56 protein-coding genes (2 of these 56 running past the window's edge) are annotated in these 57,671 nt (G+C 54.1%); 14 read left to right on the forward strand and 42 right to left on the reverse strand.

All coding sequences use genetic code 11. The features are described from left to right. Window positions 1-185 carry the final stretch of an isochorismate synthase MenF gene (locus tag HMPREF1292_RS08875; protein WP_023019599.1) on the forward strand. Its footprint begins 913 nt before the window's first position, so only the last 185 of its 1,098 coding nucleotides appear in the window; its start codon lies beyond the left edge, outside the window; its stop codon occupies window positions 183-185. A gap of 70 nt (window positions 186-255) precedes the next feature. Here HMPREF1292_RS08875 and HMPREF1292_RS08880 read toward each other — a convergent pair whose 3' ends face one another. From HMPREF1292_RS08880 to HMPREF1292_RS08905, 6 genes are all read right to left on the reverse strand, one after another. Continuing rightward, the gene (locus tag HMPREF1292_RS08880) at window positions 256-1,050 is read right to left on the reverse strand and encodes a fumarylacetoacetate hydrolase family protein (protein ID WP_021352342.1); all 795 of its coding nucleotides are present in this window, start codon (window positions 1,048-1,050) and stop codon (window positions 256-258) included. A gap of 33 nt (window positions 1,051-1,083) precedes the next feature. Next, the gene (locus tag HMPREF1292_RS08885) at window positions 1,084-1,734 is read right to left on the reverse strand and encodes an exonuclease domain-containing protein (protein ID WP_023019600.1); all 651 of its coding nucleotides are present in this window, start codon (window positions 1,732-1,734) and stop codon (window positions 1,084-1,086) included. A gap of 16 nt (window positions 1,735-1,750) precedes the next feature. Next, a complete protein-coding gene (locus HMPREF1292_RS08890) occupies window positions 1,751-3,616 on the reverse strand; it encodes a DUF294 nucleotidyltransferase-like domain-containing protein (RefSeq protein ID WP_023019601.1) in 1,866 nt (621 codons plus the stop codon). A 75-nt stretch (window positions 3,617-3,691) separates the two neighbouring features. Continuing rightward, the gene (locus HMPREF1292_RS08895) at window positions 3,692-5,464 is read right to left on the reverse strand and encodes a hypothetical protein (protein WP_023019602.1); all 1,773 of its coding nucleotides are present in this window, start codon (window positions 5,462-5,464) and stop codon (window positions 3,692-3,694) included. Window positions 5,465-5,474: 10 nt separating this feature from the next. Beyond that, on the reverse strand, window positions 5,475-6,494 hold the full coding sequence (locus HMPREF1292_RS08900) for a 3-isopropylmalate dehydrogenase (RefSeq protein WP_023019603.1): 1,020 nt from the start codon (window positions 6,492-6,494) through the stop codon (window positions 5,475-5,477). 94 nt (window positions 6,495-6,588) lie between these two features. Next, window positions 6,589-7,431, reverse strand: a complete 843-nt coding sequence (locus HMPREF1292_RS08905) for a hypothetical protein (RefSeq protein ID WP_023019604.1) — start codon at window positions 7,429-7,431, stop codon at window positions 6,589-6,591. Window positions 7,432-7,563: 132 nt separating this feature from the next. On the opposite strand from HMPREF1292_RS08905, the gene HMPREF1292_RS08910 reads away from it, so the two are divergent. Next, entirely contained in the window at window positions 7,564-8,289 is a 726-nt protein-coding gene (locus HMPREF1292_RS08910; RefSeq protein WP_034645255.1) for a 6-carboxyhexanoate--CoA ligase, read from the forward strand. After that, the gene (locus HMPREF1292_RS08915) at window positions 8,286-9,539 is read left to right on the forward strand and encodes an 8-amino-7-oxononanoate synthase (protein WP_023019606.1); all 1,254 of its coding nucleotides are present in this window, start codon (window positions 8,286-8,288) and stop codon (window positions 9,537-9,539) included. Before HMPREF1292_RS08910 ends, HMPREF1292_RS08915 begins: the two co-directional genes overlap by 4 nt. A gap of 105 nt (window positions 9,540-9,644) precedes the next feature. On the opposite strand, the gene serA is transcribed toward HMPREF1292_RS08915, so the two are convergent. From serA to HMPREF1292_RS08940, 5 genes are all read right to left on the reverse strand, one after another. Further along, a complete protein-coding gene (serA, locus tag HMPREF1292_RS08920; RefSeq protein WP_023019607.1) occupies window positions 9,645-11,225 on the reverse strand; it encodes a phosphoglycerate dehydrogenase in 1,581 nt (526 codons plus the stop codon). A gap of 130 nt (window positions 11,226-11,355) precedes the next feature. After that, window positions 11,356-12,306 carry a hypothetical protein gene (locus HMPREF1292_RS08925; RefSeq protein ID WP_021352353.1) on the reverse strand — a complete coding sequence of 317 codons (951 nt, stop codon included), beginning with the start codon at window positions 12,304-12,306 and terminating at the stop codon, window positions 11,356-11,358. Beyond that, window positions 12,293-13,306: a ketol-acid reductoisomerase gene (gene ilvC / locus HMPREF1292_RS08930; RefSeq protein WP_023019608.1), complete on the reverse strand. Its 1,014-nt coding sequence runs from the start codon at window positions 13,304-13,306 to the stop codon at window positions 12,293-12,295. The genes HMPREF1292_RS08925 and ilvC overlap by 14 nt, the downstream gene beginning before the upstream one ends. 105 nt (window positions 13,307-13,411) lie before the next feature. After that, window positions 13,412-13,927, reverse strand: a complete 516-nt coding sequence (ilvN, locus tag HMPREF1292_RS08935; protein WP_021352355.1) for an acetolactate synthase small subunit — start codon at window positions 13,925-13,927, stop codon at window positions 13,412-13,414. A gap of 2 nt (window positions 13,928-13,929) precedes the next feature. Next, window positions 13,930-15,801 carry an acetolactate synthase large subunit gene (locus HMPREF1292_RS08940; RefSeq protein WP_021352356.1) on the reverse strand — a complete coding sequence of 624 codons (1,872 nt, stop codon included), beginning with the start codon at window positions 15,799-15,801 and terminating at the stop codon, window positions 13,930-13,932. A 315-nt stretch (window positions 15,802-16,116) separates the two neighbouring features. Between HMPREF1292_RS08940 and HMPREF1292_RS08945 the strand changes: the two genes are divergently transcribed. From HMPREF1292_RS08945 to HMPREF1292_RS08960, 4 genes are all read left to right on the forward strand, one after another. Further along, on the forward strand, window positions 16,117-17,349 hold the full coding sequence (locus HMPREF1292_RS08945) for a mechanosensitive ion channel family protein (protein WP_023019609.1): 1,233 nt from the start codon (window positions 16,117-16,119) through the stop codon (window positions 17,347-17,349). A 32-nt stretch (window positions 17,350-17,381) separates the two neighbouring features. Further along, window positions 17,382-18,023 (forward strand): PH domain-containing protein, encoded by a 642-nt coding sequence (locus HMPREF1292_RS08950; RefSeq protein ID WP_232218023.1) that lies wholly within the window; start codon window positions 17,382-17,384, stop codon window positions 18,021-18,023. 66 nt (window positions 18,024-18,089) lie between these two features. Next, complete coding sequence (ilvD, locus tag HMPREF1292_RS08955) at window positions 18,090-19,931, forward strand: dihydroxy-acid dehydratase (RefSeq protein WP_021352359.1); 1,842 nt, start codon at window positions 18,090-18,092, stop codon at window positions 19,929-19,931. A gap of 34 nt (window positions 19,932-19,965) precedes the next feature. Next, window positions 19,966-21,222 carry a glycosyltransferase family 87 protein gene (locus HMPREF1292_RS08960; protein WP_126849642.1) on the forward strand — a complete coding sequence of 419 codons (1,257 nt, stop codon included), beginning with the start codon at window positions 19,966-19,968 and terminating at the stop codon, window positions 21,220-21,222. On the opposite strand, the gene HMPREF1292_RS10530 is transcribed toward HMPREF1292_RS08960, so the two are convergent. Continuing rightward, entirely contained in the window at window positions 21,219-22,427 is a 1,209-nt protein-coding gene (locus HMPREF1292_RS10530) for a DoxX family protein (protein ID WP_023019612.1), read from the reverse strand. The genes HMPREF1292_RS08960 and HMPREF1292_RS10530 overlap by 4 nt on opposite strands. Window positions 22,428-22,493: 66 nt before the next feature. Further along, window positions 22,494-23,261, reverse strand: coding sequence for an HNH endonuclease family protein (locus tag HMPREF1292_RS08970; RefSeq protein ID WP_021352362.1), 768 nt, complete (start codon window positions 23,259-23,261; stop codon window positions 22,494-22,496). Between the two features lie 112 nt (window positions 23,262-23,373). On the opposite strand from HMPREF1292_RS08970, the gene HMPREF1292_RS08975 reads away from it, so the two are divergent. Next, complete coding sequence (locus HMPREF1292_RS08975; RefSeq protein WP_023019613.1) at window positions 23,374-24,468, forward strand: glutathione S-transferase C-terminal domain-containing protein; 1,095 nt, start codon at window positions 23,374-23,376, stop codon at window positions 24,466-24,468. Window positions 24,469-24,497: 29 nt separating this feature from the next. Here HMPREF1292_RS08975 and HMPREF1292_RS08980 read toward each other — a convergent pair whose 3' ends face one another. From HMPREF1292_RS08980 to HMPREF1292_RS08995, 4 genes are all read right to left on the reverse strand, one after another. Next, window positions 24,498-25,910 carry a hypothetical protein gene (locus HMPREF1292_RS08980; RefSeq protein WP_023019614.1) on the reverse strand — a complete coding sequence of 471 codons (1,413 nt, stop codon included), beginning with the start codon at window positions 25,908-25,910 and terminating at the stop codon, window positions 24,498-24,500. A 93-nt stretch (window positions 25,911-26,003) separates the two neighbouring features. After that, window positions 26,004-27,512: an Asp-tRNA(Asn)/Glu-tRNA(Gln) amidotransferase subunit GatB gene (gene gatB / locus HMPREF1292_RS08985; protein WP_024272668.1), complete on the reverse strand. Its 1,509-nt coding sequence runs from the start codon at window positions 27,510-27,512 to the stop codon at window positions 26,004-26,006. A gap of 58 nt (window positions 27,513-27,570) precedes the next feature. Further along, the gene (locus HMPREF1292_RS08990; protein ID WP_023019615.1) at window positions 27,571-28,602 is read right to left on the reverse strand and encodes a 6-phosphofructokinase; all 1,032 of its coding nucleotides are present in this window, start codon (window positions 28,600-28,602) and stop codon (window positions 27,571-27,573) included. A gap of 116 nt (window positions 28,603-28,718) precedes the next feature. After that, a complete protein-coding gene (locus HMPREF1292_RS08995) occupies window positions 28,719-30,149 on the reverse strand; it encodes an MFS transporter (protein ID WP_023019616.1) in 1,431 nt (476 codons plus the stop codon). 48 nt (window positions 30,150-30,197) lie between these two features. On the opposite strand from HMPREF1292_RS08995, the gene HMPREF1292_RS09000 reads away from it, so the two are divergent. Beyond that, window positions 30,198-30,521, forward strand: coding sequence for a hypothetical protein (locus tag HMPREF1292_RS09000; protein ID WP_021353126.1), 324 nt, complete (start codon window positions 30,198-30,200; stop codon window positions 30,519-30,521). 68 nt (window positions 30,522-30,589) lie between these two features. Here HMPREF1292_RS09000 and gatA read toward each other — a convergent pair whose 3' ends face one another. Further along, window positions 30,590-32,077, reverse strand: a complete 1,488-nt coding sequence (gene gatA / locus HMPREF1292_RS09005; RefSeq protein WP_021353125.1) for an Asp-tRNA(Asn)/Glu-tRNA(Gln) amidotransferase subunit GatA — start codon at window positions 32,075-32,077, stop codon at window positions 30,590-30,592. 60 nt (window positions 32,078-32,137) lie between these two features. Next, window positions 32,138-32,428: an Asp-tRNA(Asn)/Glu-tRNA(Gln) amidotransferase subunit GatC gene (gatC, locus tag HMPREF1292_RS09010; RefSeq protein WP_021353124.1), complete on the reverse strand. Its 291-nt coding sequence runs from the start codon at window positions 32,426-32,428 to the stop codon at window positions 32,138-32,140. 196 nt (window positions 32,429-32,624) lie between these two features. On the opposite strand from gatC, the gene HMPREF1292_RS09015 reads away from it, so the two are divergent. After that, window positions 32,625-33,287: a hypothetical protein gene (locus HMPREF1292_RS09015; RefSeq protein WP_023019617.1), complete on the forward strand. Its 663-nt coding sequence runs from the start codon at window positions 32,625-32,627 to the stop codon at window positions 33,285-33,287. Here the strand turns inward: HMPREF1292_RS09015 and ligA are convergent. Further along, entirely contained in the window at window positions 33,284-35,389 is a 2,106-nt protein-coding gene (gene ligA, locus HMPREF1292_RS09020) for an NAD-dependent DNA ligase LigA (RefSeq protein ID WP_034645260.1), read from the reverse strand. The genes HMPREF1292_RS09015 and ligA overlap by 4 nt on opposite strands. Window positions 35,390-35,471: 82 nt before the next feature. On the opposite strand from ligA, the gene HMPREF1292_RS09025 reads away from it, so the two are divergent. Genes HMPREF1292_RS09025 through HMPREF1292_RS09035 form a run of 3 tightly spaced genes read left to right on the forward strand, consistent with a single transcriptional unit; the run spans window position 35,472 to window position 37,448 of the window. Then, window positions 35,472-36,143, forward strand: coding sequence for a 3'-5' exonuclease (locus tag HMPREF1292_RS09025; RefSeq protein WP_021353121.1), 672 nt, complete (start codon window positions 35,472-35,474; stop codon window positions 36,141-36,143). Window positions 36,144-36,159: 16 nt separating this feature from the next. Continuing rightward, on the forward strand, window positions 36,160-37,173 hold the full coding sequence (locus tag HMPREF1292_RS09030; protein ID WP_023019620.1) for a serine hydrolase: 1,014 nt from the start codon (window positions 36,160-36,162) through the stop codon (window positions 37,171-37,173). Then, on the forward strand, window positions 37,173-37,448 hold the full coding sequence (locus HMPREF1292_RS09035) for a hypothetical protein (RefSeq protein WP_023019621.1): 276 nt from the start codon (window positions 37,173-37,175) through the stop codon (window positions 37,446-37,448). The genes HMPREF1292_RS09030 and HMPREF1292_RS09035 overlap by 1 nt, the downstream gene beginning before the upstream one ends. Here HMPREF1292_RS09035 and HMPREF1292_RS09040 read toward each other — a convergent pair. Continuing rightward, window positions 37,445-38,554 carry a hypothetical protein gene (locus HMPREF1292_RS09040; RefSeq protein ID WP_023019622.1) on the reverse strand — a complete coding sequence of 370 codons (1,110 nt, stop codon included), beginning with the start codon at window positions 38,552-38,554 and terminating at the stop codon, window positions 37,445-37,447. The genes HMPREF1292_RS09035 and HMPREF1292_RS09040 overlap by 4 nt on opposite strands. A gap of 20 nt (window positions 38,555-38,574) precedes the next feature. After that, window positions 38,575-39,666: a tRNA 2-thiouridine(34) synthase MnmA gene (mnmA, locus tag HMPREF1292_RS09045; RefSeq protein WP_024272798.1), complete on the reverse strand. Its 1,092-nt coding sequence runs from the start codon at window positions 39,664-39,666 to the stop codon at window positions 38,575-38,577. A gap of 102 nt (window positions 39,667-39,768) precedes the next feature. On the opposite strand from mnmA, the gene HMPREF1292_RS09050 reads away from it, so the two are divergent. Beyond that, on the forward strand, window positions 39,769-40,608 hold the full coding sequence (locus HMPREF1292_RS09050) for a spermidine synthase (RefSeq protein ID WP_023019623.1): 840 nt from the start codon (window positions 39,769-39,771) through the stop codon (window positions 40,606-40,608). 10 nt (window positions 40,609-40,618) lie between these two features. On the opposite strand, the gene HMPREF1292_RS09055 is transcribed toward HMPREF1292_RS09050, so the two are convergent. The 20 genes from HMPREF1292_RS09055 to HMPREF1292_RS09145 all read right to left on the reverse strand — a co-directional run. Then, window positions 40,619-41,740 carry a cysteine desulfurase family protein gene (locus HMPREF1292_RS09055; protein ID WP_021353114.1) on the reverse strand — a complete coding sequence of 374 codons (1,122 nt, stop codon included), beginning with the start codon at window positions 41,738-41,740 and terminating at the stop codon, window positions 40,619-40,621. 73 nt (window positions 41,741-41,813) lie between these two features. Continuing rightward, a complete protein-coding gene (locus HMPREF1292_RS09060; RefSeq protein WP_023019624.1) occupies window positions 41,814-42,779 on the reverse strand; it encodes an electron transfer flavoprotein subunit alpha/FixB family protein in 966 nt (321 codons plus the stop codon). A 27-nt stretch (window positions 42,780-42,806) separates the two neighbouring features. After that, on the reverse strand, window positions 42,807-43,610 hold the full coding sequence (locus HMPREF1292_RS09065) for an electron transfer flavoprotein subunit beta/FixA family protein (RefSeq protein ID WP_023019625.1): 804 nt from the start codon (window positions 43,608-43,610) through the stop codon (window positions 42,807-42,809). 198 nt (window positions 43,611-43,808) lie between these two features. Continuing rightward, complete coding sequence (locus HMPREF1292_RS09070) at window positions 43,809-44,690, reverse strand: NUDIX domain-containing protein (RefSeq protein ID WP_023019626.1); 882 nt, start codon at window positions 44,688-44,690, stop codon at window positions 43,809-43,811. Between the two features lie 16 nt (window positions 44,691-44,706). Continuing rightward, window positions 44,707-45,558 carry an ABC transporter ATP-binding protein gene (locus HMPREF1292_RS09075; protein ID WP_023019627.1) on the reverse strand — a complete coding sequence of 284 codons (852 nt, stop codon included), beginning with the start codon at window positions 45,556-45,558 and terminating at the stop codon, window positions 44,707-44,709. Between the two features lie 276 nt (window positions 45,559-45,834). Continuing rightward, entirely contained in the window at window positions 45,835-46,899 is a 1,065-nt protein-coding gene (locus HMPREF1292_RS09080) for a tetratricopeptide repeat protein (protein ID WP_023019629.1), read from the reverse strand. A gap of 121 nt (window positions 46,900-47,020) precedes the next feature. Next, window positions 47,021-47,347, reverse strand: a complete 327-nt coding sequence (locus tag HMPREF1292_RS09085) for an MTH1187 family thiamine-binding protein (RefSeq protein ID WP_024272796.1) — start codon at window positions 47,345-47,347, stop codon at window positions 47,021-47,023. A gap of 46 nt (window positions 47,348-47,393) precedes the next feature. Continuing rightward, on the reverse strand, window positions 47,394-47,636 hold the full coding sequence (locus HMPREF1292_RS11430; RefSeq protein ID WP_084521439.1) for a hypothetical protein: 243 nt from the start codon (window positions 47,634-47,636) through the stop codon (window positions 47,394-47,396). Window positions 47,637-47,714: 78 nt separating this feature from the next. Further along, on the reverse strand, window positions 47,715-48,407 hold the full coding sequence (gene nucS, locus HMPREF1292_RS09090) for an endonuclease NucS (protein ID WP_023019631.1): 693 nt from the start codon (window positions 48,405-48,407) through the stop codon (window positions 47,715-47,717). A gap of 10 nt (window positions 48,408-48,417) precedes the next feature. Next, complete coding sequence (locus HMPREF1292_RS09095; RefSeq protein ID WP_021353106.1) at window positions 48,418-48,867, reverse strand: DUF2550 domain-containing protein; 450 nt, start codon at window positions 48,865-48,867, stop codon at window positions 48,418-48,420. Window positions 48,868-49,036: 169 nt separating this feature from the next. Next, window positions 49,037-49,408, reverse strand: a complete 372-nt coding sequence (locus HMPREF1292_RS09100; protein ID WP_021353105.1) for a F0F1 ATP synthase subunit epsilon — start codon at window positions 49,406-49,408, stop codon at window positions 49,037-49,039. Between the two features lie 16 nt (window positions 49,409-49,424). Then, window positions 49,425-50,876: a F0F1 ATP synthase subunit beta gene (atpD, locus tag HMPREF1292_RS09105; protein ID WP_021353104.1), complete on the reverse strand. Its 1,452-nt coding sequence runs from the start codon at window positions 50,874-50,876 to the stop codon at window positions 49,425-49,427. Between the two features lie 3 nt (window positions 50,877-50,879). Further along, on the reverse strand, window positions 50,880-51,854 hold the full coding sequence (locus HMPREF1292_RS09110; protein ID WP_023019632.1) for a F0F1 ATP synthase subunit gamma: 975 nt from the start codon (window positions 51,852-51,854) through the stop codon (window positions 50,880-50,882). A 57-nt stretch (window positions 51,855-51,911) separates the two neighbouring features. Beyond that, entirely contained in the window at window positions 51,912-53,585 is a 1,674-nt protein-coding gene (atpA, locus tag HMPREF1292_RS09115) for a F0F1 ATP synthase subunit alpha (RefSeq protein ID WP_024272794.1), read from the reverse strand. A gap of 46 nt (window positions 53,586-53,631) precedes the next feature. Further along, window positions 53,632-54,459 (reverse strand): F0F1 ATP synthase subunit delta, encoded by an 828-nt coding sequence (locus tag HMPREF1292_RS09120; protein ID WP_023019633.1) that lies wholly within the window; start codon window positions 54,457-54,459, stop codon window positions 53,632-53,634. A 6-nt stretch (window positions 54,460-54,465) separates the two neighbouring features. Then, window positions 54,466-55,035, reverse strand: coding sequence for a F0F1 ATP synthase subunit B (locus HMPREF1292_RS09125; protein ID WP_021353100.1), 570 nt, complete (start codon window positions 55,033-55,035; stop codon window positions 54,466-54,468). A gap of 45 nt (window positions 55,036-55,080) precedes the next feature. Further along, window positions 55,081-55,317, reverse strand: coding sequence for an ATP synthase F0 subunit C (locus HMPREF1292_RS09130; RefSeq protein WP_018120014.1), 237 nt, complete (start codon window positions 55,315-55,317; stop codon window positions 55,081-55,083). Window positions 55,318-55,411: 94 nt separating this feature from the next. Then, a complete protein-coding gene (gene atpB, locus HMPREF1292_RS09135) occupies window positions 55,412-56,215 on the reverse strand; it encodes a F0F1 ATP synthase subunit A (protein ID WP_023019634.1) in 804 nt (267 codons plus the stop codon). A gap of 364 nt (window positions 56,216-56,579) precedes the next feature. Further along, complete coding sequence (locus tag HMPREF1292_RS09140; RefSeq protein ID WP_023019635.1) at window positions 56,580-57,065, reverse strand: hypothetical protein; 486 nt, start codon at window positions 57,063-57,065, stop codon at window positions 56,580-56,582. Between the two features lie 126 nt (window positions 57,066-57,191). Beyond that, on the reverse strand, window positions 57,192-57,671 hold the 3' end of the coding sequence (locus tag HMPREF1292_RS09145; RefSeq protein ID WP_023019636.1) for a glycosyltransferase family 4 protein. It continues 696 nt past the right edge of the window; only the last 480 of its 1,176 coding nucleotides appear in the window; the start codon falls outside the window, past its right edge; the stop codon is at window positions 57,192-57,194.

Genomic DNA, 57,671 nt, shown 5'->3' on the forward strand with positions numbered 1-57,671 from the left:
CAGTTGGCTGGTGCGATAGCACCGGCGACGGGGAATATTTGGTGGCCATCCGCTGCGCCGAGATTTGGGGTCGACAGGGCCGCACCTGGGCGGGCGGCGGCATTGTCGCAGATTCTGATCCAGAACAAGAATTGGCAGAAACCACAGCGAAGCTGCAGACAATCCTGCGCTCGCTGGGGTTATAAGGCCGCCGGACTTATCCGTCCGAGTGGCCCGGCTTTTAACTCTTAATGGCTCTTAAACAGCTTCTGCGGGCTAAGCGCGTTCTACTGGATTGCCCAGCTTGCCCAGACCAGGGATTTCAATTTCGATGAAGTCGCCTGGCACCATTTCTTCCGTACCAGCCGGTGAACCAGTACACACCACATCACCCGGTAGCAGGGTCATCGACGCAGTGATCTTTTCCAAGATTTGGCCAACAGTATTAATCATCTGTCCTGTGGAAGAATCTTGCTTAATATTCGTTTCGCCCTCGTGGGTGAGGTAGGCCTTGATCGGGTGATCCGATAGATCGAATTTATCGATATCGGTCTCAATCCACGGCCCCAACGGAGCGAAGGTGTCAATGCCTTTAGCGCGCGCCCACTGGCCATCGGAGAACTGCAAATCTCGCGAAGAAACGTCGTTAATGATGGTGAACCCTAGGGTGACGTCTTTCCACTGCTCGGCCTTCAAATTTTTGCACGGGCGAGAAATAACCAATGCCAATTCGCCTTCGAATTCAACGCGAGTGGCGAAATCTGGAATCTTAATAGGCGCGCCAGGACCAGTAATAGCTGTAGGAGGCTTCAAAAACAGTGTCGGCGGCAAGGATTCTGCTGATTCCTTAAACACCTCTGCGACGTGGTCAGCATAATTTCGCCCAAGTGCCACAATCTTCGACGGCAGCATCGGCGCCAATAGTTTTACATCGTCCAATTTCCATTCCTTGCCAGTGAACTCTGGCTCTGTGAACGGGGTAGAAGAAATTTCGCGGGCTACCAGCTCGTCGTCGCCTTCGATGACGACGAAAGCCATACCCTCTGGGTGAGCAATTCGTCCAAAACGCATGTCATCTACTGTACAAGGACTGCCCCACAAGGCCTACTCTCTAATATCTTTTAATGTGTGCACGCGGCTCGCCGCGGTAATCGCAAGATAGACCTCGGCGCACGCCAGTGCGTCACTCAACGCGTTATGGCTGTTGTAATGCGGTAATTGGTAGCGCTCCCGGATTCGTGGCAGGCGTAGGTCCTCACCACGCGGGTAGGTGGCCATACGTTCCATGTGCCGCCGTTCCAAACTAAACGTGTCGACGACCGTAAGGTCCGGGACTGCACCGTCGTACAGCTGCCGACAATGCTTGTGCACAAAGCCCGTTTCGAGTGCAGCAAAATGAGCCAACAGCACGCGCCCATGCAAAGCTTCCAATAACTGCTCCATCGCTTCTTCCGGCTTAACCCCCAATGCAATTTCGTCGTCGGTAAGGCCGTGGATGGTGGCCGACTCCCCCACCTCCCCGCCAGCAACCACCACATAGCCCGCACCCGATAAATCAATACTTCGCCCATTTAATGGCACCCAGCCGATCGACAGCATCGTGTCCCGGGCAGGTTTAATTCCCGTGGTTTCCATATCAACCGCAAGCGCTGGCAAATCCTCCAGCGCGGTATCCGTGGCGGGTGCAGCGATATCGAAGGTTTTTTGCCCCCACAAACCACCGGAGATAGTAGAAATAGCAGAAAGAAAACTCATCAGCACTACCGCCTGTTTAAGAAATGCTACGCACGGGATATTTGTTACCCAATGCAGATTGCATCCGCTTGATCACTTGGAAAGAATCACGCAAATGCTCCCGATCCATCTTTGATAGCCGCTTCGGGTCAACGTGATAATCCGGTTGTTCACCGTGCCGCAACTTACGGGCCTGATGACGCAAGGTGAGTGTGCGCAAGAAATAAAAAGCATCGGCAAGATCACGCGCGCCTTCCTTAGATACACCGACCCCGGCAGAGAGTTCCAACCGCGTAGCGGTATCAACAGCATCAACTCCGGAAGCGATTGCATACAACCGAGCCATCTGCACGATGCTATAGGTGCCTCCGGTTTTGATATTCAGCGTTCGCGCATAATCTCCTGAGCGTTCCACCACCAAACCTTTGAAAAAAGTCAACGGTGGTTCCCGGCGCGCCGCCAAGCTTGCCAAGTGCGCGTGCAGTCGTTTGGATTCGCCTCCCATACGCACCGCTGTGCGATGGACTTCGCCGGCAAGCGCGGTATCACCATAAACCGGGCGGAAATCGAAAAAGGTTTGGGCATGCAGCAAAGCATCGGCATCCGGCGCGGTGATCCAGCTGTGGAACGTATCTTCCCACTCCCGGGCTGTTTGACGCCACAACGGATTAGTCGCCATCATATCGCCAGGGCACCATGCCTGTCCGGCCTCTGCCAAACCTTCACACACCCACCGCGCCAAGTTGGCAAAGTACTCGCCATGTTGGTTCGGATCGTAATCATTGGACAAGACCATCGCGTTGTCTTGATCGGAGGATAGCCCCATTTCTCGTCGTCCCTGCGATCCCAGCACCACAAAGGCATACGGGACCGGTGGCGCGCCGAATTGTTCTTCTGCCAGTTCCAACAGCCGGCGGGCGATACTGTCTGCGGCGATAGTCATCATCTGCGCTGCTTCCGCAAAATCACCACTGCGATCGAGAAAACGCGCAATCACCGCGCAAGCCTCACGATAAGCATCACGCAGTTCCTCGCGGGAAGTCCGTCGAGAAAAGTCTGCGGTTAAGTAAATGGGGTTCACCCGGAGCAAACGTGCAATATCGGCACCAGCGACTACCCCGACGACTTTGCCTTCTTCCAGCACTGGTAAGTGGTGGATTTTCAGCTCGGCCATCAGCAACATTGCTTCAAAAGCCAGTGTCTCTGGAGTGACGGTACGCAGGTCCCGCGTCATCACTTCGCTAACCGGCAAGGAAGTATCCAGTGACTGCGCAACCACGCGGCCGGTCATGTCGCGATCGGTAACAATGCCGCGCAGGGCTCCATCAGCAGTAATCAACAATGAGGAAACTGCTTGTTCCCGCATTTGCTGTGCGGCCGCGGCAATACTGGTTTCAGGCGCGGTTGCCTGTGGGTTCACGATCATGACGTCACGTAGTGGGGTGCGTAAAACACCGGTGGCGGCGTCGTCGGCAAGATCTTGGGCTGCACTCCGAATTTGTCTGGTTTGTAAAGAATAAAACCGTTCGATATCAGGATGTTCGGCTGCCGCACGCTGAAAGGCTTCGCGTGGCAGTTCCAAGATCAGGCTGTCTTCCACTGCAACGGTGGTATAGCGTGACTCGGCAACCCCAGGATCTGCTACCAGAGTCGAATACCCAAAGCTCAACCCGGGTTCGCGGCGGTCCAAAAGCCCACCTTCAGAATCCAAGACATCCATGGCCCCGGAACGGATCACGTGCAAGGTGTCGTTGCGCTGCCCGGCTTCTACGACGGTGGTCCCGCGCCGAATATAGCGCATAGTCATAGAAGCCGAAATTGCCGTTAGAGCATCTGACGGCAAGTGAGAAAACGGTTCGTGTTCAGCCAGAAAGCCGGTGACTTCCTCTACTTCTACGCTCATGCTCCTAGATTACTCGAGACGAACGTAAAAGTAGTCCTTTTCACACATACTTCTTGGCATGAACCAGATTACGAACTACTGGTAAGAAACAAACCACGGACGAGGATTGATCTGGTAGGTCTCTTCCGGCGTGAAGGTCGGGTTGTCTTCATCAATGAAGTTCTTCCACGCCATATACCAGCCGTCGGCAAGATCATTGCGGACCATATCCCAGGTAGCAAACTTCTCCGCTGGCGGGCCGTGTCCATCTGCGTGCAGCACGAAACCAAGCTCTGGGTAATTGGTGTTCACAGCCTCACGATTACGGATCATCTGGTGCTGGAACTGGTGCACCATAAGGCCTTTCTGTGGCAAGTTATTCTCGCGGACTAGCTCTGCCAACCATTCAGAGACCTCATTGATTTCCGCGGCGTCAACGTGTCCAACCTGCTGTAGGGGCACCTCATTAGGGCCTAGCTTCCACTCCGGGTCCAATGCCAGACCTACATAGGGCTGTTTCAACAGTTCCTCGTAGTGCTTGGCCTGTTCCAGCAGGCTTTCGCGGCCGGGTTGCAGGTCCAAGAAAGCATAGCCACCGTCTTCGATAGCAGCGTCGATATACGGTTGCAACTCCGCCGGATCAGTGTAGTTAGTGTACAAGCCATGTGGGCCCGGCTGTGCAGCCGCAATGGTTGCGATGATTTCAAAGGCCGGGATGACTGGTTGCTCATCCAAATGCTGGTACTGATCCACAAGCTCATGCGCGTGGCGAATGGCTTCTTCTGGTGGCATTTCACCCATCACGCCCAGAGCCGGGCCAGCTGGGTGTCCATACAGGGCGATCATTCGACGGCCGGGGAATACGAGTCCGCCCCCACCAGGAAGTTCACCATTTGCTGCCAGTGCAACGGTGCGATCCACGTAATCCTGGTCCCCGAATGCAGCGCCCAAAGTGATGATGTCGCCGTTGAGTGCGGCGTCCATCGATTCTGCGGTTGCGCGGATATCCGGCGCATCCAGCACAGTCACCTCATTGCCCGCAGCCAAAACTGAAGCGACCGAAGCCAAAGCAGTGTGCTCAGTGACGTAAATCGGAGTGGCATTCTTAGCAGAGTTGCCCGGCAGGTTTCCGTTTTCTTCTAAGTGATCCAACAGCCCAGCGATCCGTGGCCCCTCATACGCCCACGGCAACGCCGCAGGTTCCTGAATTGGTTGCGCAGAGTCAACAACGTCGACTGGCGCATCTGCACCGGTAGTAGCAGTCGTACCGGTGCTTTCGCTCGTGCCGTTTGCGGTATGCTCTTCGACTTTTGGTGACCATTCCGACCATTCGTGACCAGCCGGGGCTGTCGGTTTTCCGACCGTGATGATGTTTTCGACATCGTGCGAACTGAAGAAATCGACTAAGTCCATTTCAAACTCAGCCATGACGGCGATCATCGGGGCTGCTTCTTCTACAGCAACAGTCGCGGCCGTCCGCTGGGCGCCCTCGTCCTCAGCAGCAACGATAACCGTCGAGAAATCATCATAAAAATCAGCAACGGTGACATCGCCAGTACGATTGCCGTCCGATAAGGCAGTTGCCACTGGTGGTCCAGATTCCTTACTCTCCGTAGATCCGTCGGCAGCCCCTTGCTCATGCGCAGAGCTCAACGGCGAGGTGTCCTCCTCCGCATCAGCACACGCGACCAGTGCGCAAGCCATCACAGCGGCCACACTCAGGCCGCCAGCTTTCTTGGCCCGGGAAGAAATTGCGCGTGATAACAATGACGAGCGTGACGACGAGTGCGACGCCGCTGAAGACGACGCCTTTGCAGAAGAGGCCACCTCGGGCAGATGTGCTTTCGAAAACGAAGGACGAGGATTCATGCTTACTATCCTATGCATTCACCGCTGCGGCGATGCGGTCACCCACCTCGGTGGTAGAAATAGCCTGGTTACCGCGGGAACTGATATCGGCAGCCACCGCTTGTTCAATCTTGGCCGCGTTATCCTCGTCACCAAGATGGCGCAGCAATAGGGCCACCGACAAAATCGCCGCGGTGGGATCAGCAACGCCGGTACCCGCAATATCCGGCGCAGAACCGTGTACCGGCTCAAACATGGACGGGTTTGCACCCGAGGCATCAATATTGCCGGAGGCAGCTAATCCAATGCCGCCGGTGACAGCGCCAGCGAGATCCGTCAAAATATCACCAAACAAGTTATCGGTGACGATGACGTCGTAACGCTCCGGATCTGTCACCATGTAGATGGTGGCTGCATCAATGTGGTGGTAATCGACAGTGACATCCGGGTATTCCTGGCCTACCTCCTGTACCGTACGCATCCACAAACCACCGGCGTTGACCAACACGTTTGTCTTGTGCACCAGGGTGAGGTGTTTGCGTCGGTTCCTGGCGCGCGCGAAAGCATCACGGACAACACGCTCTACACCGTATCGAGTATTTTGCGAAACCTCAGAGGCTACCTCATGCGCAGTGCCTTCACGCAGCACGCCCCCGTTGCCGCAATACAGACCTTCGGTACCTTCGCGAACCACCACGAAATCAATCTCACCGGGATTAGCCAACGGTGAAGAGGAAGTCGGATACAGCTTCGAAGGGCGCAAGTTGACATGATGGTCCAAGGCAAAGCGCAGTTTGAGCAATAGGGCCCGCTCCAGCACGCCTGCAGCAACCTTGCGGGGGTCGCCAATAGCACCGAGCAAAATCGCGTCGTGTTCGCGAAGCGCGGCGAGGTCCTCATCAGTGAGCGTGTCCCCGGTTTCCAAGTATCTGTCTGCCCCCAGATGGAAATCGGTCACGTCCACGTCGTCACGCACCGCATGCAAGACCTTCAATGCCTCTGCGGTAACTTCGGGGCCAATGCCGTCGCCAGCAATAACAGCGAGTCTCATAGAGTGGTATCCTTTCTCAAAAATGCGCTTTCCCATAGCGTACCCGAACAAGTGATCCCAAACACCAAAGCGAAGCTCAGCACCAATCAACTCGCTAAATAATCAACTTCTGCCACTGCCCCACATCCGGAAAATTCCGCTCACCATCCAACCAACGACGGAACACCTCAGAGGCCGTATGCAAATCCAATCCTCCAATCCCGAAATGTAATTCGGCCGCGCCATTACGCACTTCAATCCAGAAACCCTCATCCGCCATAATGTTGCCCTGCGTACCCACCGAACCCGAGGTCGCAGAATAAAAACATTGAATATAGTGCTGCGTATCCCACTGCGAACTCCGCTGGAAACTCCACTGCGTTTCCTGCTGCGTTTCTTGGTTCTCCTCCGCCGAGGCACTCTGCGCCCGTTCCCCTTCGCGCAAAGACTTTCCAGCATGGACACTGCGCGCAGGCTTGCGGTCAATAATTTTCACATAGTCAGCTCGCGAATATTCAGTGGTGCTCTGCTGCCGGTAAATCTCTTCCAGCACGTCAGCAATCCCGCTTGGCGACGACCAGCCCAAGGTATAGTGCGCCGTCGTCATAGGGTAACGAACCAGGTCATCGCCATAGGCAAGTGTCGTGTCGCGATCCAGATCGACCAGCCCCAGATGCTTCGGGATCACAGCCTGGAAAATCTTGGTCATTGCTGTTGGCTCTTGCTCTGGTGTTATCGCCACCAACACCGCCGCAGGTTGCAGGCTTCGCAAGGTCGGCTTCGGGTTAATCTCTCCCAGCATGTCAACGGCATCGCGTAGCGAGCCATTAATTATGTCAAGGTTCAAATCAGCAGCCGAGATATCTGCTGCATACACCTCACGCGGACGGACAGACTTCGGATCAAAAATAGCTAGGTAGCGCGAACGCTCTGGCGTGCCTGGTGAAGCTGCAATCATATCCCCAGCCTAATAGCCAGCGCACTCGGCGGGCCTGCCTCATTCCCTGAACACTGTTTAGTGCAGCTCATCGCACCTATTCGCTTGTGCACCGACAGAGTCAGCGAACCTGTGATGGTTTAAAATATTCTCATGCCGGAGACCATGTATTCCATCAAAATGCGAGCCAGCCGCGCCGGGGCCCATATATCCGGGGCCGAGCGCATAGTACCCGCCGGTTTTGTGAGCCAGATCAGCGAACACCTGCATGCTCGCGCACTTGGGCACCCCAAAGGACGCCCGGATTCTATCGTGGTCACCACCACTGCACTTGCCAAAGACGACATTATCTACCTGCCAGAACTCGCCGTTTCTGAATTACCGTGCGCTTCCCCACACCAGGCTCGCGCACTGGTGACCGATTTGCTAGCGGAAGTAACCCCGCACAGCGAAGTCATCTGGAACTACCTACAAACAGTCACGGGGCTGCGTGGAGCGATGGTGATAGATAGCGCAACCGGCCAACGAATCGAACCAGATAAGCAACGCGGGGTGCGCGCGAGCACCATGGACCACCGCAGCTCACTAAGTCTTGCTGCCGCAACCGAACCAGACAGCAAAAACTACGTGCGCGAAGCTCGTGTGCTCGCCGCAAAAGTAGCCTCGTGCCCACACGTACTTGCAGAAGTCTGCATCTCCGATGACCCGGACTACACCACCGGATACGTCTGCATACGAGGTCGTTACCATCGCATCGCGAATATGAAGCTGGCTGGTACCGACCAAGGAACACGAGTGATTGTCGTGAGCCGAGCGGACCAAGAAGCACTCGCCGAAATCTCTGCCTATTTAGAAAACCAAGCAGTGATCGTCGGATGAACCTCACCGAGCTCGCCACCCAGCGTCTAGAAAAATGGCAACAGCAAGGGCTTATGCGCACCCCCATAGAATTTGTCGGACCACAAACCCCGCGGGCGCAGCTAAAAGATCAGCCCAGCGAACGCATCTTGCTGTCATCATCAAATTACCTAGGCCTTGCTACCCATCCAGAAGTTATCGCCGCAGCAAGGTCTGCACTGGAAGAATTCGGCACCGGGTCCGGCGGATCACGCTTAACGACGGGATCCACTACCTGGCATCGTCGCATAGAACGAGAACTAGCCAACTTTGTCGGCTTCGAAGATGCAGTCCTGTTTGCCACCGGGTACCAAGCAAACCTTTCCGTTCTGCAAACGCTGGCACACCCGGATCTGCATATCTTTTCGGATTCGCTCAATCATGCCAGTCTCATCGACGGCATTCGCTTAGCCACAACTTCCGGTACGAAGAAATCGATTTACCCACACTGCGACTACACAGCATTAGAACAACAGCTGGCAGAATGCACCGCTAGGTACAAACTAGTAGTCAGTGATGGGGTATTTTCTATGGACGGTGATATCGCCGACCTAGCCAGGCTGCGCGAAATCTGCACTCACCACGAAGCCTGGTTGCTGGTTGATGATGCACACGGAATCGGGACTGTGGGCAAGCACGGGATTGGTAGCACTCAAGTACACAACACCCGCCCCGATATCCTGATTGTCACGGCTAGCAAAGCCCTGGGAGCAGAAGGCGGCTTCGTGGCTTGTTCGACACCGGTGGCAAATTTATTACGTAACCAAGCACGCGGCTACGTGTATTCAACCGCCTGCAGCGCAGCAAACTGCGCGGCTATCTCCGCTGCACTAGAGGTGATTCAAAAGCCACTGACACAGCAACACCCAGTGGTACGCCTCCAACAACGTGCTGCCGCGCTACGAGAAATCACCGGAATTCGCGTTTTCGACGGCGTCGATTCTGACAGCGTCCTTTTTGACAGTGCCCATTCTGGCAGTGCCCATTCTCCGATCATTCCCCTACCGGTCGGCGCTGAATCTGCTGCCGTGCGCCTGGCCTCCGAGTTAGCAGACCGTGGCTTTCATATTCCGGCTATCCGCTACCCAACCGTCGCACGCGGGCAAGCGATTCTGCGAGCAACTGCTATGGCCACCTTAGAGCTTGCCGACATTACGCAGTTTGCACAAACCCTCAGAGACCTTGGATGGCGACCACCCACACCTGCCAAAGCCATAAGCCCAGGACGATAAAACTAGCCCCCGCCACCATGCACACAAGCCCCTAGCACGACGAACGGTCTGCCCAAATAAAGGACAGACCGCTCGCCAAACCTAGGAGAACTCAGCCAACTAGCTCTAGAACACCAGCTGGAACGATTCTGCAGACAGCTTGTCTGCGATCGTCTTCTCAAGCTCAGCTGGAACTTCTGCTTCCACACGCAAAATCAAAATAGCGCCATCACCCTTAGCAGCCTGGGTCAACGCCGCTGCTTCGATGTTGATGCCAGCGTTGCCCAGTTCAGTGCCAACAACTCCCAGAGCACCAGGAACGTCAGTGTACTGGAAGAACAAGTTACGCCCCTCGGCACGCATGTCTACACCGCGACCATCAATCCGTACGATCTTTTCGATGCGTTCTGTACCAGTCAGCGCACCAACCACCGTGGCTGAAGCACCATTAGAAGCAACAACTTTCACCTGAAGCGAGGAACGGTGGTAAGCAGATTCACTCTGGCTATCCACGCTAATCTGCAAACCACGCTGTTGCGCAACTTGCGGAGCATTAACGAAAGTAATCGCTTCATCCGTCACACCACTGAACAGACCACGGACTGCGGACAGACCCAAAACGTCTAGTTTCTCCGTGGACAGCTCACCGCACCCTGTTACCTCCAGAGAAACTGGGGCACCATCCAAGAAACGAGCGGCCGCAACCCCCAACTTCCGTGATAATTCCAGCCAAAGGGCAACTTCTTCATCAACACGGCCACCAGAAACATTGACGGCATCGGCAACGAATTCACCACGCAGCGCCTTCAGAACAGATGCTGCAACGTCGGTACCTGCCCGGTCCTGTGCCTCCACGGTGGACGCTCCCAAATGTGGGGAAACCACGGTTTCTGGCAACGCAAATAATGGAGAATCAGTGCACGGCTCGGATTCATACACGTCAAAACCAGCGCCACGGTGGTGTCCGGATTTAATAGATTCTGCCAATGCCGATTCGTCAACCAAACCACCGCGAGCCGCGTTGATGATGATCTGGCCCTTCTTCGCCTTTGCCAACAAATCGGCGTTGAACATACCAGCAGTTTCTTTGGTCTTCGGCAAGTGAATGGTCACAAAATCCGAACGCGACATGAGCTCATCGAGCTCCACCAACTCCACGCCTAATTGCGCGGCACGCGCCGGGTTCGCGTAAGGGTCATAGGCGATAATTTCGGTTTCGAATGCCGCCAGACGTTGTGCAAACAACTGGCCAATGTGGCCGAATCCGACGATACCGATAGTTTTATTGAAGATTTCCACGCCTTTGAACGACGAACGCTTCCATTCGCCGTCGCGCAGAGTCTTATCAGCGGCCGGAATCTGTCGCGCTGTAGCCATCAGGAGCGCAATGGCTTGTTCACACGCAGAATGAATATTTGATGTTGGGGCGTTTGCAACCATGACGCCACGTTCAGTAGCTGCATCAATATCAACATTGTCCAGCCCGACACCTGCGCGCCCAACGATGCTGAGCTTTGGTGCGGCCTCGAGCACTTCCCTGTCGACGGTCGTTGCCGAACGCACCAGCAGCGCATCCGCATCGCCAACTGCAGCCAGCAGTTCCTGGCGATTTGGGCCATCAACCCAACGAACTTCGACGGCATCGCCCAGGGCGTCGACCGTGGACTGCGCTAGTTTGTCTGCGATTAAAACCACCGGCTTGGTCACTGAAATACTCTCCTGCGAAAATTGGCTTGAATAGAGGTGCTATGAACTTGGGATGTGGTTTGGATTATACAACCAGGTTGGTGCGGCGGCGCGAGCTCCACCGGGATTAAAATTCGTGAAGCGCAACCGCTTAAGACTTGGTATTTTTGCTCTTCGAGACGGTGGTATTTTCTGCTCGCTGTGCAGAAAGTTCTGCAACCCGAATTTTGTGCGAAAACTCCCGTGAGGTTCCAAATTGGCGCCCAAAAGCGATCAATGGCCCGTCGGCAAGACCTGCGACCATAGCCAAAGACTCAAAATTACTGGTGAGATCGGTCTCTGGCATCACGCGCACTTTAGCTCCGAAAGCCGTGGCATTAGCTACCGAAATTGCTGGCGATTCATTAGTAGCCACCATCACCGGCGCCATTTCTTTATCACGCCGCGATTGTGCATAAACCGCGGGCAAGGGATCGTGCTCCCGGGTTTCCAACGGATCCCATGTAGCCACTACTTCTTGCTTACCACCAGGGGTCAGCTGAGATAATGCGTGTACGAGATTGGCAGGATCACTGACTTCGATTTGTTCAAATTCGTGCGCTGTAAAATCCGCCAAAGCTTGATCGGTGCCAGGGTCATTGAACACTTCGAACGCGCCTGTACTATCTGCGATCCCCACTTTACCGACGGTAAGAACCCTTTCGACCCTTAAGTCTTCAATTAATTGGCGGATTTCGCCGTGCACGCTCCGGTCATAGATCACCACCGGAGCGTATTGTGCTATGCCAATCGACGCTCCCCGGGCAATAGCCCCATCGCGGTTTTCAACCACAATCAGTGTGCGTGATTGTCTAAAGAATTCCCGCACAGTTTCCAAACCGAAGTCCTCCGCGATGACTTGTACCCTATTCGGATAGGCATCATCAACGAACCGGTTCAGATTTTCTGAACGCGCCTGATTAATAGCGGTGGGAATAGCAGAGGTGGTCTTTTCGAAAGGGCGCGATTCAAAATTTTGCTGCACCGAACTACACGAAGAGACCACCAATCCACTGGCAGCGATGACCGCTGCCACCACCGATCTATGGTTAAGCCGTGGCATCAAGTGGGTTTTTCACCCAGCTCATCAGATCGCGAAGCTTCGCGCCTGTGGTCTCAATCTGGTGCTCGTTGGTCTCCTTACGTAGATCCTCGAGCTCCTTGTTGCCGTTTTCCACGTTGTCGATCAGACGCTTGGTGAAAGTACCGTCCTGAATGTCGCTCAGGATATCTTTCATGCGCTGCTTGGTGTCATCGTTGATCACACGTGGACCCGACAGGTAGCCACCGAACTCAGCGGTGTCAGAAACCGAGTAGTTCATGTTGGTCAGACCACCCTCGAACAACAAGTCCACAATCAACTTCAGCTCATGCAGGCACTCGAAGTAGGCCATCTCTGGCTCGTAGCCGGCCTCGACCAGAACTTCGAAACCTGTCTTCACCAGCTGCTCAGTACCACCACAGAGAACTGCTTGCTCACCGAAAAGGTCAGTGACGGTTTCCGCTTCAAAGGTGGTTGGGATAACGCCAGCACGAGCACCACCAATTGCAGAAGCATAAGACAGGCACAGGTCATGGCCTTCCTTCTTCGGATCCTGCTCAATAGCGATCAAACAAGGAACGCCTTTGCCGTCTGCAAACTGGCGACGAACTAGGTGCCCCGGCCCCTTTGGTGCAACCATGCCGATAGTGATGTTGTCAGCGGGTTCAATCAGCTTGAAATGGATGTTTAGACCATGGCCGAACAGGACAGCGTCGCCATCCTTCAAATTTGGTGCGATCTCATTGTTATACAGATCTTTCTGAGCAGTATCTGGCGCAAGAACCATGATGACATCTGCCCATTCGGAAGCTTCCGCATTGTTCTTGACGGTGAAGCCAGCTTCCTCCGCCTTAGCGCGGGACCGGGAATTTTCGCGCAGACCGATAACAACCTCAACGCCGGAATCACGCAGGTTTTGAGCGTGTGCGTGTCCCTGAGAACCGTAGCCAATGATGGCTACCTTGCGACCCTGGATGATCGACAGGTCCGCGTCGTCCTCGTAAAAAGTTTCAATAGCCATGAAAGATCCTTTCTGTCGGATTCTATATTAGAAATAGCTTCTAACCTGATTTTAATCTACCACAATGCGTATCACGCTATGAGACAGATCTGCCACTAGGTGAGATTATTTTCCGGGGGCCATAATCTTCGGGCCACGAGCCAGCGCGATCCGACCACCCATAACGAGTTCACGAACCCCAAATGGCTCAAGCACATCCAACAATGCGCGGAGCTTACCCGAAGTTCCAGTGGCCTCAATGACAACGGATTCCTTAGCGACGTCGACAATCCGAGCCCGGAAAATATTCGCAGCATCCACTACCTGTGGGCGGTTGGAGGCATCCGCAGATACCTTAACCAGCATGATCTGCCGCGCAATTGATTGCGACTCTTCCAGTCGAACAACCTTAAGCACCTCGATCAGCTTGTTCAGCTGCTTCGTGACTTGTTCAATTACGACATCATCTGCATCAACAACCACGGTCAAGCGGTTGATACCAGATTTTTCGGTGCGTCCAGAAACTAGAGAAATGAGGGAATAACCGCGGCGGGTAAACAGCTGCGCAACGCGGGAAATAATACCGTCGACGTCTTGGACTAGGACAGACAACGTGTGGCGAGTCGTCTCATATGCAGCCATGGTTATTTCTCCTGTTCCGGATGCTCTTGCACGGTCTCATGAATTTGTGCTGGGGATTCCCCAGCAGAGTTGTCTTCGTCGAAAAGTGGACGCAAGTCTTTCGCGTACTGAATATCCGAGTTCGACGCCCCGGCTGAGACCATCGGCCAAACTTGCGCGTCCTCCCCAACGACGAAATCGATGACGACCGGACGGTCGTTAATCTCCCGCGCTTTCGCAATAGCAGGCGCGACTTCTTCCTTTTTAGTGACCCGCAACGCGACGCAGCCCATCGCCTCAGAGAGCTGCACGAAGTCCGGCACGTAATCGCTGTTTTCTTTCTTCAATTTGGTATTGGAATAGTGCTCGTTGAAAAACAGCGTCTGCCACTGGCGCACCATACCCAAGTTACCGTTGTTAATCAGAGCCACCTTAATCGGGAACCCCTCCATGAAACAGGTGGTGAGCTCCTGGTTGGTCATTTGGAAACAACCATCGCCGTCGATAGACCAGACTTCTTTTTCTGGACAACCGGCTTTTGCACCCATAGCAGCAGGAACGGAATAGCCCATGGTTCCCAAACCACCAGAATTTAGCCACGTGCGTGGCTTCTCAAAATCAATAAACTGCGCAGACCACATCTGATGCTGTCCGACGCCCGCGACATAGACGGCATCCGGACCAGCTGCCTGCGAAAGTTGCTCAATGACATACTGTGGTGACAACGCACCGTCAGCCTGCTCGTCGTAGCCACGAGGGAAACGTTCCTGCAAGCCATGCAAGTAGGTCATCCACGGAGTCAGATCGCGAACCGCGCGGGAAGAATTGTTCTGGAAAGCTCGCAACAGACCCAGCAAAACTTCCCGGGCGTCCCCCACGATCGGAACATCCACTGCCCGAATCTTACCGATCTCCGCCGGATCCACATCAGCGTGGATAACTTTGGCATCCGGCGCAAAGGTAGAAGTATCACCCGTAACCCGGTCATCGAAACGCGCACCGATCGTGATAAGCAAATCGGCACGTTGCAAAGCTGCAACCGCGGGAACCGAACCATGCATGCCCGGCATGCCCATGTGCAGTTCATGCGATTCCGGAAATGACCCCAGCCCCATCAGCGTGGTCACGACCGGGATACCCGTGTATTCTGCAAACTCCCGCAACTCACGGTGCGCTTCCGCCTTAATCACACCACCGCCGATATACAACACCGGTTTGTCCGCCGCGGCTATCAGATCAGCTGCAGCAGTCAGTTGTCGCGGGTGTGGGTTGGTTACTGGCTTATAACCTGGAAGGTCCACCGTCGTCGGGAAAATATAGTCTAACTCTGCAACCTGCAGATCTTTCGGGATATCCACCAACACCGGCCCCGGACGTCCCGTCGACGCCAGGTGAAATGCCGAAACAATCGCTTCTGGGATTTCTTCTACATGCGTAACCATGAAATTATGCTTGGTCACAGGCATTGTGACGCCACGAATATCGGCTTCCTGAAAGGCATCAGTACCCAACATTTTGGAACCTACCTGCCCAGTAATCGCTACAACCGGGACAGAGTCCAACATAGCGTCAGCAAGCGGGGTTACCAGGTTGGTGGCTCCTGGTCCAGAGGTTGCGATCATCACGCCAACCTTTCCAGATGCTTGCGCATAGCCCTCTGCCGCATGGCCAGCCCCTTGTTCGTGGCGTGCCAGCACGTGACGTAGTTTTTCTGAGCTATACAGCGCATCGTATAGCGGGAGCACCGCACCGCCAGGAATGCCGAAAGCAATATCTGTGCCAAGGTCTTCCAAGGTTTTCACGATGGCTTCTGCACCGATCATGCGCGTGCTTGCGCTCTTGGAACCGGCGCCGGAAGCAGCTACCGACGGGCTGGGCTGGTTTGTGGCCGACACGTTATGGTCTCCATTCCATCAAGGTTTTCTATGTTTCACGCTCGGGTGATCATGCCGAAGACGCAAAATTGCGGTGTTTTATTGCGGTCTTCTCACAACAAAAGCCCCCGACATTCGCACTGTGGTGGGTGCTGTCGGAGGCGTGCGTTAATGCGGCTGCAAGTGTGTCCCGTTCGGGCACGCCCCCTAGGGCACTACTACTTGAAGTCGAATTTCGTTGATCACGAGATCTACATTACACAATGATGTGAGAAAACTCGATTTCACCCCCATCTGGCTCACAGCACCCCGTCGATGAAGTCTAAGATACGATTCATGACGCTAGATTTCGTGCTGGAACAGATCTGGCGCTGGTCGATCGAACGTGGCGTAGACTTCGCCTTGCTGTTCATCGGCGCGCTACTCGTTCCTCGGGCAGGACGCCTGGCCCACCGCTGGTCACAACACAGGTCACAGCGCATCGCCGATTTTGATGAATCTAAATCATCACTTGCCGTCGCCGGTGTTGCGATTTATATCGCGCAGCTCATTGCCTACTTCGTACTGTTCGTGTTTTTCCTGCAGCAACTAGGCTTCTCTCTCGTGGGCGCTACCATCCCAGCTACAGCCGCTTCCGCTGCCGTAGGTCTGGGCGCGCAATCGATTATTGCTGACTTTCTCGCCGGGTTTTTTATTCTGTCCGAAAAACAATATGGCATCGGCGACTGGGTGAAGTTTGAAGGCAACGGAATCGAAGTCGAAGGCACAATCATTCAGGTGACAATGCGCGCCACCCGTATCCGGACCTTGAATGAAGAGACCATCATCGTCCCAAACAGCACTGCCCGCATCTGCATCAACCATTCGCACTACTGGTCCTCAGCCGTCGTCGTGATGCCAGTCCCGCTGCTCGAAGTGAAAACCCCCTGGGAGGCCGTCGAGAGATTCCAAAAAGCAACGCAGCGCGCACTCGAAGTCCCAGAAATCGCCGAAGTCCTCAAAGGCGATTTGGAAATTCACCCAGCGGTCGGCAACGGCATCAACCCTCCCCAGGTAGTTGGCATGCCCTGGACCGTAAATATCCGTGCGATGATTATGACTGAAGCAGGTATGCAATGGATGGTTGAGCGTGGCATCCGCCTGTCTGTAATGGAAGAGTTTTGGAGCGAATACGGTTCAGCCCCAACTATTAACGGCGACCTACAGGGCGAAGTCTCCCTACGAAAGAAACCGGAATATACCGAAAACACCTCAGGTTCTTATGCTAACAACCCATGGGTGGATCTATACCTTGGCACCACCACGCCAGAAGAAAACAGCCAGGAGATCACCGAGCTAACCGCACAAGACTCCGAGCATTACCGCAGGCTGGACCCGCGCACGCTCGTCGGCAAGTTATTGTCGTTCAATGGCAACCTTCGCCCTTCAACAACGGGCCTATCGTTATTGTTTATCGCTCTGCTCATTGTGCGTATTCTCGGCTCCAGCATAGAAATCGACGGCGAACTGGTACACGGTCCGCTGGCACCCCCTGCGACAGAAACCACACTGAAGGTATCCACGAATTAAAGATTTTTCCTTCATCCCGTAGCATGGTCGCCATGAGTGTTGCAGAAAACCCAGCCCAGGGCACCAGTTTCCGCCCAGAGCGCACCCACATTATTGCCGCTGTACTCATCATTGGCATTGCAATCATGGGCATCGCCTGGGCTCCCCTTGTGCTTGGTTGGTTGTTGCTTTTCCCATTGGCCTTTATCTACTGGGCTCTACGCGCAAAAACAACCGTCACCGCAACAGGCATTACGATTACCTATGCCTTCAAATCCGATGTCACCATCGCCTGGGAGGAATTCCAAGGCATTGGGTTTCAACGATCCCGAGTTTTTGCCAGCACACGGGACGGCAAACAATTCAACCTTCCCGGGGTGACTTTCCAATCACTTCCCGCATTAGAAACCGCATCTCAAGGACGAATCCGAGACGTCCTCACCGAGGGCAAAGAAGCCGCTGACGAAAAAGTTGTGATCACTCATCGCGACGGTCAGCGCATCATGATGACACGGGACGAATTTGAAAAATACGATGGCGTTGCTGCCCAGCACTACGAATCGCACCCGGCCTCTCGCAAACAGCAGCACCAACAAGTCCACGAACACAAGCCAGACCACAGCCCCCGGAAACCACATAGCAAGTCGAGTCAGCAACAGCAGCAGCAACGCCGACGTTACCAAGGGGACAGCTGAGAAAACCGGATTTAGGTTATTTCTCCCTGCTTCGCCGACTAAACCGCACAATAGAAAGGCATCCTTGTGTACCCTCTTCGCTCGAAAGTAACAACCGTTGGCCGCAATGCTGCAGGCGCGCGCGCTTTATGGCGTGCCACCGGCACCCGGGATAATGAGTTCGGTAAGCCAATCGTGGCAATCGTGAATTCCTACACGCAATTCGTGCCCGGTCACGTGCACTTAAAGAACGTCGGAGATATCGTTGCCGAGCAAGTACGCGAAGCCGGCGGTGTACCGAAAGAATTCAACACCATCGCGGTGGACGACGGAATCGCCATGGGTCACTCGGGCATGCTGTATTCCTTGCCTTCTCGGGAAATCATCTCCGATTCTGTCGAGTACATGGTTAACGCTCACACTGTCGACGCCATGGTGTGCATTTCCAACTGCGATAAGATCACCCCGGGCATGCTTAATGCAGCTATGCGCCTAAACATTCCCACTGTTTTTGTTTCCGGCGGCCCGATGGAAGCCGGAAAAGCCGTCGTCATCGACGGCGTTGCGCAGACGTCTTCAGACCTTGTCGACGCCATCTCCGCATCGGCTAACGACAAAGTTTCTGACGACGAACTTGCCAAAATCGAGGAATCGGCCTGCCCTACCTGCGGATCATGCTCCGGCATGTTTACAGCCAACTCGATGAACTGTCTGACCGAAGCCCTTGGTTTATCTTTGCCAGGCAACGGCACCACGTTGGCAACACACCAGGCACGCCACGGTTTGTTCCAAAAAGCAGGCCAGTTAATCGTCGACATGTGCGAGCGCTATTACGGTAATGAAGACGAATCCGTCTTGCCACGCAGCGTCGCTACGAAAAAGGCGTTCCGCAACGCAATGGCGCTCGATATGGCCATGGGCGGTTCCACCAACACGATTTTGCATACCCTCGCTGCAGCCCAAGAAGGCGAGGTCGATTTCGATCTACGCGATATCGAGGAAATCTCACACCAAGTGCCGTGTCTGTCGAAAGTCGCTCCCAATGGGGTCTACCACGTAGAAGATGTGCATCGCGCCGGTGGCATCCCCGCGATCTTGGGCGAACTGCGACGCGGCGGTTTGCTGGACGAAGATGTTCATACGGTGCAGTACGACACCCTGGACGGCTGGCTTAACGACTGGGACATCCGCGGGGGCAAAGCAATCACGGACGCCGAGGATCTGTTTTATGCAGCACCAGGCGGTGTGCGCACCACTGAGCCATTCTCCAGCACAAATCGCTGGGAATCATTGGATACCGATGCCGAGACAGGTTGCATCCATGATGTTATGCACGCCCATTCTGCCGACGGCGGGCTCGTCGTCTTGCGCGGCAATCTCTCGCCAGATGGCGCTGTACTGAAAACCGCGGGTGTAGACGAAAACCTTTGGGAATTTAGCGGTCCGGCACGCGTGCTGGAATCCCAAGAAGCTGCTGTCAGCGCAATCCTCAAGCGCGAAGTACAACCTGGTGAGGTCGTCGTAATCCGTTACGAAGGCCCTGCCGGAGGTCCAGGGATGCAAGAAATGCTGCACCCTACCTCGTTCTTAAAGGGCGCTGGGCTGGGCAAAAAGTGCGCTCTGATCACGGATGGCCGGTTCTCCGGAGGCACTTCAGGGCTGTCCATTGGGCATATCTCACCAGAAGCTGCAGCAGGTGGTTTAATCGGATTAATCGAAAATGGCGATACCATCCGCATTTCCGTCAAGGACAGGAGCTTAACCCTAAAACTTGCCGACGAAGAAATTGCACGTCGTCGCCAAGAAATGGAAAACCGTGCGCAACCGTGGCAGCCCACCGAACGTAAGCGCACCGTAACCAAGGCGCTGCGTGCTTATGCCAAGATGGCTACCAGCGCAGATAAAGGGGCCGTACGCCAAGTTGACTAGCAGAGACACTAGTTTGCGGCACCACAGTGCTCCATTGCTAACCATTATCGGGCTAATTGCTGGGCTAGCCGCAACGTTTTATCGCATCAACAAAACAGCGTCGCCGGTGGATATGGTGATCTACCGGCAGGGCGTTGACGCATTTTTGCACGGTCGGGAAATGTATTCCGAGCCCATGTTTGCCGGCGACCTCGCGCTGCCATTTATCTATCCGCCGTTTGGCGCACTATTTATGGCACCCCTCAATATAATCCCTGGGATTGATGACACCTTCGCCGGTCGTATCGTCATCGCACTCTCCAACGCACTCTTGCTACTCTGCTTATGGTTGGTATGGCGCTGGCTACTCGACGCTAACCGCTGGGCCATGCCAGCCGCAGCTATTTCTTGGGCGTTGGCTTTAATCAGTGAGCCGGTGGAGCTCAACCACAGCTTCGCCCAGATTAACGTCATCCTCATGTCGTTGGTGGTACTCGATCTTGTACCCCGCAAACGCACACTCCCACAAGGATGGCTAATCGGCATCGCCGCCGCAATCAAACTAACGCCATTGGCAATGCTGCTCTATTTCCTGCTCCGCAAAGACTTCCGAGCAATAGTCACCGCCGGTATTTCTGCTGCACTCGCAACACTGCTTGCCGCTATCGTGCGCTTCGATGCCACCTGGGAATTTTATGGTGCTCGCCTTCTGGGAATGGGTTCAGGTGGAGATTTCGGAGTCAATACCTCGTACCAATCAAACAGCTCCTGGCGCGGCATGATCCAGCGCTGGTTTAGCAGCGAGCAAGCTTTGGAAGATTCCGGACACCTCGTGACTGCTCTCTGGGCAGTGTTGGTAATTCTAACTATCACCACTGGCGCATGGATCATGATCCAGTTATTGCGCCGTGGCTATCTCGTCGACGCCTGGCTTATCAACGCAGTAATCATGCTATTAATTTCTCCAGTGTCGTGGTCCCACCATTGGGTCTGGTTAGCCGTAGCGGTTCCGGTGTGGTTCTGGCGGGCACATAGCATGCGTGATTACGGCCTTGGGGCTACCGTCGCGCTCTGGATTTCCGTTCTGGTAGTCCTCGAACAACCACCGAAATGGTGGTACGGCGATGCCATCGAAGTACACGCATTAAGCTTTTGGCCGAAGGTATTTGTTAGTGATTTCGTCTGGCTCGGCTTAGCAACCCTGCTCGTTATCGCCTGGGAATGCCGACCACAAGGCAAGTATCACCGGCACAAGAAATCGCTAGCAGGATTGCCCAGCCAAACCGGGACGAGCGATAAAATAACGCTTTAAGCCGACAGTGGGTTGGTTCCTGCCAGCAACCACCATGCGACCACGACTGCCGCAATGCCGAGGATCATAAAGAGCCAGGAGGAGGCTAGCGGGCGTCGTGCCCAGCCGCGCGCACCATCAAGCGCATATAATCCGGGCCCGGTAAATTGAACTACCAGCGCAAGAACTGCTGCCATCACCGGCACCCACAAAGTTTCTTCCCAGTTAAAAACGTTGAGACCAGTTTGCGCCTGGGCAAGCTCGTGGACGACCAAAAACCCAGTCACAATCCACGCAAGCATGGCAGCAACTGGTGCTAACAAGCCAAGCAGCAAGAAAATACCAGCAGCCAATTGTACGGACGGAACTGCGATGGCCACTAAATGTGCTTGGTTATAAGCAGCAAAATCAGATTCTAAGCCTGCAATACCCTCATGGGAGCCCAGTGTGAAAAACGTCCCGGTCGCTTGAATGATCAGCCACGCAGAGAGCGCAATGCGCAGCAGGAACAGCCCCAAATCAATAGTTCCGCGGCGAGTATCAACCGTGGTCACCGGCTCTGCACTAGCAGCGTTGCCAGGCGTTTCGGCTAAGCCACCAGTTCCCTGTGCATAAGGCCCATCAACCGGAATCTGTTCATCGTTGGCGAGACCTTGCTGCCCCTGTGGAACACCTTGCTGAGTTGGCACCGAATACCCGGCTTGTTGTGGTGTAGCAGATGCTGCAACCGGTACGGTGGTCTGCTTGCCAGCAGGATCAATGACTTCGGTAGCGGCAAAATCTTCATCCCGGTATTCCGGACGGTGCTCATCCACTGCGTCCGACACGCCAGCATCCGCCGCGCCAGCATTCGGTGCACCAGCATTCGGTGCACCAGCATCCGTAGCGCCAGTATTAGTAGCTGCCTCTGGCTGGGCAAACTGCGTCGTTGGTTCGGAATCAACGCTCGCACCAGTAGCGCGATTTTCGCTAGAATTCGGCTCGATCACCTGCGGAGCTGCCCGGCCAGCTCGTTCGAAAATAGTTGTACGAGCTTCTGTAGACGGAGAAATTTTCTCTGCGTCAGCTTTTGCCCGTTGTGGTTTTTCGGAAGGTTGCGTCGTCGATGTTTGCGGCCCCTCATAGGTGGGGACGTCGAATGCGTCATCGTGAAAATCCGCTTTATCTGGTTTTCGGCCAGCATTGCCACCTTGGGCTGTGTTGGAAGTATTTTTTCGATCGCTCATGGACCCAATTTATGCGATCACCCTGCAGAAACCAGGCACCAACCCACCGATAAACCGAAGAGGTTACTAGCACTGGTCCAACAATTCGCCAAGCACTCGATGTTCAGCGTCAGTAGCCCATAACCCGTAAACATATTTCACGTGAACCTGAATACGCCCATAATCGCAACGAAAAGCCTTGTTGGCTGGCAACCAACTGGCAGCATCAGCTGCACCTTTCGCGCGATTGCTGGATGCGTCCACGGCCAAGAGATTAATAGGGTCATTCGCGAAATCACGGCGCTTAGTTTCACCCCATTCGAAAGCCCCCTTCACCCAGGCGTCGCCAAGCGCAACTACGTGTTCGATATCTACCTGATTGTCCCCACGACGAAAGTCAATGTGTTCACCGGTATACGGGCTAGTAAACTCGCCACTTTCCACAAGGCATCCATGGGTCCCATTGCGAACAGAGATCTGAGCTAGATCGCGTTGCAAAATATCATTGCGAGTATCACAGCCATTACGTCCACCAGCGACATTCACATCGTCAGTCCACGCAGAACCAAAACGCTCCCTATCATAGCCGGTTTTCGGGGCTCGGCCTTTGATCTCCAAGCTCTGATGCATGGCACGGTAATCCAGCGAGTCGTCTGTATAGACACCTGGTTGCGCATGCGGAAACGGATGCTGCGCACTCTGATTCTCCGATGCTTCCGCATTCGTTTCCGCAGCCTGTGTGGTGGTAACCGTGGTAGACACCGTGGTAGTTGTAGTCGCACCAGCTTGCCCCTGGGTGGAATCTGCACCCCCAGAAACAGTGCAGCCTGATAACAGCACAGATACTGCGCCCATCAGGGCAATCCCCGTAGTTTTTCTTAGCGCTCGCATAGTGCGCTTAGATTACCACAGCTTTTGCTATAGTTGACACGTCATACAGTTTCCGTTTTAGAGAGAGCAATTACGCATGCCGCAAACAGATGATTGGGCCGGAGACGCCCACAACGCCGCCACTAGCGGAGAATTCCGACGCGATACCAACTACATCGGGGACCGTATCCTCGCATCAGTAAGCACCACCCAGGCGCAACTAGCAGAGCAGAACGTCATGCATTGGCCAGTCCAACCACACCGGTACCGACTGGTAGCGGCACGCGCCTGCCCCTGGGCACACCGCGCAGTGATAGTGCGCCGACTACTAGGTCTAGAAGACGTCATTTCCCTAGGGCTAGCCGGCCCTACACACGACAAACGTTCCTGGACCTTCGACCTGTACCCAGGCCAGGTCGATCCTGTACTACGCATTCCTCGTCTCCAGGACGCCTACTTTAACCGCTTCCCCGACTATCCCCGCGGCATCACAGTGCCTGCGCTAGTAGAAGAATCTAGCCGAAAAGTAGTCACCAACGATTTCTCGTCGCTCGTGCGCGATTTCCAGACCGAATGGACAAAATACCACCGCGAAGGAGCCCCGAACCTACTCCCACCGCGCGAGCAACACGCAGAAATGCACGAGATTAACGAGTTCATCTTCAAAAAATTCAACAATGGCGTCTACCGCTGTGGATTCTCCGCATCGCAAGAAGCCTACGAACAAGCCTACGCAGATGTCTTCGAAGTATTGGACTGGCTCGAACAGCGCCTAGCATCCCGGCGTTTCATCATGGGTGAGCACATCACCGAAACCGATATCCGGGCTTACGCTACCTTGATTCGCTTTGATGCCGTTTACCATGGTCATTTCAAAGCCAACCGCAACAAAATCAGCGAAATGCATAACGTCTACGGCTACCTGCGCGAACTATTCCAAACCCCTGGGTTTGGCGACACGACGGATTTCACTGAGATCAAACAGCATTATTACATCGTGCACCGCGAAGTTAATCCTACGCAGATCGTGCCCGCTGGCCCAGACATGTCCGGGCTGGCACAACCACACGGGCGTGACCATCTAGCTGGTGCTCCATTCGCGGAAGGCACCAGCCTCCCCGGCGCACTACCCGAAGAAGAAAAACTAAAAAACCCGACCCAAATGCAACGCGAACTTTTCCGCTTACATTAGGTCGGGTAGAAAACTAAACGCCCATCCGATTAATCGGCTTGCGACCGCTTCTCTTCTTTTTCAGAAGGAGACTCATCTGCAGGCCGCACGGAATCCTGGGCGAGAGAATCCGCATAAGTATCTGCCGTCTTTTCTTCCTTGGCTTCTGCTTGGTTTTCGTCGGCAAGCAACTTGTAGTCTTCGCCGATGCTGAAATCGACATCATCGTCATCATCCAGCTGGGTGGCGACTTCATCCGAAATGTAGTTGTACAGTTCCTTGTCGCCCAAGTTGGACTCCGAAACCAACTTCTGCATTTCTTCGTTGTGCTTCTTTTCAAGTTCCTTATCAGGGTGCAAAGACAAGTACATCAGTTGGCGCAAGCGCGCGCGTTTAGTGGCTTCATCGCGAATCCGCGAGAAAGACTTAATCCAGGCACCAACCAGCACCACAACCATGAACATGCCCATGTAACCCAGAACTGGGTAAACGTATTGCATCAGGATGTCGAAGCCGATAAAGCTGACGGCAAATCCCAGCAAGGTGCCCACAATGAAGATCACGCGGTACTGGTTCTCGCGGCCAGCGGAAAGGCGCTTACCGAGAGCGTAGAACATACCAATTGCGGTGTTAAACACCATGGCGAAGATCACTAGCGCCATGATCAGGCCGAGGTTGTCGTTGATGTCATCAACCAGGGTGAGCATCGGAATCGAGGTTCCATCAATCAACTCTGCATTGAACAACATCGCCATGGTCGCCAAAACCAACATGATGGCGTAAGCGATACCACCGAACAAGCCACCCCAACCAGCTTCACGTGGATCCAGGTAGTCGCCACCAATAACCAAGGTCATCGAGACCGCAAGGATCAATGCGAGACCGTTGTAGTTAAGAGCCGACAACAGCCAGTTACTAATTGGGCTCTCAATTTCCGCAGAACGTTGCGCAACCAAATTCACATCGTCTGGCCAGTTGAAGAAGGTATAGATGGCAACAGAAACAATCGCGATGATAATCAACGGCGTAAGCAAACCGATGATGCGCGAAACTTTATTGACATCCAACATTCCGGCTACAAGAACCAGCACCAGCATAACCGTGGAACCAATCCATGGCTGCCACCCGAACTGCTGCTCTAAGTTAGAACCGGCACCTGCAAGCATCACAAAGCCGATAGAGAACAGGGTGATGACTACCGAAATGTCCAACAAGATGGAGACGATTGGATGTGTGGTGCGTTTAAACACCAAGCGGTGTTCGCGGGCATGGAAATAACTGCCCAATTGCAGAAACACAGTTCCAGCTAGGGCCATAATGATGCCTGCTACCGCAGCACCTGCTAGCCCCCACATTCCATAGGACGAGAAATACTGTACGACCTCACGGCCGGTAGCAAAACCTGCACCGACAACGAGGCCCACAAAGGACAGGGCAATACCTGTAATGCGTGTATAAGACACGAATCATCGCTCTTTCTTAGTGTAAGAACATTGTCTTCGAAGAATTGACGTTCCTACGATACACGCACTAAGGCATTTTGTATTGTTGAGCGTTTATTCCGCTAGCTTTTCCGCGATCAATTTGTTGACTTGACCTGGGTCAGCTTTACCCTGCGTAGCTTTCATCACGGCACCGACGATAGCGCCAGTGACCTTCTTGTTTCCGGCGCGGTACTTCTCAACAATATCCGGGTTATCAGCCAAGGCGTCGTCAACTGCTTTTTCAATCGCACCATCATCACGAACGACCTCAAGACCGCGCTTGGCGACGACCTCGTCGACATCGCCCTCGCCTTCCAAAACTCCGTCGACAGCCTTACGCCCCAGCTTCGTGGTCAACTTTCCTTCCTTGACCAACTCCACGACGCGCGCAACCTGTGCCGGGGTAATCTGCAACGCGGCCAGTTCCAGGCCACTTTCGTTGGCCTTGCCAGACAAGTAAGAAACCCACCAGGCACGAGCCTCATCGGCGGTCGCACCGTGCTCCGTAGTCTCAATGATTAGCTCGAGCGCACCCGCGTTGACGAGATCACGCATCTCTTTATCTTTCAGGCCCCACTCTTCCTGAATACGCGCACGGCGAATCCACGGCATTTCTGGAAGGGTCTGCTTGATTTCTTCTACCCATTCGCGCGGAGCAGATACCGGTGGCAAGTCTGGATCGTTGAAATAGCGGTAATCTTCCGCAGTCTCTTTCGGGCGTCCCTGGGCCGTCGAACCGTCCGACTCCTGGTAGTGGCGAGTTTCCAGGGCAATCTCTTCGCCGTTATCCAATGCATAAGCTTGGCGCTGCATTTCGAACCGTACGGCCTGCTCTACTGATTTCAACGAGTTGATGTTTTTCGTCTCGGTACGAGTTCCGAATTCCTCGCTGCCCTTTGGACGCAAGGAAAGGTTGGAATCTACACGCATTGATCCCTGATCCATGCGAGCATCAGAGACGCCGAGCGCTGCAACCAGTTCACGTAAAGCGGTCACATAAGCGCGAGCAACCTCCGGGGCCCGCTCGCCGGCGCCGACGATTGGCTTAGTCACAATCTCGATCAACGGAATGCCAGCACGGTTGTAATCAACCAATGACGCAGTCGCACCGTGAATACGACCATCAGCGCCACCCAAGTGGGTCAACTTGCCGGTGTCTTCTTCCATATGCGCGCGCTCAATTTCTACACGCCACTCGGTGCCGTCATCCAATACCACATCGAGGTAGCCGTCGTAAGCAATCGGCTCATCGTACTGCGAAATTTGGTAGTTTTTCGGCTGATCCGGATAAAAATAATTTTTCCGGGCAAACCGGGAAGATTCTGCAATCTGGCAATTCAATGCCAGGCCAATCTTGATAGCCCATTCCACGCCTTTGGCGTTAACTACAGGCAGTGCGCCAGGCAGCCCCAGCGACACCGGATCGACATTTGAGTTTGGTGCATCACCGAAATGCGCCGAGGAGGTAGAAAACATCTTGGTTTCCGTCCCCAACTCAACATGGACCTCAAGACCCATCACCGGGTCGTACTTTTCTAGGACTTCGTCGTAGTCCAGCAAATCATACATCGCAGCAGTCATAGCCACCATGGTAATGGTTTTGGCCGGGACTTCGTGCACGGGGCTTCAGCACCGCTATTTAGCCGAACAGCGCCTGGGCAATTTCGTAACGACGCATAGGCACAGTTTTGAGCCTAGAGACGACTTCTGCCAGCGGAAGCGTCTCGATATACTCTCCTTTTAACACCACGCAGGAGCCAAATTCGCCGCGATGGGCCGCGCGGGTGGCATGCACGCCAAATCGGCTGGCGAGGACACGGTCAAACGCGGTGGGGGTACCTCCACGCTGCACATGTCCCAGTACGGTGGTCCGCACGTCATAACCAGTAGAACGTGATATTTCCTCCCCGATCAACTGCCCCATACCACCGAGCCGACGGTGGCCGAATTCGTCGACCCCCTTGTCATCAACCGCCATAGTGCCTGGTCGCGGTTGCGCACCTTCCGCGACCACGATAATGCCGTACTTCTCCCCCATCTGGAAACGCCGTTCCATCGACTTGGTGATTTCACTGACATCGAAAGGAACTTCCGGAATCACGATATGGTGAGCACCTCCGGCTAAACCTGCGTGCAAAGCAATCCATCCGGTATGCCGCCCCATGACTTCCACGATAAAGATCCGCTGGTGTGATTCCGCAGTAGCGTGCAGGCGGTCAATTGCGTCAGTAGCAACCGCGACTGCACTATCAAATCCAAAGGTGTAATCAGTTGCCAACACATCATTATCAATGGTTTTCGGCACGCCAATCACAGGGACACCGTTATCAGCCAACCATTTCGCGCCTTTCAGCGTGCCTTCACCGCCAATTGCGATTAACGCATCGACGCGGGCGTCAGCAAGATTATCCTTGATCGTTTCTAAATTAGCTTTGAAAATATCCGGGTGTAAGCGTCCGGTTCCTAAAATAGTGCCACCGCGAACCAAAATCTTATCGATGGCGTCATCGTCGTAAAGGTCGACACGATCGTCATCCAACAAGCCCAACCAACCGTCGCGGTAACCGACGACAGTGGAATCATGTTCCTGATTCGCCGTGCGAACGACGGCACGGATAACGGCGTTCAGACCTGGACAGTCGCCGCCCGAAGTCAATGTGGCAATACGCATGCTTCTACTGTAGGCAAGCCAGCGCAGAGTTGCAGCGTGCGGTACGTCTCGCTACCGACTACTCCCAATTTTTAGCATTCTCACCACAGCCACCAATACCTGTTGCCGGCCGAATTCTAAATAGTTTTACGATAAAACAACGAGGTCAACAAACCGATGGCCAATACCACCACGAGCAACAAGAGCGCATTGGCAGCCCCCACCGCTAAACCCGAAGCAGCGACAGTGATTTGCAGCAACGCCGATAAAATAGACACACCGAACACCGAGCCTAATTGCCGCGCGGTGTTATAAACGCCTGAGGCAGCACCCATGATTCGAGGTTCCACATCACGCATGGTAGTAGCCGAGTTCGTGCCCCAGACAAAAGACTGGCCGATTCCCAAAAGGCTCACGGCAACCGCAAGCCACCAAAGAGGAAACTCATGAGCCATGATCCACCAGCATGCTGCGCACGCACTCAGCATCGTGCTAAACCCAGCGACGACAAGATTGCGCGGATGGAATTTATCCGCCATGATGCCCGCGATCGGCGACACAAATAACGAGGTCAACGCCATAGGAACCATCAACAGACCCGCGCTAGCAGAGTCCAAGCCCTGACCGTCTTGCAACCACAGCATGATCGGTAGCATCAACGACGCCGCCATAAAACCCATGCACGCGATGATGATAATCCCCAGCCGGTAATTGTGATTCCGGAATAAAAACAACGGGATCATGGCTTCCATGCCACGTGCCTGCGCAGTAGCTTGCAACCTAATAAAGCCATACAAACCAGCGATGCCAGCCAACAGCATGAGCCAAATCCACCACGCCCAATCGGCCTCCGGCGCCTGCTGGATCGCACCAACCAATAACAGCATAGAAAGCAAGGACACTGCAACGGACAGTGGATCTAGCTTTCGGGCATAGGTCGGCATACGAGGTACCCACAGCGTCGCCAAGACAACAGCTAGGACGCCTAAAGGCACGTGGATAAGAAATACCGCCTGCCATGAAGACGAGTTAATTAGTGCGCCACCGAGTACCGGCCCGGTAATCGCAGCTACCGAGCCGATAATTCCCCATACCCCTAACGCGCGCCCACGACGCTCACGGGCAAAAACTCGGTTGATTACCGACATAGTCTGCGGCATTTGAATGGATGCGCCGAGTCCCTGTAAGCAACGAGCAGCAATCAATAATTCGATACTAGATGCTGTAGCGGAAGCGACCGCACCAATAACAAAGACGGTAATACCAATGCGAAAGAGGCGTCTTTGTCCGAACCGATCTCCCAACCGGCCGGTAAACAACAAAGGAACCACCACGAACAGGAGAAACCCGGAAGATACCCAAAGGGTTTGTGCCAACGAAGCATCGAATTCTCGTCGTATGCTCGGAAGTGCCACCGCAACTAGGGTTTGATCCAGCAAAGACATGAAAAAGCCCAATGAGAGGGCGAACATAGCCTTCCATGCCTGGGCTTCTGGGAGCACTGTCGATTCGGCAGCGGTATGCTTATTTTCTGCGGACGTCTGTCGTCGGCCGTGCGAGGGAGTCACTCCGCTGATCCTAGCGCGGAACCAGTGCTGAGGCCTAGACTAACGGGCATGGCATTAATCGATAAGAAATCTCCGCAAGAAGTATCGACGGCAACCACCACCGCTTTCGGTTTGGTGGGCGGCTATCTCACCGCCGTCCAGACCGGAATCCGCCCCCTCGGTGGTGTGATACTCGGCTCTGCTGGTTACTGGGCGGCACGCTCGTGGGCTGCTAAGACCACTCCGGCAACCACGGCTGGATTGCTGGGCGGATACATCGCAGCATTCGGCCTATCGCACCCTTTGGCCAAGAAGATCGGCTCCTGGCCAGCAGTTGGCGTGGTAACCGCAGCCACCGCGGGTGCGGCGTACGCCCTATCCGATCGGAAATAAAGCACTGGTGGATCGTACCCGGCACCGCGCCTAATACTTGGCCAGCACCGGGTACGTCCTATTTCATTTTAATTGCGCACTAAAGCCTCGTAGGCTGCACCAACGCGGTACAAACGTTCGTCGGCGAAAGCCGGAGCCATAATCTGTAGACCGGTTGGCAACTGGGTATCTCCCGCCATACCAGAAGGTACGGACATACCGCAGACACCAGCCAAGTTCAACGGCAGTGTGCACAAGTCGAAGTTGTACATCGCGGTTGGATCTTCAACCTTTTCCCCCAGAGGAAAAGCTGTAGTCGGCGTCGTTGGTGATACCAGCACGTCGACTTTTTCGTATGCACGGGCAAAATCTTGCGCTACCAGGGTGCGAACGCGCTGCGCTTGTAGGTAATAAGCATCATAATAGCCGACCGACAACGCGTAAGTTCCGACCATGATGCGCCGTTTGACCTCTGGGCCGAAGCCAGCTTCGCGCGAAAGTTCCATGACCCGGTTAGCGGAATTTTCTCCGTCATCACCCACGCGCTTGCCGTATCGCATACCGTCGAAACGGGCCAAGTTGGATGACACTTCACACGGCATGATCAGGTAATAAGCTGCCAATGCGTCGTCGAAGTGCGGGCAATCTACTTCGACGACTTCCGCGCCATTATCCACCAGCGTCTGTACTGCCTTGTGATATTGCTCCATCACGCCAGGCTGCCATCCATCGCGTTCGAACTGCTTGATGACACCAACTTTGAGCCCGGTCAGATCGCCGTTTGCGCCCGCACGGGCGGCAGCAACAACGTCCGGGACCGCTTTATCGATACTGGTGGCATCGTAGGGGTCATGCCCCGCAATTACCTCATGCAGCAATGCGGTATCCAACACAGTGTTCGCACACGGGCCTGCTTGATCCAGTGAAGAAGCAGCAGCAATCAAACCATAACGCGAAACCGTGCCATAGGTGGGCTTCACACCGACAGTATTTGTCAGTGCGGCTGGCTGGCGAATCGAACCGCCGGTATCCGTACCAATGCCCAATGGTGCTTGCCCAGACGCCAAGGCTGCTGCCGTACCGCCTCCAGATCCGCCCGGGGTGCGGTTAGTGTCATAAGGGTTACGCACCGGCCCGTAGGCCGAGTTTTCGTTTGACGAACCCATAGCAAATTCATCCAGGTTAGTTTTTCCTAGGATAGGAATGCCTGCTTCGCGCAAGCGACGAGTCACGGTTGCGTCATACGGGCTACGGTAGCCCTCCAGCATTTTCGAGGCCGCGGTAGTCGGCGCATCAGTGGTAACCAGCAGGTCCTTCAACGCGAGCGGAACCCCAGCTAATGCAGAAGCCGGCTTTTCCCCGTTATCAAGGGCCTTATCCACCGCATCTGCAGCGGCCAATGCCTCTTCTGCACCAACGTGCAAGAACGAATTCAGAGTCTCGTTAGTGTCGTTGATGCGGTCCAGATACGCCTGGGTCACCTCACGCGAAGTAATCTCGCGGTCGTGGATACGCTGCGCCAAATCCGCCGCGGTTTCCGAGGTGATGCCATCTGTTGGGCGGGTAAATTCAGTCATTAATTCTCTACCTCTATCGCTTGTGCAGTATTTATCATGCGCTCACAGGTGAGCACTGAACTAGCCACGAATCTTGGGAACCACGAAACGGTCATCACGTACGTCCGGCGCCTGATCCAAAGCCTGCTCAGAATTCAGCGTGCGCACGACTTCGTCGCTACGCATGGTGGCGTTCACCGAATGTGGATGGCTCATGGGTTCTACCCCGGCAGTATCCACATTTTGTACCGCAGAAACAGCGTTCACAATGCCGTCAATTTGTTCTGCATAAGTCGCGATTTCTGCATCGCTTAAAGCAAGACGCGATAGCTTCGCCAGGTGCTCGATTTTTTCGCGGGATATTTCTGACACAGTCGATTCAATCCTTCAATATTCGTGAATCAATTTTCTCCCGTACTATGCTACGCCACTGGAACCTGTAGCTAAGCAACGCCTGATAGTCCGGTACGTGAGACAACAAAACAAGGTTTCGCCCAACTAAGCAACGCGCCAGATTGCTACGATGGTGACAGCGAACTCGAAGTTCAGAAAGTGGTGGCAATAAATCATGTCGTTTTTGATCCGTGTCCTGCTCCCAGACACCCCCGGAGCGCTCGGACAATTAGCTGACGCCATCGGCCAAACCGGCGGCAATATTCAATCCGTCGACATTATTGAAGCGTTTTCTGCTGATGCCGTCATGGACGATATCGTCGTCGACTTGCCCCAAGGAGTAATGGCAGATGCTTTAATTACTGCAGCCAACTCCGTTGACGGTGTCGAAGTTGACTCTATTCGGCCGTTTTCCGGCCGCGTCGACCGCCGCGGGCAAATCGAAATGTTGTCACATTTGGCGACCAACCGCGGCGGGTTACGTACGTCCTTACAAGATTTTGTCTCTGCTTTCCCGAAGGCCTTAACTTCGTCCTGGGCGATCATCGTCGACACAACCGACAAGATCACGCGCGTGGCTGCCTCCAGCGCCGCCCCAGAAGACGACGGTTCGATCCCTGCGGATATTGACGTCACTTCTGCCCGTGTTTTGGTTGCCGATAGCGAAGACTGGATCCCTGATTCTTGGCGCATCTTGGATTCGGCTCTCGCTGGCGCGCCACTAGGCGACAGCGGACTGGTTTTAATCATCGGGCGCGCCGGCGGCCCAGACTACCTGGCCAGCGAGGTAGTACACCTAGGCCACCTGGGAAACATCCTGGGCAAGCTGATTGATTAGTGCTCAGCAATTAACGCGCCGTCGAGAAGCTGCACAAACTCCTCTTCCGACAAGATCCGCACGCCCAAATCACGAGCCTTGGTTTCCTTCGAGCCGGCGTTTTCTCCTGCCACCAAATAATCAGTCTTTTTCGAGACTGAGCCGGTAGCTTTTCCGCCGCGCGAAACAATCGCTTCTTTGGCACTATCGCGGCTAAACCCTTCCAGCGTTCCGGTGACCACAATCGTCTTCCCTTCCAACGTTTGTTCCATACGTTGGGAGGCCTCGACTTCCATAGTCACCCCGGCCTGAGCCCACTTGTCGACGATGGCTCGATGCCAATCCACGCTAAACCAATCTTGCAGAGAATTGGCGATCGTCATTCCAACGCCATCCACATCGGCAATCTTGTCGACGTCGGCATCCCGCAATGCCTGCATCGAACCAAAACGCGTGGCCAATGCCCGTGCCGCAGTAGGCCCTACGTGCCGGATCGACAAAGCAATAAGCACACGCCAAAAATCAGCCTGCCGTGCGGTTTCTAGATTCTCTAAAAGTTTCCGACCCGAAGCATTGATCTCACGTTTAGTCTTGTCTTTTTTAACCGTACGGGTATAAACAGTGGAGTTCATCAGCACTTCTTCGTTGATGCCAAACAAATCTGATTCATCAACCACCACCCCACTGGCAATCAAATCGTGCGCTCCCTTTTCTCCCAAGGCTTCGATATCGAATGCTTTACGGGAGGCAAGATATTCCAAGCGCGCCCCTAGTTGTGCCGGGCAAGAGCGGGCATTCGGGCAGCGCCAATCGGCATCACCTTCTTTTTGCGGCGCTAGGGTACTGCCACATGACGGGCATTCACTGGGGAATCTCCACTCATACTCGCTGCCATCACGCTGCGACACCACCGGCCCTAAAACCTCAGGAATGATCTCTCCGGCTTTTCGGATCACCACCGTATCGCCGATCAATACTCCTTTGCGTTTGACCTCTGTCTGGTTATGCAAGGTAGCCATCGAAACGGTAGTGCCTGCGACAAATACCGGCTCCATCACTGCGTACGGCGTCACACGACCAGTCCTACCGACGCCTACCTCAATCCGCAACAGCTTGGTGGTAACTTCTTCTGGCGGGTATTTAAAGGCGATCGCCCACCGCGGTGCGCGTGAGGTTGCTCCAAGCGCGCGCTGCGCCGACAAGTCATCGACTTTGACGACCAGGCCATCCATTTCGAAGAAAGCATCATGGCGATGCTCTCCCCAGTACTCCACTTGTGCAAGTACTTCCGCACTGCTCGTTACCCGTTTGGTGTACGGCGATACCGGAAGCCCCCAAGCCTCCAAAGCCTTATAAGCATCCCACTGCGAGTCGGGTGCAAAACCTTCCCGGGCGCCAAGACCATGCGCGATCATGCGCAGCCGACGCTTCTTCACCTCTTCGGTATTTTTTATCCGCAAGCCCCCCGCTGCCGCATTACGCGGATTAGCGAATGTCTCTGGCTTTTTACCTTGCCCTTCAGCGAGTTTCACGCGTTCTTCGTTGATGACCGCGAAATCTTCGGGGTTCATATAAACCTCACCGCGAATTTCGATGAGTTCCGGAACCGGGTATTCCTCGGTAGCAGTGAGTTCGTGTGGAATATCCTCAATGACCCGGGCGTTGGCGGTAATGTCTTCGCCAGTGGTTCCGTCACCACGGGTGGCTGCTCGATCCAGCCGGCCATTGCGGTAGACCAAATCCACCGACAACCCATCGATTTTTAATTCGGTGAGGTAGGCCGGAGCCGGCGTACGCGCAAGCCAATCACGCAGCTCGCCGTCGTCAAAAGCGTTATCTAAGCTCAGCATAGGCGCCAAGTGCTCAACATTGGCGAAGCTGGACTCTTCGGGCACCGGCGCGCCGACTTCCATGGTGGGTGAGTCAGGCACCGCCAGTTGCGGGTAGTCTTTCTCCAGCTTCGCTAACCGACGAAGTAGCTCATCGAATTCCGCATCCGGAATTTCGGGTTGCTCGTTGTAATAGCGTTCACGGTGGTAGCGAACCTCGTCGGCAAGTTCATTCCAGCGGCGGCGCAATCCTGCTTCATCAAAACCTGCTTCATCAAAATCACTCACGTGCATCCATTCTAATAGGAGCCCAGCTTCCGTTGAATGTTCGAACCAGTGCGCCTGTCTGTGGACAAGCGCGTCTAGGCTGTAGGTCATGAGTTTCAACGCTTCCCGCATGCTTGCCTTCGACTTAGAAACAACCTCGAACATTCCTCAGGAGGCCCGGATTGTCACCTCTGCCCTGGTCTCAATTGAAGGCTCGACCGTGGATTCGCAAGAAATGCTGGCAAACCCCGGCATAGAAATTCCGCAACCAGCCACCGATGTACACGGAATTACTACGCAATACGCTCGCGAGCACGGCCAAGACCACGATGAAGTACTCGCAAAGACCATCGCAGCAATCAAGAAAGGCTGGGACGAAGGCAAAACGCTGATTGTTTATAACGCGAATTACGACCTGACTGTGCTCCGAAGTTTAGACGAGGATTTCACAGTGACCGGCCCCGTCTTTGATCCGTTCGTTATCGACAAACTGAAAGATAAATACCGCAAAGGGCCACGCACATTAAGCAAAGTGTGCGAGGAATACGGTGTACCACTGGATAACGCGCACGAAGCCACCGCCGATGCCATGGCTGCGGCTCGTGTTGCCTGGAAACAGGTGAACCAGCGGTTCCCGGAGTTAGCAAAGATGGACGATGGTGAGCTAATGGAGTATCAAGCCGTGGGTTACTACGAAATGCAGATGGAATTTAAACGCTACCTAGCTTCCCGTGACCGAGATGCCTCGTCGGTAGCAACTTCTTGGCCAATGCAGGGCTAATTGTAAGATTGGCAGCATGAAAAAGTCACTCGCAACCGCACTCATTGCCGGTGTAGCGGTGCTGTTTGGTGCCATTGCCCTGGGTCCACAACGCATTGCGCTCGCAGACCAAGCAACCGGCAATAAACGACTGGCTGCTGAACTAGCCGAATTAGCCGTTCCCGGACATAATCAGCTCACCGCATTGACTATCGACGATGGCGTGACAGAATACGCTGGTTGGGGTGCCGATAGCGAAACTGAGGTCGAAATCGGCTCAGTCACGAAGATGATGACAGCCGAGCTTCTGCGCCACGAAATCAAGAACAAAGAGGTGGAGTTAGACACCACCCTAGGCGAGTTAATCGACGAACTACACGAGCCAGTCGCCTCGGTCACACTGGAAGAAGCCGTCAACCACACCGGCGGATTACCCCGGATGGCGGGAGTCAATTTCGCTTCAAACTTGGGCTTTTCCGTGCTGGGCACCAACCCATACGAAGGCATTGGGCGTGACGACATTTTTGCCGCTGCCAATGACATCGAAGAATTGGAAAACCGTGGTGAAGAACAATATTCCAACCTGGGTTTCGCATTGCTCGGCTGGGCGCTAGCAGAAAATGCCGGCACCACCTACGAAGAAATGCTTAACGACGTACTTTTCCGGCCGTTAGGCATGCACGATACCTACGTGGCTAGCCAACCGCTTCCCGACGATCAACCGGCAGGCCTACTCAACAACGGGCGGCATGCTCAGCCCTGGGTGACGGAAGGTTATGCACCTGCGGGCATGGTGCGCTCCACCGCTGCTGATATGGCGAAATTTGCGGAATATCTCTTAGAACAAGGCCTGCCCGATTACGGTTGGGCTCCAACCGTTTCTACAGACGACAAAGACAGCGGCGCAGGTTGGCACAACGGACAAACTGGCGGCTATTCTGCCATGCTGGTCGTCGCGCCTGAGACTGCACGAGCTGCCTTCGTCGCAGGCAATACCCCGCGTGGTGTAGAACAAATTGGATTGCAGCTAGCAGGAGAGGAAGTACGGTAATGAACGCAATCATCAACCTCGTCCTGGTATTCTTGTTGATTTTCAACTGGGGATTTGCCGCGTGGAAAGCGCGGGAGAAAAAGGGCTCCTTATCGATCCAAATCATCAACTTATTGGTGAATATCGGGCTAACGATGTTCATTGCCTACGTCGTCGCCTGGAACTCCTTGGTTCCCATTTGGGTCTGGTGGGGTTTAGCCGTGCTCATGGCCGCATCGGTAACGCTCATCGTTTATTACATGCTGGAAAGCCATAACCGCAAGGTTTCCAGTTAGAGGTCTCCGATATCCTCGGCCAGCATGCGCGCTACCTCCCTGCTAAGCCGGTAAGTGCGAGCACAATCCAAGATGGTCTTTCCGGGTATCCCCGGTTGCGGGCAAATATCAATCAATCGGGAACCCGCCAGCCGCTCGATGCCGAGAGTGTCGAGCAAGCGGGCAATCCGCACGGCAAGGCGGCGGGGATTTTCTCCCCGATCATCCCAGATCAGATCTGGAGGCACGCAAGCCAAACCAACCCGTACCCCGGCATCAATCAACTCGGCGAGCTGATCAAGTTTCGCAGTGCCAGTTAACTGGTGTTGATCAATGATGATTTCCCGTACTCCGCCACTATTGCTGACGCTTGCTTGCTGCTTATTGTCAGCAACCGCATCAGCAATCACCTGATGTAACGCGTCGTGATCTGTCTCCGAAACATTGAGATATTCAACTGGCCCTTCGGAACAACGTGCCAACAAAGCTGCGAAATCATCTGGGTCCAGCGGGGCAATTTTGTGGTAGTCCGTCGCACCCCGAATTTCGCCGCGCACGCACTGGGCTAGGTATGGTTCGTCAATTTGCAGCACGGTCGTGGCAGAAAAACGCCGAGTCACATCGGCACGGAAATTCGCAATCCCCACAGCCAGAGCATCAGCAAGATCGAATAACGCCGAACGGTCACTAAGCACACGATGGCCGTCGGCAAGCTCGATCTGGCTTGCCAAGCTCACCGGACCCATGACCTGTAATTTGATCTCCTGTCCTGCGTGCTGCCAGGTTTCTTCGAGCACATCAATGTCACGCTCGCGGAGATCTTTTAAGAACCAAGACCACCGTTGTGGGCGGGCGCTCAGCTGCCAACTACGAGCTCCGCGATCAACACTTAATGATTCCAGCAGCGCAGCGCTATAACCAACTGCGTCGGATCCCAATCCGCGTTGCGGCAAATGCGGCAAGTGTAACTGGTCACCAAATTCACTGATAACCATGTCCCCGGCTGCCGCCATCGAAGTGCCGGCCAGCGGACCAAGCGCTAGTGAACCCGGGAAAAGTTTTGCCGCTTGTTCTTGCTCTCCAGGTTGGTGCTGTGCCTCCGCTGATTGCAACGTTCGAAACTCCATCCGGCTCGTCAGCCCTAGCCCTAAGAACCTGTAGAACAGATAGTTCCAGAGCCCAGCACAATATCGCCCAAACCATCATCGGTTGGCATATACAACACAGCTGCCTGGCCGCGTGCTACGCCTGAAAGCGGTTCTTGCAGGTCCAAATGCATCGAGTCAGCTTCACGATCCACCACCGCACGACACGGCACCACAGAGCCGTGCGCACGCACCTGCACCAAACAATTCAGCTCGCCCTCCATCGCCGGATGCAGATATTTCAGTCGGTCGGCACCGATAGTCTGGATGCGTAAGTCTTCACGCGAGCCCACAGTCACAGTTCCAGTGTTGGCGTCGATATCAGTGACATAGCGCGGACGACCATCCGCTGCGGGGGTTTTAATATCCAGCCCCTTGCGCTGGCCAATCGTATAATTCCACGCCCCGTCGTGCTCTTTCAGCTTTTCTCCGGAATTCTTATCGACGATCATGCCTGGGCGCATGCCAATCGAACGACCCAAGAATGCTTGGGTCCGCCCATCCGGGATAAAACAAATATCATAAGAATCGGGCTTCGCAGCTGTAGAAAAACCATAGCGAGCTGCTTCTTCCCGAATCTGCGGCTTCGGTGTATCGCCAACCGGGAACATGCAATGGGCTAGCTCATCAGCGCTAATCACCCCAAGCACGTACGACTGGTCTTTATTTTGGTCCGGTGACCGACGCATATAACCTTCATCGTCAATGGTGGCATAATGCCCGGTAGCGACGGCATCAAAGCCCAGAGCCATGCCTTTTTCCAGCAACGCACGGAATTTAATCTTCTCATTGCAGCGCAGACACGGGTTCGGGGTTTCCCCGATCGCATAAGAATCAACGAAATCATCAATGACTTCTTCTTTAAAGCGCTCAGAAAAATCCCAAACATAGTACGGGATACCCAGCTTGTCGCAAATACGACGGGCATCGGCGGCGTCTTCCAACGAGCAACAACCACGCGCTTTTTCCCTGGTTTGCTGTGCATCTTGGTGCAGAGCCAAATGCACGCCAACCACATCGTGGCCAGCTTCTACCGCGCGTGCAGCTGCCACTGATGAATCGACGCCGCCGGACATTGCAACCAATACTCGCATGCCTCATAGTTTAAGCCCAGTGTCAAAGCCATGCTTTCAGCCTTCACCAGAGACGAGATCTACCTGCAAAATCCGTCGGCAAGCCCCGTAGAATGACACGCTATGGGACGCAAACGGGCAAGAAACCAAGCGCAAACAGCTTCATCAATCATCGGACGATATGAGATCAGCACAGGGTATGCGGAGATCAAGCCTGATTCATTCCACGACAACGGCTACTACCTTTATGTCAACGGCGTTCCCAGCTCGCACGTACTGCTCGGCGAACCAGACTATTTGGATTTTGCGTATATGCGCTGGTTTGCAGCCAGCATAGAAGAATTCGTACGCGCACACAGCTGGGATACAGGCCGGCTACGAATCACACACCTGGGCGGCGCAGGCTGTTCCATGGCCCGCTACCTAGCGTGGCGTTGGCCAAAAACTCGCCACACCGTCGTGGAACTCGACACCAGCTTAGGTGAACAGGTACGCAATTGGTTCGATATACCACGCGCCCCAACTGTAAAAATTCGCCCTGGCGAGGCAGCTGAGGCCACTGCCAATTTTCGCCCAGCCAGCCGAGACATCATCATTCGCGATGTGTTCTCTGGCGATACCACCCCGCGCTCGCTCACAAGCACAGAGTTTTACCAGCATGCGCATCAAGCATTAATACCTGGCGGCCTTTTTGTTGCTAACTGCGGTGCACGCCACGGCGCCGCCGAAGTACAAGAAGAAGTTTCCGGTTTAGACAGGTTTTTCCGCCAAGTAGCGCTGATAAGCGATGCGGGTACGCTGCAAGGCCGCAGTGGCGGAAACATAGTACTCCTGGCGTCCGATTCTGAGCTACCGCAGGCGGGAACTCCTATTTACGATCAAATGCGCAGTGCGCTACTTCGAGGTGCCATGCCCGCAAAATATCTTGATGCCGCACAGACACAACAGTGGGCTCAGGAATAGCAGACCAGGGCTAGAGGCCTGCAACTTTTCGGGCGGTGGCAATAATATCCGGCAGCTGTTGGCACACAACCGCTATATCTTCTTCAGTAGTGCTGTACCCAAGACTAAATCGCAATGCACCACGCGCACGCGCCTCGTCAGTTTCCATGGCTTCAAGCACATGACTGAAACGATTTACCCCGGCTGCGCACGCTGATCCTGTGGAAACCGCAATACCTGCGCGGTCCATCAGCATGATCAAACTATCACCATCGGTGCCTAAGAAAGAGACGTGGAGATGCGTCGGTAAAGCTGGCTCTACCGTGTTAACAACTACATCATCGATATGCGTGGTGATAAAGGAACGCAGTTTATCTCGTAACTGCGCCAGGCGCACACGTTGTTGTTCATGCTCCTCTAAAGATTCCCGCAATGCCGCTGCCAAACCCGCTGCACCAGCGACATCGACGGTACCTGGACGAATTCCACGTTCTTGTCCGCCACCCAAGTAGACCGGTTTCGGCGCCGGGGTACGTTTCGCTAACAACAAACCAGCGCCCCGTGGCCCACCAAATTTATGTGCGCTAGCCGCCAAGGTAGTCGCCTGTAATTCATGGAAATGAATCGGAAGCTTGCCGACGGCTTGCACTGCATCCACGTGCAAGGGAGTCCCGGCTGCTGCTGCACGTTCAGCAATTTCGGGGATCGGCTGAATGGTACCGATCTCATTGTTCGCATACATACAAGCGGCTACAGCCGCTTGGGTGTCGAGAGCAGAAAGATCACATACACGGGCCGCCCCGTCGACAGGAAGATCCACAATCTCTGCCCCCTGGCTAGCCAACGCGTTGGCTACGTCACGGATAGCAGAATGCTCCGAAGGCGGGAGGATAATCCGCCTCGATTCGCTAGCGGCGTATAAACCCTGCAGAGCAATATTGTCGGCTTCGGTACCAGAGGCGGTAAAAATCACCTCAATCGGTTCACACCCCAATAGCTCCGCAACGGACTCGCGTGCGGAATCCAGAACACTACGCGCTTTCCTACCCGCAGCGTATTGCCCGTTTGGGTTCAGTTCACCGGCTGCGTGCACCCACGCGTCAATCGCCGACTGGCGCATAGGAGTAGTGGCAGCGTGATCAAGGTAAGTCATAGACTCCACTCTACTTCCCTATTCCATGGCGCCACGAGGCCCTGCCCACGGCGCCAGTGCGTCCTCGCTGAACCTAGCTCTGTGCTCGTGCTCGTAGCTCCGCAGTTAGGGCGGGCGCTATCTCATGCAAATCGCCCACTACACCCAGATCTGCGACGGCGAAAAACGGCTCATCCGCATCCTGGTTGACGACGATGATGTGTTCTGCAGTCTGCATACCTGCTAGATGTTGGATTGCACCAGAAATTCCGAGACCGATATACAGCTTCGGGCTGACGGTCACACCGGTTTGTCCAATCTGGTGTGCAGGAGCGTACATACCATCATCCACCGCATCACGCGTGGCGCCTACGGCCGCACCCAAGCTGTCTGCCAGTGGCTCGATAACGTCGGCGAAATTCTCTGCCGAACCGACTCCCCGTCCGCCAGCAACCACGTTTTTCGCTTGCAGCAAATCTGGCCGGTCGCCTTTGACGGCGGGAGTAAAGGAAGCAACACGTGCTTCATTCTCAGCGGCGCCGCCGAGCACAATCTTTTCGAGGTTGCCTGCCCCTTGCACGGGATTGGCTTCCGGTTCTACTGCACCGGGACGCAAGCTATACAACGGGCAATCACCCTCTGCTTGCGCAACAACATCCACTGAGCCACCAAAAATACTGTGTTGCGCAGTACCATCAGCATTGATGCCCACTACATCACTAAGAATTCCAGACGCCAGACGTGCACCCAGACGGCCGACGATTTCGTTACCCGCCGTGCCCGCGGCAACCACAATCGGGCCGGGATTCGACGCAGCAACTGTAGACAGCGCATCGACTTCTGGCAGCACTAAACGCTGCTCATAATCCGCAACCTCCGCAGAATAAATCTTGTCCACTCCGGCACTGGCAAGCTCGGCGGGCAGTTGTTCACAACCACCAGGTGCGCTGACGACGACAGCATGCACCGACCCCAAAGGCCGTGCTGCAGCAATCAATTCCTTACTAACCGGATTCAGTTGCCCGTTTTCATGTTCTATCAGCACGTATACGTGTGCCATATCAGTATTGCTCCCTAGTTCGCGAAGTTAAATGAGGTTGTTTTCTGCCAGGTAATCAGCAATTTTGCGAGCTTGTTCTTCCGGGCTTCCGGAATCGATCATTACACCAGCGCTGCGCGTAGGGCGCTGATTATGGCTGATCACATTCGTGGTGGCGTTAGCCGCTCCAACCATATCGGCATCCAGGCCGATGCCAGCTATATCAACCGTCTTCATCTCATGCTTTTTTGCTTGGCGTAAGCCTTTGAACTTCGGGAATCGCGGGCTATCAGCTTTATCAGTCACCGTCACTAATGCTGGTAGCTTAGCTTCGAGCTGCCAGGTGCCCCGGTTATCTTCACGAACCGCAGATACGGTATCTCCATCCACGGAAAGCGAGTGCACAGCAGTGAGCGCGGGAATCTCTTGGAATTCTGCTAGAAGTCCAGGCACGGTGCCAGTAGAACCGTCAGAGGAATAGTTACCCCCGATCACAAGCTGCACATCATCAATGGTCTCGAGCGCGCTATGCAGGGCAAAAGCAGTGCCCAAAACATCGCTGCCAGCCAGTGCCTCATCCGTGATATGCACCGCATCGTCGACCCCCATAGCAATCGCTTTTCTAAGAGCGTTCTCATGATGAGCCGGCCCCATGCTCAAAGCAATCACTTGATATTCAGAGCCTTGTTTCACTGCCTCTTCGCGAACCCGAAGGGCCTGTTCGACGGAGAACTCGTTGATCTCATCAATAATGACGTCGACAGATTCGCGATCCAAACGTGCGTCGTCACGCAACGTCTTGGTGGACCAGGTATCCGGCACGGTCTTCACCAAGACCACGATGGTTGGCATCATTGCCACCTGCCTTTCTTTCACAGTTCAGAATTTGTTTGTGCGGTTCGTTATTAATGCAGACGCGTCTGGTCTCTGAAGCGCATCATACAACGGTGCGCTGCACCTGCTCGTTACATGCGATAGGCGACCTACCGCAAACAACTGTACCACTCGGTCTAGTTAAAATAGACCGACCGTTGAATTAGATAGCTAAGATTATGGCATTTTCCCAATCCGATCTTCCGGTTGAAACTCCAAAAATTCTCGATACGCAGGATCTTCCCAACATTTACCAACAATCGGATGAATCACCGTTTCATCGGCGCACCGCATCGCCTCATCAACAGTCTTACACCCGGCTAGTTTTTGTAACTGCGCCCATGTAGGCAATACAAACCGAACTAACCCTGCTCGCCAACCATCGAGAAGCAGCTGCGGGGAAAACCAATTCGCGTCTTCCGCTTCGCCGCCCGGATCAGGAGCCGGGCGCTGACCATCAGGAACACGGGCAACAAAAGAAAAAGTATCGAACCACAGGTGCGTACGATCAGATTTTCCGACCCACCGGGCCCACGGACGCAACAAATCCGAGCGAACCTTCAAATCATGTTTGTGCATGAGATCAGATAGCGCGATCTCATGCGATTCCAAGCTGCGACGCGCATAATCATATGGAGCCACGTTCGCAATTGGTGCACCGTCGCCATGTACCGCCAATAGCGCGCCTGCTTCTTCGAAAAGTTCTCGGACTGCAGCAAACACCAACGCGTGGGCTTTATACTTATTGGTTTCCATTCTGCGCGCCAGCGAAACTGCCGATGGCCCGCACCAATGTTCACCAGAGTCCCACGATCGAGCCGGGAAATCGCGATGATCAACCCCGCCGCCAGGAAACACAGTAATTCCCGGAAAATTGCGCATGGTCGACACCCGCTCTTGAGCGAAAACTTCAAGACCTTGCACACCATCGCGGACCAACAAGACGGTGGCCGCCAACCGAGCCCCCCGGTAACCAGTCATTTCCGCCGGATCAATCGCATCTATTTGATCGCTATGATGCTGACAGTGAAATTGCGTATGCGTCGAAGAATCTGGCATGAAAACCTCAACCGACCTATCCGGCGCGGTGCGAACCACGGCCCCGACTCGTACGCCGAGCAAAAAAGCGTGATCCCAACCGATCCACCTGAATCGGTTGATGGAAGGCTTTCGTGAGGTTTTCTGAAGTCAAAACATCATCCAACAAACCTTGTGCCACGACTTCGCCTTCGTCCAGCAGCATGGCGTGAGTGAAACCTTCCGGGATCTCCTCCACATGATGGGTAATCATCACGATTGCTGGTGCATCAGGATCCAACGCGAGCTCACCCAGATACCCAACCAGATCCTCTCGTCCCCCTAAATCCATACCTGCAGATGGTTCATCCAAAATCAACAGTTCTGGATCCGTCATCAAAGCGCGAGCCAGCAAAACTCTTTTTCGTTCGCCCTCCGACAACGTTCCCCAAGTGCGCTCCATAAGGTGAAAAGCACCAACCTGCTCCAGGGTATCGTAGGCTCGTTCAAAATCCAGTGATTCGTAGTCTTCCCGCCAACGGCCTAGCACCGCATAACCAGCAGAAACCACTAAGTCGTCGACACGCTCACCAGCAGGAATACGGTTAGCGAGAGCCGCGGAAGAAATTCCGACCATCGCTCGCACGTCACGCATATCGGCAGCCCCAAATCTCTGCCCCATCACAAAAGCAGTACCTTCCGAGGGAAATTCCTCGGCTGAAGCCATACGAACCAATGAAGTTTTACCGGCCCCATTGGGACCAATAATTACCCAACGCTCATCCAGCTCGACCTGCCAGTCGACAGGTCCAACCAAACGATTTCCACCGCGGCGTAATCCGACTTGTCGGAAATCGATCAACAAGTCTTCGCTAGTTTCAGGTGTGAGATGTGCGGAGTTCGAAGTCATAATCTAAATCGTCTCTTTCTTCGCGGTGCAAAAACTATTCCTAAGTTCTCCAGGATTGAATGAGCTTCCGGCCTTGCCGCGGTTTTCTAGGCTCAGATCACGCAGTCTCAAACTCATGGATACTCCTCCTCTAGCTTATGCCACGACCCGAAAAAAGGGATGAAAAATCTCAAGCGCCAGACCAGATCTTTCTCACCGTTAATCCCAGTCAATTTAGGGCTCATCGAGGACGGAATGCTGCAAACGCTGCCTTGCACTGGAACTCGCGAATAGTTCTTAAAATAATGCGCTCGCCAAATCAGTACGAGCTTGTTTTACCCGTGGGTCTGCCTGATCAAATAATTCGAATAACGAGATAACCCGGGTCCGCAAACGATCTTTGTCTGCACCTGCAGTCAGTTTCATAGTGGAAATCAGACGAGCAAAAGCTTTCTCTGGCACCCCGGCTAATACTTCGGCGTCAGCAGCATCGAGTTGCTTATCGACGTCGTGCGGCGCCGCATCTCCATCTTGTACAGCATCACCGCTGCGGTTTGCTGGATCGAACCGCTCGATGACTTCCACGGTCTTAAGAGCTAAATCAGCCTGTTTGTCGTCTGGATTATCCTCCAAAATAGCATCATAATGCTCACGTGCCTGCCCATAATCTCCTCTAGCCAGGGCTTGTTCAGCAGCATCGTGCCGCGGGTCGATTTCCGAATCAGTATCCTGCTTTCCAGTAGCATCTACTGGATTAACGATTGGCTGCGATGTTCCGGGCAGTTTAGGACCAATCTGTTGAATTAACGCGTCCACCCACTGCTGCAAAACCCCAACGGGTTGAACACCTTGAAATTGAGTGAGCGGCTGCCCTTGCCCCAAAGCCACCACAGTTGGTACCGCTTCTGCTCTAAAAGCTTGCACGATGGCTGGGTTTTTATCAGCATCCACATAACCGAAAATAATCTTGCCCAGCGTGGAATCTTTTACAACCAGCTCTTCAAAGTTGCGCCTCATCTCATCCGACTCAGCAGCTCTCGAAGTACCCAGCAACACGACAACGGGCACTTCCGCAGAACGACGAACCACATCAGTTTCGAAATTGTGCTCGTTTACCTCGAAATAAGCAGGTATTTGCGCCCCTGTGCCGCGATCTGGGCATGCGTTTCCGGTATGACCAGTCGCCCCTGTGCCGGCGGAATTAGCTAAGCCAGCGGTGTTTGCACCACCGGCGGTTGCTTGGGCACGATTTTTCAGTTGTTGCAGATCCACCGCCGATGCGGCGAAACGTGCTGGTTCTTGCCTAGCTGAATCAGGGCGGTCCCCGGGGTTCTGGTCGGCTGGTTGCTGCGGAATAGTCATTAAAATTCTGCCTTCCTAAAAATCCTCAAGGTTGTGATGGGAACTAGCAACCAAGAAAATCGGCGATAGAGCTAGAGCTTCACAACGATCTGTCTTCATTGTTTTCAGCGGAACCGCGGTATTAATCCCCTCTTGATGCATTCTCCGAAGTTTCTGCGAGATGCCGGTTCACGGCGTCGACCTTGGCAGTCAAACCGTTGGTTACGCCCTGGCGAATATCCGCTTTGATAACCAGTGAAACACGTGGAGAGACAGCCTCTACTGCGGAAGTCGCTTTCTTAATCACCGCGAAGACCTCATCCCACTCACCTTCCAATAAGGTAAACATCGAATTTGTCTCGTTCGGCAGCCCCGATTCACGGACGACGCGCACGGCCTCAGCGACCGCTTCAGACATTTCACCAGTCTCATTTGTGGTAGTGGGTGCTACAGAAAAAGCCACAATCATATCTTCCAGGCTACCTGTTTCTGCAACGACAACGCGCACCGCATTCTTAACGACGCTGCCAACAGCGCACATGCCAATGACGGCGATCATCCCCTCGCCCACCGGAATCGCGCGGCCAAGCAACAATATGCGCGACCCCCGGCGGAATGTCGAGATTGCAGCCAGGGCACACATAGTATTTAACTGCGCGCACCGCCGCGATCTGCCGATATTGATACGGCCTACCGAAATCCCAACTTGGGCCTTCAGTCACTTGTGTGCCAAACAGGGAACCCCCATCAGCCGGGATACTGAACGGCCTATGTTGCGCCCGCCATGCTTTACCTGACTTCTTGCCTTTTGGGCCGCGAGGTTTCTTCGCTCCCACTTAAAACAACCGCAATTCGTTAGTTTCCAGCCCGCGCAGTTCTTGATAATCCAGCGTCACACACCGAATACCCCGGTCTCGGGCCAGGGCTTTGGCTTGTTCTTTAATTTGTTGTGCCGCAAACACTCCATGCACTGGAGCCAAGAGGCTATCCCGGTTCAACAGCTCAAGATACCGAGACAGCTGCTCAACCCCATCAATACCACCGCGACGTTTAATCTCAACAGCGACGGTTTCACCAGCCGCATTGCGCGCCAAAATATCTACCGGGCCGATACCAGTCGGATATTCTCGGCGCACGAGTGTGTAACCATCACCAAGCGTCGTAATATGTTCCGCAAGCAATTCCTGCAAATGCGCTTCCACCCCGTCTTTGACCAAACCTGGATCCTCCCCAAGATCGTGGCTCGAATCATGGAATACGCGATGCAGAGTAATGCGCAACTGCTCACCTTGGGGGTTTTCAACTACCCAAAGTTTTTCTTCAGTATCTTCCCCATCGATATCAGTAATCGGGGATTCGGCCAATGTACACGGAGAAGTCATCCAGTTCAGCGGTTTATACGCACGGTTGTCCGCATGGACCGAGACAGATCCATCCGATTTGACCATGATCAAGCGATCAGCAGCGGGCAAATGGGCATCCAACCTGCCGACATAGTCGACAGAACATCGGGCAATCACTAAACGCATGCCCACTACCCTAGCGCAGACGCTGCGGCTTGTACCTTTCTTGCCGGCTATCCGGAGCAGATTCCAGCCATGAGCAGAGTGCCATCGCCGTAGCGTTATCTACGGCTAATTCAAAGTGGTCGTCGGGCGTCGATACTTCGAGCACCTGAAGTGATGAGGACATAAAAGAACCCTCGGCATCTGTCACTGAACGTTGACGGTGGAGCGTCAATTCTTGACGTTCGAGTATTACATCTGCAGAGGGTGATAATGAACGAAGCTTGTACATATTTAGCTGCTGGCCATCACAGACTATCCGGCCATGACGCCAGCCGTGTGTACCCTTCGCAGGAAGACGCCGAGCTATGACCGCATTGCCTTTCGACCGCAGAGTGAAGAACCTCCACGCAGCCAAGCCTGCGACGAAAACTAGCGCCAATAATACGCATACTGGTAAGAAGCTACCCATAATATCCTGCATTAAGCTGCCACCTTAACTAACAGAAGAGATTTCAAACCAGTTTAATGCGTGAGATAGCGTTTGTGAAATGTTTTCATCGGCAAACTGCGGTACGTACGCAAAAAGGCTTTTCCCAAGTTTGGGAAAAGCCTTTCCGATTAACCGTCTGTGTTGGAGCCAGACAGCAGGATTAGATTAACTCTGCGCGACGCTGGGCACGGCGTGCGGTAATTCCGTGCGCACGGACGTATTCATCGTCGGAGGTTTCGTATTCTTCGACGGTAGAAGAATCCCACTCTTCAGATGTGATCGCCCAATCAGCCAAGACCGTAACCTTCTCCTTGGATACGGAGAGGAAACCGCCCTGTACGCCAAAGACAACACGATCGCCATTGGCACCGGTAATCGTCACAACACCGTTGTCCAACAACTGACCGAGTAGGGGCTGGTGCCCAGGCAACACGCCGAGCTCACCATCGGTGGTCTCAGCAGTGACCATGGTGGCCTGGCCGGACCAAAGCTTACGGTCGACCGCGACGAGTTCCACGGTGAATTCAGCCATGTGTGTCGCCTACTTCCTACTTCTCGTTCATCTTTTTGTATTTTGCCTCGACATCATCGAGGCCACCCAAACCATCGAAAGCCATCTCTGGATAGTGGTCAAACTCACCATCACAGATGCGTTCGAAAGCGTCGATGGTTTCTTCCAGAGGAACGGTAGAACCTGGCAAGCCGGTGAACTTCTCTGCGACGTAGAAGTTCTGTCCCAAGAAGCGCTGGATACGACGGGCCCGCTGAACGGTCACCTTGTCTTCTTCTGACAACTCATCCATACCCAAGATGGCGATGATGTCCTGCAATTCCTTGTTCTTCTGCAGGATGTTGATGACGCGCTGTGCGATCGCGTAGTGGCGCTCACCCACGATGCCAGGCTCGAGGATACGGGAGGTCGAAGACAGTGGGTTCACGGCAGGGTAAATACCCTTCGACGCAATCGAACGATCCAGCTCGGTTGTCGCGTCCAAGTGCGCGAAGGTAGTAGCTGGAGCCGGGTCGGTGTAGTCGTCGGCGGGGACGTAAACGGCCTGCAGAGAAGTAATTGACTTACCACGTGTAGAGGTAATCCGTTCCTGCAAAACACCCATCTCATCAGCCAATGTTGGCTGATAACCCACGGCGGAAGGCATACGGCCCAACAGCGTGGAAACCTCGGAACCTGCCTGAGTAAAACGGAAGATGTTGTCAATGAACAACAAAACGTCCTGGTTTTGAACGTCGCGGAAATATTCAGCCATGGTTAGACCAGACAAGGCCACGCGCATACGAACCCCTGGTGGTTCGTCCATTTGACCGAAGACAAGGGCGGTGTCTTGCAACACGCCCATCTCTTCCATTTCCAGGAACAGGTCAGTACCCTCACGGGTACGCTCGCCGACGCCGGCGAACACGGAAGTACCGGAGAAGTTACGAGCGATACGAGTGATCATTTCCTGGATAAGAACGGTCTTGCCGACGCCGGCGCCACCGAACAGACCAATTTTGCCACCCTTAACGTACGGGGTAAGGAGGTCGATAACCTTGATTCCAGTCTCCAGAATCTCGGTTTTGCCCTCCAGCGCATCGAATGGTGGCGGATCGCGGTGGATTCCCCACTGTTCGCCGTCGCGGCCCAATCCTGGTTCGTCCAAACACTCACCGAGCGCATTGAAGACGTGTCCTTTGACGGCATCGCCGACGGGAACAGTAATTGGCTTACCAGTGTCGATAACCTCAGCGCCACGGACGAGACCGTCCGTAGGTGCCAACGCAATGGTCCGGATCAGGTTATCGCCGAGGTGCTGTGCAACCTCAAGCGTGATGGTCTTGGCGACTGCCTCGAGGGTGACCTCGACAGTCAGCGCGTTGTACAGAGCAGGCATCGCTCCACGCGGAAATTCCACGTCGACGACCGCACCGGTGACGCGCACGACGCGGCCGGTAGCGTTGGCGCTACCTTCCTGCGTGTTCTGCTCATCGAGAGCTGTAGTCATGATTTAGTCACTTTCTCCGCTGCCGGCAAGCGCACCAGCGCCACCGACGATCTCGTTGATTTCCTGGGTAATCTGTGCCTGACGAGCCTGGTTAGCAACGCGCGACAGGTCGTTGACCAACTCGGTCGCATTATCCGTCGCAGCTTTCATGGCTGTACGGCGCGCGGCAGACTCCGCAGCCGATGCTTCCAGAAGCATTGCGTACAGAATACGTGAGACGTACTTCGGGAGCAGGGATTCCAGTAATAATTCTGGATCCGGCTCGAATTCCATCTGAGCTTCAGTTTCGCCGTGAGTAGTCGAAAAACCTTCGTCGACGACTTCTTCCTCTTGGTAAACAGGCTCAATTGGAAGCAACTGATGGACGTTTACTTCCTGTACGAGCATAGATTCAAACGTTGTGTGAACTACGTGGACCGAATCAAAGCCGAACAGGTCTTCACCCTCGACAACATTGACTCCGTCGCGATATGGCGCAGTTCCTTCAGAGCTTGCTTGGAAACCTTCGATGAGATGCTGGCGCATATCATGGGTAGCTTCCATGCTTGGGTCCTGGGAAAAACCAGTCCATTGTCCTGCGATGTCGACGCCACGGAATTGATAGAAATCAACGCCTTTACCGCCGGCAACGTAACGCTTGACCTCATAGCCTTTTTCGTCCAAGAGTTTCTCCAACTCATTGGCACGTTTCAGCACGTTGTAGTTGTAACCACCACACATGCCACGATCAGAAGTAATGACTAGCACTGCGGCCGTCTTTACGTGCTCGCGTGGCTTCAGCATAGGGTGTTCCAGCGTCGTTGCAGACGCCAGGCGCTCCATCACTTCTTGCATCTCCTCAGCGTATGGCTGTGCCTCTTCCACACGAGCCAAAGCTTTGTTAATGCGCGAGGTGGCAATCATTTCCTGCGCTTTGGTGATTTTCTTCGTTGAGTTAACTGACCGAATTCGGTCGCGTAATTCGCGAAGAGTAGCCATGGTTTCCTTCCCTCCCTTCTTTCCTTATCTCGAAGCGATCAGAGTTACTACTGCTAGTTACTTCTTGACGCTCTTCCGGGAGACGTTGAGCTGGTTCTTTTCCACTTCAGACTCCTCCAGAGGATCTTCGTGGTTGTCGATCACAGGCTCACCGGAGGTGGTTTGGAAACCTTTCGCGAATTCGTCGTTAGCGTTGCGCAAGGCTTCCTTGGAGTCATCATCCAAAGGCTTACCGCCCTGGATTTGCTCATATACCTGTGGAACCTCACCCTGCAAGTACTCGTGGAGTTCGGTTTCGTATCGGCGAGTGTCCTCAACCGGAACGTTGTCGAAGGCGCCTTCCGAAGCCAACCAAATCGAGACGATTTGGAATTCCACATTCTGAGGGCTGGACTCTGGCTGCTTCAACAGTTCGACCAGGCGCTGGCCGCGATCAAGCTGGGCCTTGGACGCAGCATCCAGATCCGAAGCAAAGGTGGCGAACGCTTCCAAGTCACGATATGCGGCCAGATCAAGACGAAGGTTACCTGCGACCTTCTTCATGCCCTTGGTCTGAGCAGCACCACCGACTCGGGATACCGAGATACCGACATCGATAGCTGGGCGAACGCCCTGGTTGAAGAGATCGGACTGCAAGAATACCTGGCCGTCCGTAATCGAAATGACGTTGGTCGGAATAAAGGCGCCGACGTCATTTGCCTTAGTTTCAATAACTGGCAACGCAGTCATCGAGCCTGCTCCGAGCTCATCGTTAAGCTTTGCAGCGCGCTCAAGCAAACGGGAGTGCAAGTAGAAAACGTCACCTGGGTAAGCTTCGCGTCCTGGTGGACGGCGCAACAGCAACGAGATTGCGCGGTAGGCCTCAGCCTGCTTGGTCAAGTCATCGTAGATAACCAAAACGTGCTTGCCTTCATACATCCACTGCTGACCAAGGGCAGCACCGGAGAACGGTGCCAACCACTTGAAACCAGCGGCATCAGATGCTGGTGCAGCAACGATGGTGGTGTATTCAAGAGCCCCATGCTCTTCCAACGTGCGACGAACACCGGCGATGGTGGTGCCCTTTTGGCCAATCGCAACGTAGATGCATCGCACCTGCTTGTCCGGATCACCGGACTCCCAGTTTGCCTTCTGGTTAAGGATGGTGTCGATACACAGAGCGGTCTTACCGGTCTTACGGTCGCCAATGACCAGCTGGCGCTGGCCGCGTCCGATTGGAGTCATCGCATCAATCGCCTTGATGCCAGTCTGCATTGGTTCTTCGACCGGCTGCCGGTCAAGAACGCCAGCGGCCTGCAACTCAAGTGCGCGTTCTTTGTCAGATTTGATCTCGCCCAGACCATCGATTGGTTGGCCCAGGGGATTAATCACGCGGCCAAGAAAGTCTTCGCCTACGGGGATGGAAAGTACTTCTCCGGTCCGTTTAACCTCATCACCTTCTGCCAGTGATTCGAAGTTTCCCAGAACTACGACACCGATGGAATCAGTGTCCAAGTTCTGTGCGACGCCAATAACGCCGCCCGGGAACTCCAGGAGCTCATTCGCCATAACGGACGGTAGGCCAGAGACGTTGGCAATACCGTCGGCTGCCGAAATGACCACGCCGACCTCCTCACGGGAGGCCGCCGCGGAATAGCTCGAGGTGTAGTTCGCAATCGCGCTACGGATCTCGTCGGAGGAGATCGTTAGCTCCGCCATGTTCTTCCTGCTCTCGGTTGTGTTTTCCAGCAATTACTTTATAAGGATCGTTTATTACGTCAGCTCTGTCAGAAACGCTCTAACCAACGCTTAGCGCTGAACGCATACGCGCCAGCTTAGCCTTGGTCGAGCCATCGATGACTTCGTTGCCAACGTGGATGCGCACGCCACCGAGGAGGCTGGGGTCAACCTCATTGTGGATGGACATCCGATGATCATAAATCGTGTGAAGTTTCTCTGCGAGGGCTTCCCGCTGTGCACCAGTCAAGCTTCCAGCGCTGACTACACGAGCCACCTTGTGACCACGCAGTTCGGCTGCCTGCTCAACGAGTGCGGCGACATCGCTAGCCGGATCTTTTTCAATCCTGCCAACCGCATGCAACACGAGCGCCTCGCTAAACATCGTGATGTTCTTACCTTCGAGGAGTCGAGCAAGCAGTGAGCGTCGTTTCGAAACCTCAACCCGGCGATCAGACAGCAGCATGCATAGCTCGCCTTCCCGATCCAGTACACGAGACAAAGAAAACAGCTCTTGCTCAACCTGTTCTAACTGGTTTTTGTATTCCGCTCCCCGCAATAAGATGCGACGAGCTCCCGCAACCAAACCGGTTCTTAGGTCTCGTGGGGTTGACCAAGTTAGCCCCACTGCTTTTTTCAGAACATTCAGAGCGTTGGCAGAAAGGTGTTGCGAAAAAACCTCATCTGCCAAAGCCACTCTTTGTTCAGCAGAGGCTGCATTGTTAGCAAGCGCAACGCGTAGGGGTCGATCACCTTCGATCGCTTCAACGACCTCAAAGATCTCCAAACCGGTCTGCGAGTCAACCTCGACAGCATTCGAAGACTGAGACGAAGTCTCGTCGATAGCTGCGTAAAGTTGTTGCAATGCTTCGCGGCTCGCTGCTTTCATGCTTGCCTACTTTCTTGCGGCTGGTGCCACGTTGTCGAGTTCGGACAAGAACGAATCTACCGTTCCGGATTGCTTGGTAGCATCCGATAGTTCGGTGCCGAGCAAACGCTCAGCCAAGTTAATCGAGTTTTGTCCCAGATCTGATCGCAGATCCGCAATGACTTGTTCGCGGTTCGCAGAAAGCTGCTTGTTGCCAGCTTCAATGATGCGAGTAGCTTCTTCTTCAGCCTTTGCTTTGTGCTCAGCTTCGATTTGCTCGCCGCGCTTACGAGCATCCTCACGGATGGTCGCAGCTTCTGCACGGGCATCCGCCAGTTGTGCGTTGTACTTTTCCAACGCTGCCTTTGCTTCAGCCTGGGCGGCTTCAGCGCGGTCCATCCCGCCTTTAATCCGATCCTCGCGCTCGTCGAGAACTTCTTGGAATTTCGGGATCACAAATTTTGCGAAGAGGAAGACGACAACTGCAAGCGGAATGATCGACCAGACGATGTCGTAGTTCGCAGGCAAAAGGAGGGAGTTCCCACTTTCCAGTGGCAATTCCTCTCCATGCTCCGCAAGCAAATAAGTGACGTTCATAGGCTCTCCAGTCTTAAAAAGTGTGGTGTTATTTCCGCGCGCTTTTTAGAACAGGAAGCCTGCAACGAGGCCGATAAGGGCAAGAGCCTCAACGAAGGCGATACCAAGGAACATGGTGGTACGAAGCTGGCCAGCCATCTCAGGCTGACGTGCCATACCTTCCACGGTCTTACCAACCAAGATACCGATACCCAGACCAGGGCCAATGGTTGCCAATCCGTAGCCGATGGCGCCCAGCTCGATGGAGGACTCAGTTGCCTGTGCCAAGATGATCTCGTTCATGTGAAAGTCAATCCCTTTCGTGGTTCTCGGTAAGGTTTACCGAGAGTGTAGTTGCTGTGGGGTTATGTAATTAGCCGCGTGGTTCGCGAGTTTGTCAGTGTGCGTCTGCGTGCAAAGACAGTTCGATGTACACCGCAGTCAGCAAGGCGAAAATGTAAGCCTGCAAGAAGATGATGATCACTTCGTACAGGGTAAACAGGACCGCTGCCAATACCGTCACACCGGATAGTGCTGTCCAGCCATTGAGCTGCCAGAAGAAGAAGTTAGTGGCGCTAAACAGCAAGACCAAAATAATGTGACCGGCAAGGAAGTTTGCCATCAGACGCAGTGCCAGCGTGATCGGACGCAGGATGAACGTCGAGAAGAATTCGATCGGCACGACCAGAACGTGCAGTAATGGTGGCAGATTAGGAATCACCACCGAAGACTTCACGAATTTGCCGAACCCATAGCGCTTTGCACCGGCATAAATCATGGTGACATAGGCCAGCAGCGCAAGAGCGATCGGCATTCCGATACGTGCATTTGCCGAAATGTTCAGGCCCGGAATGATCGTCGAAACATTCATGAACAAAACTGAGAAGAAGATTGCCGCGAGAATCGGCAGGAACCTTCTACCTTCCTTTTTGCCCAAAATGTCTTCGGCAATGTGGATCCGAACAAAATCCAGCGCGTACTCCATGACGTTCTGCAAACCTGAAGGAACCAGCTTGGGGCTCCTAAAGGCGACGAGGAAGACCACCAGCATGATCGCCAGCATTAGCAAGCGAACAAGCATCAAGCGGTCTAGCGCGAACCAACCACCCAAGAAATCATCAAGGATGATGTGGCCATAGTATTGCCCCGGGAAAAATTCTGGGTCCAGTTCAGGCGAGTGGAACTCACCTCGAAAGGCCATAGTTGTAACGCTCAGCGTTCTCTCCCGTGTTCGGGCCGCATGAATAACTCATACGGTGCGATGGACGTCTTCAAACTCGCTGCCGTTACCACGGACTCCGTCGCACATCAGCGCGGCAACAGCAGGGGAAACAGCGCAGCATTTCAGTCACACCCTTACAGTTACCTGTGAAAGGCGCACCACTATTGCGGTTACCCGTGCAGTATATTATCAGCGTAATCCGATTCTGTCGCCTTGTGGGGGTAACTTTTTCTATTAATAAGCTGACCTGCAAAAATTCGCAGTTATTTTTCGCAAAATTCTCTCACTTTTCACGTACTTAAAGTCACAGAGTTACGGCAGCATTTGCCTTGCCCGGACCATTTTATCCAACAAAAGTAACTTTGGATGTAACGATGGCCCAGACTTCCGTACCTAAAGTAAGGATGAGCACTACAACGACCGTTACGAATAATGAAACAGTGTGGTAGAACTCCAAATCTCGGATTGCAAACAGAACCAACACCAACAGCGTAATTTTTAGTAACCAACTCCCAAGCACAACGGCCATCGTTGTGGACGGTGTGGTATTTGCAGTGAGCAATACGCTCACAGCAGTAAACAGCACGAAACTTCCCCCGATACCCGCGCCAAGAAGCACCCCCGATAATCCCGGCAGTCCCGCAATCGCACCCCAAAGCACGAGTGAAGCAATTGTCGCGATGATCAGTGCGCGAATTCCCAACCGCAACCCTCGTTTGAGGGGCAAACTATGATCCTCGTACGGTGATAGCCCCTCAGCGTGGTTGTGATTCTTCGCGCCACCAGGACCATCGCCCGTGTTATATCCCTTATTATTCGCTAGATTCATTTAATCTTTCCTGCCCCTATATCGTGGAAACTCTTTTACCTTTATTCACGGCTTCCGCCTCCCCATTTAACAGATCGCAATTGCTTCATCACAGTACGAACTATGTATGAAGCACGCTTGACCGCATTAAGTGGGTGGCTGATTGGACACAAATTTGAGTGCTCGATCGTTGCGACCAAGTTTTCCAGCCTTTAACGGAATCATCGTCACAAGACCTGCTATCAGAAGCGCAAACACCGTCCCAGCCAGCGCTATCCAGGCTGGAACGACAGAAAAACTCACTGCACCAAATGCGACTACAGCAACCCAAAGGTACAACACCAAAACTGTCCGCCGGTGCGTGTGCCCGAGCGATAGCAATCTATGATGAATATGCTGCTTATCCGCCGCCATCGGCGATTGCCCACGAGCTACCCGGCGCACCACAGCGAGAATAAGATCCAATACCGGCACAAAAACCGCTGCCAACACAACAATGAATGGGGAAACCAGCGCCACCACATCTGCTGCACCGTATAAGGACATATTAATCTTGCCGCTCGCTGAGGTCGCCGCCGCCGCCAACAATGTACCAATCAGCATTGAGCCGGAATCACCCATAAATAT

It is taken from the genome of Corynebacterium sp. KPL1995 (genome assembly GCF_000477935.1).
In the GTDB taxonomy this organism is placed as follows: domain Bacteria; phylum Actinomycetota; class Actinomycetes; order Mycobacteriales; family Mycobacteriaceae; genus Corynebacterium; species Corynebacterium pseudodiphtheriticum.

Bases quoted from the DNA above. Each gene is read 5' to 3' on its own strand.
- HMPREF1292_RS08880 (WP_021352342.1), bottom strand. From the start codon at position 1,050: ATGCGTTTTGGACGAATTGCTCACCCAGAGGGTATGGCTTTCGTCGTC.
- HMPREF1292_RS08885 (WP_023019600.1), bottom strand. From the start codon at position 1,734: ATGAGTTTTCTTTCTGCTATTTCTACTATCTCCGGTGGTTTGTGGGGG.
- HMPREF1292_RS08890 (WP_023019601.1), bottom strand. From the start codon at position 3,616: ATGAGCGTAGAAGTAGAGGAAGTCACCGGCTTTCTGGCTGAACACGAA.
- HMPREF1292_RS08895 (WP_023019602.1), bottom strand. From the start codon at position 5,464: ATGAATCCTCGTCCTTCGTTTTCGAAAGCACATCTGCCCGAGGTGGCC.
- HMPREF1292_RS08900 (WP_023019603.1), bottom strand. From the start codon at position 6,494: ATGAGACTCGCTGTTATTGCTGGCGACGGCATTGGCCCCGAAGTTACC.
- HMPREF1292_RS08905 (WP_023019604.1), bottom strand. From the start codon at position 7,431: ATGATTGCAGCTTCACCAGGCACGCCAGAGCGTTCGCGCTACCTAGCT.
- HMPREF1292_RS08910 (WP_034645255.1), top strand. From the start codon at position 7,564: ATGCCGGAGACCATGTATTCCATCAAAATGCGAGCCAGCCGCGCCGGG.
- HMPREF1292_RS08915 (WP_023019606.1), top strand. From the start codon at position 8,286: ATGAACCTCACCGAGCTCGCCACCCAGCGTCTAGAAAAATGGCAACAG.
- HMPREF1292_RS08925 (WP_021352353.1), bottom strand. From the start codon at position 12,306: ATGCCACGGCTTAACCATAGATCGGTGGTGGCAGCGGTCATCGCTGCC.
- ilvC (WP_023019608.1), bottom strand. From the start codon at position 13,306: ATGGCTATTGAAACTTTTTACGAGGACGACGCGGACCTGTCGATCATC.
- ilvN (WP_021352355.1), bottom strand. From the start codon at position 13,927: ATGGCTGCATATGAGACGACTCGCCACACGTTGTCTGTCCTAGTCCAA.
- HMPREF1292_RS08945 (WP_023019609.1), top strand. From the start codon at position 16,117: ATGACGCTAGATTTCGTGCTGGAACAGATCTGGCGCTGGTCGATCGAA.
- HMPREF1292_RS08950 (WP_232218023.1), top strand. From the start codon at position 17,382: ATGAGTGTTGCAGAAAACCCAGCCCAGGGCACCAGTTTCCGCCCAGAG.
- HMPREF1292_RS10530 (WP_023019612.1), bottom strand. From the start codon at position 22,427: ATGAGCGATCGAAAAAATACTTCCAACACAGCCCAAGGTGGCAATGCT.
- HMPREF1292_RS08970 (WP_021352362.1), bottom strand. From the start codon at position 23,261: ATGGGCGCAGTATCTGTGCTGTTATCAGGCTGCACTGTTTCTGGGGGT.
- HMPREF1292_RS08975 (WP_023019613.1), top strand. From the start codon at position 23,374: ATGCCGCAAACAGATGATTGGGCCGGAGACGCCCACAACGCCGCCACT.
- gatB (WP_024272668.1), bottom strand. From the start codon at position 27,512: ATGACTGCTGCGATGTATGATTTGCTGGACTACGACGAAGTCCTAGAA.
- HMPREF1292_RS08990 (WP_023019615.1), bottom strand. From the start codon at position 28,602: ATGCGTATTGCCACATTGACTTCGGGCGGCGACTGTCCAGGTCTGAAC.
- HMPREF1292_RS09000 (WP_021353126.1), top strand. From the start codon at position 30,198: ATGGCATTAATCGATAAGAAATCTCCGCAAGAAGTATCGACGGCAACC.
- gatA (WP_021353125.1), bottom strand. From the start codon at position 32,077: ATGACTGAATTTACCCGCCCAACAGATGGCATCACCTCGGAAACCGCG.
- HMPREF1292_RS09015 (WP_023019617.1), top strand. From the start codon at position 32,625: ATGTCGTTTTTGATCCGTGTCCTGCTCCCAGACACCCCCGGAGCGCTC.
- ligA (WP_034645260.1), bottom strand. From the start codon at position 35,389: ATGCACGTGAGTGATTTTGATGAAGCAGGTTTTGATGAAGCAGGATTG.
- HMPREF1292_RS09025 (WP_021353121.1), top strand. From the start codon at position 35,472: ATGAGTTTCAACGCTTCCCGCATGCTTGCCTTCGACTTAGAAACAACC.
- HMPREF1292_RS09030 (WP_023019620.1), top strand. From the start codon at position 36,160: ATGAAAAAGTCACTCGCAACCGCACTCATTGCCGGTGTAGCGGTGCTG.
- HMPREF1292_RS09035 (WP_023019621.1), top strand. From the start codon at position 37,173: ATGAACGCAATCATCAACCTCGTCCTGGTATTCTTGTTGATTTTCAAC.
- HMPREF1292_RS09040 (WP_023019622.1), bottom strand. From the start codon at position 38,554: ATGGAGTTTCGAACGTTGCAATCAGCGGAGGCACAGCACCAACCTGGA.
- mnmA (WP_024272798.1), bottom strand. From the start codon at position 39,666: ATGCGAGTATTGGTTGCAATGTCCGGCGGCGTCGATTCATCAGTGGCA.
- HMPREF1292_RS09050 (WP_023019623.1), top strand. From the start codon at position 39,769: ATGGGACGCAAACGGGCAAGAAACCAAGCGCAAACAGCTTCATCAATC.
- HMPREF1292_RS09055 (WP_021353114.1), bottom strand. From the start codon at position 41,740: ATGACTTACCTTGATCACGCTGCCACTACTCCTATGCGCCAGTCGGCG.
- HMPREF1292_RS09060 (WP_023019624.1), bottom strand. From the start codon at position 42,779: ATGGCACACGTATACGTGCTGATAGAACATGAAAACGGGCAACTGAAT.
- HMPREF1292_RS09065 (WP_023019625.1), bottom strand. From the start codon at position 43,610: ATGCCAACCATCGTGGTCTTGGTGAAGACCGTGCCGGATACCTGGTCC.
- HMPREF1292_RS09070 (WP_023019626.1), bottom strand. From the start codon at position 44,690: ATGCCAGATTCTTCGACGCATACGCAATTTCACTGTCAGCATCATAGC.
- HMPREF1292_RS09075 (WP_023019627.1), bottom strand. From the start codon at position 45,558: ATGACTTCGAACTCCGCACATCTCACACCTGAAACTAGCGAAGACTTG.
- HMPREF1292_RS09080 (WP_023019629.1), bottom strand. From the start codon at position 46,899: ATGACTATTCCGCAGCAACCAGCCGACCAGAACCCCGGGGACCGCCCT.
- HMPREF1292_RS09085 (WP_024272796.1), bottom strand. From the start codon at position 47,347: ATGATTGTGGCTTTTTCTGTAGCACCCACTACCACAAATGAGACTGGT.
- nucS (WP_023019631.1), bottom strand. From the start codon at position 48,407: ATGCGTTTAGTGATTGCCCGATGTTCTGTCGACTATGTCGGCAGGTTG.
- HMPREF1292_RS09095 (WP_021353106.1), bottom strand. From the start codon at position 48,867: ATGCAGGATATTATGGGTAGCTTCTTACCAGTATGCGTATTATTGGCG.
- HMPREF1292_RS09100 (WP_021353105.1), bottom strand. From the start codon at position 49,408: ATGGCTGAATTCACCGTGGAACTCGTCGCGGTCGACCGTAAGCTTTGG.
- atpD (WP_021353104.1), bottom strand. From the start codon at position 50,876: ATGACTACAGCTCTCGATGAGCAGAACACGCAGGAAGGTAGCGCCAAC.
- HMPREF1292_RS09110 (WP_023019632.1), bottom strand. From the start codon at position 51,854: ATGGCTACTCTTCGCGAATTACGCGACCGAATTCGGTCAGTTAACTCA.
- HMPREF1292_RS09120 (WP_023019633.1), bottom strand. From the start codon at position 54,459: ATGAAAGCAGCGAGCCGCGAAGCATTGCAACAACTTTACGCAGCTATC.
- HMPREF1292_RS09125 (WP_021353100.1), bottom strand. From the start codon at position 55,035: ATGAACGTCACTTATTTGCTTGCGGAGCATGGAGAGGAATTGCCACTG.
- HMPREF1292_RS09130 (WP_018120014.1), bottom strand. From the start codon at position 55,317: ATGAACGAGATCATCTTGGCACAGGCAACTGAGTCCTCCATCGAGCTG.
- atpB (WP_023019634.1), bottom strand. From the start codon at position 56,215: ATGGCCTTTCGAGGTGAGTTCCACTCGCCTGAACTGGACCCAGAATTT.
- HMPREF1292_RS09140 (WP_023019635.1), bottom strand. From the start codon at position 57,065: ATGAATCTAGCGAATAATAAGGGATATAACACGGGCGATGGTCCTGGT.